General features: G+C 73.8%; 40 protein-coding genes (1 of these 40 running past the window's edge). 14 read left to right on the top strand and 26 right to left on the bottom strand.

Translation table 11 applies throughout. The annotated features are described in order from the left end of the window. The 3 genes in view from ACYVD5_RS19295 to ACYVD5_RS19285 are tightly spaced (each overlapping or abutting the next) and all read left to right on the top strand, a layout consistent with a single transcriptional unit that may run on beyond the window. A protein-coding gene (locus tag ACYVD5_RS19295; protein WP_461002479.1) for a DUF7824 domain-containing protein crosses the window boundary here: on the top strand, positions 1 to 716 show its 3' end. It extends 1,927 nt beyond the left edge of the window; only the last 716 of its 2,643 coding nucleotides appear in the window; the start codon falls outside the window, past its left edge; it ends in the stop codon at positions 714 to 716. Beyond that, positions 713 to 3,502: a hypothetical protein gene (locus ACYVD5_RS19290; RefSeq protein ID WP_461002478.1), complete on the top strand. Its 2,790-nt coding sequence runs from the start codon at positions 713 to 715 to the stop codon at positions 3,500 to 3,502. The genes ACYVD5_RS19295 and ACYVD5_RS19290 overlap by 4 nt, the downstream gene beginning before the upstream one ends. Continuing rightward, positions 3,499 to 6,201, top strand: coding sequence for a DUF7824 domain-containing protein (locus ACYVD5_RS19285; protein WP_461002477.1), 2,703 nt, complete (start codon positions 3,499 to 3,501; stop codon positions 6,199 to 6,201). Before ACYVD5_RS19290 ends, ACYVD5_RS19285 begins: the two co-directional genes overlap by 4 nt. Before the next feature lie 73 nt (positions 6,202 to 6,274). Here ACYVD5_RS19285 and ACYVD5_RS19280 read toward each other — a convergent pair whose 3' ends face one another. After that, positions 6,275 to 7,219, bottom strand: coding sequence for a LysR family transcriptional regulator (locus tag ACYVD5_RS19280; protein ID WP_461002497.1), 945 nt, complete (start codon positions 7,217 to 7,219; stop codon positions 6,275 to 6,277). An 85-nt stretch (positions 7,220 to 7,304) separates the two neighbouring features. On the opposite strand from ACYVD5_RS19280, the gene ACYVD5_RS19275 reads away from it, so the two are divergent. Continuing rightward, entirely contained in the window at positions 7,305 to 8,540 is a 1,236-nt protein-coding gene (locus ACYVD5_RS19275) for an MFS transporter (RefSeq protein WP_461002496.1), read from the top strand. 218 nt (positions 8,541 to 8,758) lie between these two features. Beyond that, positions 8,759 to 9,364: a response regulator transcription factor gene (locus ACYVD5_RS19270; RefSeq protein WP_461002476.1), complete on the top strand. Its 606-nt coding sequence runs from the start codon at positions 8,759 to 8,761 to the stop codon at positions 9,362 to 9,364. 10 nt (positions 9,365 to 9,374) lie between these two features. Here the strand turns inward: ACYVD5_RS19270 and ACYVD5_RS19265 are convergent, their stop codons facing one another. Next, entirely contained in the window at positions 9,375 to 11,144 is a 1,770-nt protein-coding gene (locus ACYVD5_RS19265; protein ID WP_461002475.1) for a sensor histidine kinase, read from the bottom strand. Positions 11,145 to 11,483: 339 nt separating this feature from the next. Between ACYVD5_RS19265 and ACYVD5_RS19260 the strand changes: the two genes are divergently transcribed. Then, positions 11,484 to 12,440, top strand: a complete 957-nt coding sequence (locus ACYVD5_RS19260; protein WP_461002474.1) for a CPBP family intramembrane glutamic endopeptidase — start codon at positions 11,484 to 11,486, stop codon at positions 12,438 to 12,440. Between the two features lie 192 nt (positions 12,441 to 12,632). Here ACYVD5_RS19260 and ACYVD5_RS19255 read toward each other — a convergent pair whose 3' ends face one another. Further along, positions 12,633 to 14,048: an aminotransferase-like domain-containing protein gene (locus tag ACYVD5_RS19255; protein WP_461002473.1), complete on the bottom strand. Its 1,416-nt coding sequence runs from the start codon at positions 14,046 to 14,048 to the stop codon at positions 12,633 to 12,635. Between ACYVD5_RS19255 and ACYVD5_RS19250 the strand changes: the two genes are divergently transcribed. After that, entirely contained in the window at positions 14,047 to 14,991 is a 945-nt protein-coding gene (locus ACYVD5_RS19250; protein ID WP_461002472.1) for a DMT family transporter, read from the top strand. The two genes, ACYVD5_RS19255 and ACYVD5_RS19250, sit on opposite strands and share 2 nt — an antisense overlap. A 223-nt stretch (positions 14,992 to 15,214) precedes the next feature. Here the strand turns inward: ACYVD5_RS19250 and ACYVD5_RS19245 are convergent, their stop codons facing one another. From ACYVD5_RS19245 to ACYVD5_RS19170, 16 genes are all read right to left on the bottom strand, one after another. Next, on the bottom strand, positions 15,215 to 16,117 hold the full coding sequence (locus tag ACYVD5_RS19245) for an LLM class flavin-dependent oxidoreductase (RefSeq protein WP_461002471.1): 903 nt from the start codon (positions 16,115 to 16,117) through the stop codon (positions 15,215 to 15,217). A 283-nt stretch (positions 16,118 to 16,400) separates the two neighbouring features. Further along, the gene (gdhA, locus tag ACYVD5_RS19240) at positions 16,401 to 17,765 is read right to left on the bottom strand and encodes an NADP-specific glutamate dehydrogenase (RefSeq protein ID WP_461002470.1); all 1,365 of its coding nucleotides are present in this window, start codon (positions 17,763 to 17,765) and stop codon (positions 16,401 to 16,403) included. A 183-nt stretch (positions 17,766 to 17,948) separates the two neighbouring features. Next, positions 17,949 to 19,367 (bottom strand): ABC transporter ATP-binding protein, encoded by a 1,419-nt coding sequence (locus ACYVD5_RS19235; protein WP_461002469.1) that lies wholly within the window; start codon positions 19,365 to 19,367, stop codon positions 17,949 to 17,951. Beyond that, positions 19,360 to 20,196, bottom strand: a complete 837-nt coding sequence (locus tag ACYVD5_RS19230) for an ABC transporter permease (RefSeq protein ID WP_461002468.1) — start codon at positions 20,194 to 20,196, stop codon at positions 19,360 to 19,362. The genes ACYVD5_RS19235 and ACYVD5_RS19230 overlap by 8 nt, the downstream gene beginning before the upstream one ends. Next, positions 20,193 to 21,254 carry an ABC transporter permease gene (locus ACYVD5_RS19225; RefSeq protein ID WP_461002467.1) on the bottom strand — a complete coding sequence of 354 codons (1,062 nt, stop codon included), beginning with the start codon at positions 21,252 to 21,254 and terminating at the stop codon, positions 20,193 to 20,195. Before ACYVD5_RS19225 ends, ACYVD5_RS19230 begins: the two co-directional genes overlap by 4 nt. Continuing rightward, positions 21,251 to 22,744, bottom strand: coding sequence for an ABC transporter substrate-binding protein (locus ACYVD5_RS19220; RefSeq protein ID WP_461002466.1), 1,494 nt, complete (start codon positions 22,742 to 22,744; stop codon positions 21,251 to 21,253). The genes ACYVD5_RS19225 and ACYVD5_RS19220 overlap by 4 nt, the downstream gene beginning before the upstream one ends. A gap of 94 nt (positions 22,745 to 22,838) precedes the next feature. Beyond that, entirely contained in the window at positions 22,839 to 23,090 is a 252-nt protein-coding gene (locus ACYVD5_RS19215) for a ferredoxin (RefSeq protein WP_461002465.1), read from the bottom strand. Next, positions 23,084 to 24,316 (bottom strand): cytochrome P450, encoded by a 1,233-nt coding sequence (locus ACYVD5_RS19210; protein WP_461002464.1) that lies wholly within the window; start codon positions 24,314 to 24,316, stop codon positions 23,084 to 23,086. The genes ACYVD5_RS19215 and ACYVD5_RS19210 overlap by 7 nt, the downstream gene beginning before the upstream one ends. 69 nt (positions 24,317 to 24,385) lie before the next feature. After that, positions 24,386 to 26,125 carry an ABC transporter ATP-binding protein gene (locus ACYVD5_RS19205; protein ID WP_461002463.1) on the bottom strand — a complete coding sequence of 580 codons (1,740 nt, stop codon included), beginning with the start codon at positions 26,123 to 26,125 and terminating at the stop codon, positions 24,386 to 24,388. Continuing rightward, positions 26,122 to 28,083 carry an ABC transporter ATP-binding protein gene (locus ACYVD5_RS19200; RefSeq protein WP_461002462.1) on the bottom strand — a complete coding sequence of 654 codons (1,962 nt, stop codon included), beginning with the start codon at positions 28,081 to 28,083 and terminating at the stop codon, positions 26,122 to 26,124. Before ACYVD5_RS19200 ends, ACYVD5_RS19205 begins: the two co-directional genes overlap by 4 nt. Continuing rightward, entirely contained in the window at positions 28,080 to 28,928 is an 849-nt protein-coding gene (locus ACYVD5_RS19195) for a class I SAM-dependent methyltransferase (RefSeq protein WP_461002461.1), read from the bottom strand. Before ACYVD5_RS19195 ends, ACYVD5_RS19200 begins: the two co-directional genes overlap by 4 nt. Further along, positions 28,910 to 29,695: a thioesterase II family protein gene (locus ACYVD5_RS19190; protein ID WP_461002460.1), complete on the bottom strand. Its 786-nt coding sequence runs from the start codon at positions 29,693 to 29,695 to the stop codon at positions 28,910 to 28,912. Before ACYVD5_RS19190 ends, ACYVD5_RS19195 begins: the two co-directional genes overlap by 19 nt. Further along, entirely contained in the window at positions 29,692 to 30,852 is a 1,161-nt protein-coding gene (locus ACYVD5_RS19185; protein ID WP_461002459.1) for a Gfo/Idh/MocA family oxidoreductase, read from the bottom strand. Before ACYVD5_RS19185 ends, ACYVD5_RS19190 begins: the two co-directional genes overlap by 4 nt. Next, positions 30,849 to 32,069, bottom strand: a complete 1,221-nt coding sequence (locus ACYVD5_RS19180) for a saccharopine dehydrogenase NADP-binding domain-containing protein (protein ID WP_461002458.1) — start codon at positions 32,067 to 32,069, stop codon at positions 30,849 to 30,851. The genes ACYVD5_RS19185 and ACYVD5_RS19180 overlap by 4 nt, the downstream gene beginning before the upstream one ends. Further along, on the bottom strand, positions 32,066 to 37,642 hold the full coding sequence (locus ACYVD5_RS19175; protein WP_461002457.1) for a non-ribosomal peptide synthetase: 5,577 nt from the start codon (positions 37,640 to 37,642) through the stop codon (positions 32,066 to 32,068). Before ACYVD5_RS19175 ends, ACYVD5_RS19180 begins: the two co-directional genes overlap by 4 nt. Positions 37,643 to 37,745: 103 nt before the next feature. Further along, positions 37,746 to 44,417 (bottom strand): amino acid adenylation domain-containing protein, encoded by a 6,672-nt coding sequence (locus ACYVD5_RS19170; protein WP_461002456.1) that lies wholly within the window; start codon positions 44,415 to 44,417, stop codon positions 37,746 to 37,748. 132 nt (positions 44,418 to 44,549) lie between these two features. Here ACYVD5_RS19170 and ACYVD5_RS19165 point away from each other — a divergent pair, with 132 nt between their 5' ends. Continuing rightward, positions 44,550 to 46,238, top strand: coding sequence for a (2,3-dihydroxybenzoyl)adenylate synthase (locus ACYVD5_RS19165; RefSeq protein WP_461002455.1), 1,689 nt, complete (start codon positions 44,550 to 44,552; stop codon positions 46,236 to 46,238). A 187-nt stretch (positions 46,239 to 46,425) separates the two neighbouring features. Here ACYVD5_RS19165 and ACYVD5_RS19160 read toward each other — a convergent pair whose 3' ends face one another. After that, complete coding sequence (locus ACYVD5_RS19160) at positions 46,426 to 47,064, bottom strand: isochorismatase family protein (RefSeq protein WP_461002454.1); 639 nt, start codon at positions 47,062 to 47,064, stop codon at positions 46,426 to 46,428. Positions 47,065 to 47,173: 109 nt separating this feature from the next. Between ACYVD5_RS19160 and ACYVD5_RS19155 the strand changes: the two genes are divergently transcribed. Beyond that, positions 47,174 to 47,422 (top strand): Scr1 family TA system antitoxin-like transcriptional regulator, encoded by a 249-nt coding sequence (locus tag ACYVD5_RS19155; protein WP_461002453.1) that lies wholly within the window; start codon positions 47,174 to 47,176, stop codon positions 47,420 to 47,422. Positions 47,423 to 47,425: 3 nt separating this feature from the next. Continuing rightward, complete coding sequence (locus ACYVD5_RS19150; protein WP_461002452.1) at positions 47,426 to 47,683, top strand: DUF397 domain-containing protein; 258 nt, start codon at positions 47,426 to 47,428, stop codon at positions 47,681 to 47,683. 78 nt (positions 47,684 to 47,761) lie between these two features. Here ACYVD5_RS19150 and ACYVD5_RS19145 read toward each other — a convergent pair whose 3' ends face one another. Further along, entirely contained in the window at positions 47,762 to 48,040 is a 279-nt protein-coding gene (locus tag ACYVD5_RS19145) for a hypothetical protein (protein WP_461002451.1), read from the bottom strand. A gap of 200 nt (positions 48,041 to 48,240) precedes the next feature. After that, entirely contained in the window at positions 48,241 to 48,840 is a 600-nt protein-coding gene (locus tag ACYVD5_RS19140) for a helix-turn-helix domain-containing protein (protein ID WP_461002450.1), read from the bottom strand. 78 nt (positions 48,841 to 48,918) lie between these two features. Between ACYVD5_RS19140 and ACYVD5_RS19135 the strand changes: the two genes are divergently transcribed. After that, a complete protein-coding gene (locus ACYVD5_RS19135) occupies positions 48,919 to 49,950 on the top strand; it encodes an NAD(P)/FAD-dependent oxidoreductase (RefSeq protein WP_461002449.1) in 1,032 nt (343 codons plus the stop codon). A gap of 322 nt (positions 49,951 to 50,272) precedes the next feature. Further along, positions 50,273 to 51,184, top strand: coding sequence for an NAD(P)-dependent oxidoreductase (locus ACYVD5_RS19130; protein WP_461002448.1), 912 nt, complete (start codon positions 50,273 to 50,275; stop codon positions 51,182 to 51,184). A gap of 153 nt (positions 51,185 to 51,337) precedes the next feature. On the opposite strand, the gene ACYVD5_RS19125 is transcribed toward ACYVD5_RS19130, so the two are convergent. The 4 genes from ACYVD5_RS19125 to ACYVD5_RS19110 all read right to left on the bottom strand — a co-directional run bounded on the left by ACYVD5_RS19125 (position 51,338) and on the right by ACYVD5_RS19110 (position 55,740). Then, positions 51,338 to 51,862 carry a hypothetical protein gene (locus ACYVD5_RS19125; RefSeq protein WP_461002447.1) on the bottom strand — a complete coding sequence of 175 codons (525 nt, stop codon included), beginning with the start codon at positions 51,860 to 51,862 and terminating at the stop codon, positions 51,338 to 51,340. A gap of 417 nt (positions 51,863 to 52,279) precedes the next feature. Beyond that, entirely contained in the window at positions 52,280 to 53,062 is a 783-nt protein-coding gene (locus tag ACYVD5_RS19120) for an SDR family oxidoreductase (protein WP_461002446.1), read from the bottom strand. A 200-nt stretch (positions 53,063 to 53,262) separates the two neighbouring features. Beyond that, on the bottom strand, positions 53,263 to 54,639 hold the full coding sequence (locus ACYVD5_RS19115) for an MFS transporter (RefSeq protein ID WP_461002445.1): 1,377 nt from the start codon (positions 54,637 to 54,639) through the stop codon (positions 53,263 to 53,265). Between the two features lie 309 nt (positions 54,640 to 54,948). Continuing rightward, the gene (locus tag ACYVD5_RS19110) at positions 54,949 to 55,740 is read right to left on the bottom strand and encodes a DeoR/GlpR family DNA-binding transcription regulator (RefSeq protein WP_461002444.1); all 792 of its coding nucleotides are present in this window, start codon (positions 55,738 to 55,740) and stop codon (positions 54,949 to 54,951) included. 180 nt (positions 55,741 to 55,920) lie between these two features. Here ACYVD5_RS19110 and ACYVD5_RS19105 point away from each other — a divergent pair, with 180 nt between their 5' ends. Beyond that, on the top strand, positions 55,921 to 56,616 hold the full coding sequence (locus ACYVD5_RS19105; protein WP_461002443.1) for an HAD family hydrolase: 696 nt from the start codon (positions 55,921 to 55,923) through the stop codon (positions 56,614 to 56,616). Beyond that, positions 56,616 to 57,671, top strand: a 1,056-nt coding sequence (locus ACYVD5_RS19100) for a dihydroxyacetone kinase subunit DhaK (protein WP_461002442.1), incomplete at its 3' end; no start/stop codon positions are given. The genes ACYVD5_RS19105 and ACYVD5_RS19100, both read left to right, overlap by 1 nt.

Here is a 57,671-nt window from a genome sequence, read left to right as displayed (position 1 = left end):
CACACCAGGACTCCACGCCGGCCGAGTGGCCAGTGGCCGATCCGGCCGGCGCACCGTCACGGTGGTGGCAGCCGGCCCACCCCGGCCCGGCGGCCGAACTCCCGCTCCCGCCGGTCGCCGCAGCCCTGCTCGGGCCGTACAAGACGAGATACACGGGACTCGACCCCGAACGGTTCTGGCTCGCCCAGTTGCCGCACCACCGCGACGAGGCCGCGGCCCGCATGCGCGACATCTCCCGGCCGGACCGCATACTGCCGTTCCTGGTGGAATCCGGTGGCCCCGCAGGATTCGCGGTGCACTGGAAGATCGCGGAGGCCATGGGCACCGACACCGCAGCGGATGCCCTGCTGGTGCTCGCCGCCCAAGGCCGGCTCGACAGCGGACTTCTCGGCGGACAACTGCAGGCGCTGGCACACCGCGGACGGGACGGTGCCAACCCCGCGGCCACCACGCTGCGCACCGCGGCTGAGACCGGCGCCTACGCCACGGTCTGGTCCGTGGTCAAGGCCGCCTTGCCCGCGCTGCTCGGCGACAAGCCGGTCCGCGGCGCCGCAGCGCTGCTCGCCCTTGCCGCCGAATGCGCCTCCCGATGCGGGGCCACCGGACCGATCGCCGAGGTCGACGAAATGGCCGGGCGCAAGGGGACCACCCAGACCATCAAAAACGCCAGACTCCTGCGCGACGCACTCCACCGAGAAGAAACCACACCGGCATGAACCTGACCGAACCCATCGAAGCCGGCGATACGCCCGGCGTGCTTCGGAAACTGGACGCGATGACACTGGAGGAGCGGGAGGCCTGCGTGCCGGCTTTGGCAGCGCGGCTTGCGGAGGCCGAGGCCGCGGCCGCGGCCGATGTGTGGTGGTGGTCCAGCCGGGAGTCCTACGCCCTGGCGAGTGCGGAACTGGGGTGCCGGACCGCCCCGCACGCCGCGGCGGCCTGGCTGGTGGCGCCCGAGCAGCGGCGGCGGTCCTGGGGCTGGATGGTGGACGTCGTGAACCTGTATCCCGCCGCATGGCGGGCCGAGCTGGTCGCCGAGATCGGTCGGCAGGCCACTCCCGGCACCGGCGGCTGGTTCCCCATCGCAGAACACCTCATTTGCGACACGGGCTGCCCGGTGCCGGTCTGCGACGCCTTCGTCGCGGCCTGGCTGGAGGAACACCGCTCCACCAGGAGGGAACCGTCCGGCGAGAAGACCCCGGGTGGGGCGCAACCGCTGGGCGGAGTCCAGCGCGGTACCAGTCTGGAGCGGCTGGGCAACGACCGCTTCACCCCGGCACTGCTGCCCCTGGGAGTGGAGCGGGCGCACCTGCGCACCCTGCCTGACGTAGAAGATCTGGCCGAACTCGCCGCAGACGGCACCATCGAGGGTGCTCCGCTCATCCGCCGGGCTCTCGCGGAGCTGGACGGCGGCGGGGTAGCGGCGGATCCCGACGACGACGATGGCGCGCCATGGGCGGCCGGCCTGGTCGAGGCGTTCGCTCTCGCTCACGCCGAAGAGGCGTGGCCGGCCGGTGAACGCGCCGCGCTCCGGGAGCGATTGCTCGCCCGCCTGCTGCAGGAGCGCAGCCGCAACGAGACGGCGGCGGGCCTTGCGGCGCTGCGGGCCCTGGCGCCCGTTCCCGCCGAGAACGCGGTGTTCGTGCGGGACTTCACGGCGATGCTGGACCTGTCGTCGCCGGTGGCCGCCTACGGCCAGCGGGTGCTGGCCGGGCTGGACGAAGCGGGGCTGCTGGAGGCCGACGTGCGCACCGAGGCGTGCGAACGCGTCCTGCTCCGCCCGGAAAAGAAGCTGGTCCGCGCCCAGCTTTCCTGGCTCGACAAGGCGGCCCGCCGCGCCCCGGGGCAGGCGGGCCGCATCCTGGTCGAGGCGGCGGCGGCATTCCAGCATCCGGATGTGGACGTGCAGGAGCGCACCCTCAAACTCATCGGCCGCCACCTGCGCAGAGCCGGCGGTGATGTGCTGCCGGAGCTGCGCGCCGCCGCAGGCACCAGCGCGGGACTCGCCGAGCGGGCCCGCGAACTGCTCGGGCCTGAGACCGGCCCCGCCCAAGGCACCCTGGGCACCCGGGGCGCCGAGAGCACACCCCAGAGCCGGGAGATCCGGGAAGGCCAGGAGCCCCCCGCCGGACAGTACGCCGAAACGCTGCCTCCGGCGCCCGAACCGCGGCCCGTGCCCGGCCCCATCGCCACCGCCGCCGAAGTCGCCGAGGAAGTCGCCGCGGTCATGGCGAACCGCGGGGACATGATGGCGTTCGAGCGGGCGCTGGACGGGCTGGTCCGCCATGCCCGCCTCGACCGCCCAGCGCTGGCCGCAGCGCTCAGCGTGATCCGGCAGAGCCGCACCGGTCCGTTCCGGGACTTCCCGCAGCACCACATTTACGACGCGGCCGCATTCGCGCGGGACGGCGAGTGGCCGGAGCAGATCGCCCGCTTCCGCACGGAGTACCTGCGCGGCACGGCCTTCCGCACGGACTCGATGTGGTTCCCGCCCGCCGGGACGATGCTCGTGGCGCGGCTGACCGAGGCGATGGAAGCGATCGAGTCCGGCTCGCAACCGTTCCTGCTGGCGACGCCGACCCTGGCCACCGGCGCCATCGACGCCGCCGTCCTTGTGGAGCGCATCGCCGAGTTCGAGGCGCTGGGCGCCGTGCCCGGTCCCGACGACCTTGCCCAAGCGCTGCTGCGTGTGGCCCCCGCCCCCGGCGAGCACGTCCACCGCGCCGCCGAAAAGCTCGAGTCCGGCGCCGGGCAGCGGTTGGCCCGCTGGCTGCGCGAGGGCGGCCTGGCGCACCAGGACTCCACTCCGCCCGGGTGGCCGGCGGCCGACCCGGCGAGCGCTCCGCCCGGCGAGTGGCTCCCCGCCCGCCCCGGCCGGGCACTTGACCCGCCGCTCGGGCCGGCCGCCGCCGCCTTGATCGGGCCGGAACCTTCCCTGCCGTGGCCTGCCGCAGACGTCGCACCGTACTGGTTGGCGCAGCTGCCCCACCACCGCGACGAGGTGACGGCGCGCACCCACGCAGCGCGGCCGGAAGGTGTGCTGCCGTACCTGGTGGAATCCGGAGGTGCCGCTGGGTTCGCGGTGCACTGGAAGATCGCGGAGGTCCTAGACGGCCACGCGGCGGTGGACGCCCTGCTGGTGCTCGCCGCGCAGGGCCGGCTGGACGGCGGGCTGCTCGGGGGGTTGCTGCAGGCGCGGGTGCGCTTCGGCAGCAGCGAACCCAACCGGGTCGTGGCCACGCTGCGTGCGGCGGCCGAAACCGGCGCCTACGCGACCGTGTGGTCGGTGCTCGCCGCCGCCCTACCGGGGCTGCTTCGCGACAAGCCGGTCCGCGGCGCCGGGGCGTTCCTCGCCCTGGCCGCCGAATGCGCCGCCCGATGCGGGGCCACCGGCCCGATCGCCGCGGTCGACGCGGTTGCGGGGCGCAAGGGCTCCAGCCAGACCATCAAGAACGCCCGGCTCCTGCGCGACGCGCTGCGCCGAGAGGAACAGAGACCGTGAACCTGCTCGAACTGGTGGATGCCGGGGACACTGCAGGTGTGCTCCGGGAACTGGAGGCGATGACGCCGGACCAGCGCGCCGCCTACGCCCCGGAACTCGCGGCCCGCCGCGAAGCCCTGATCACCGGCCCGAACTGGTGGATGGTGGAATACAACGGCAATGTGCACGAGACCGCCCGTTGCACCGCCGAACTGGGATGCCGGACCACCCCGCAGGCCGCCGCGGCCTGGCTCGCGGCTCACCAGCTCCAGCCGGCGACCCCCGACTGGATGCTGGACGTTGTGAACCTGTACCCCACCGCATGGCGGATCGAACTGGTCACCCAGGTGGTCGCACAAGCGTCGCCCAACCCAAGGGCAATGTGGTTCCCCATCACCGAGCACCTGGTCCGCACCACGGGCTGCCCCGTTCCCACCTCCGATGTCTTCATCCAAGGCTGGCTGCTGAGCCGCCTTATGTATCCGGCGCGCATGCAGCCCGGGCACCGGCTGGACTGGGTGCAGGGGGCGAACTACCTGGAACGGCTGCGCAACGACGAGTTCACCCCGCTGCTCCTCCCCTTGGCAGTGGAACGGCCCAGTGTCGCGATCCTCACTGTGGAACCGCTGACCGCTCTCGCTGCGGACGGCGTGATCGACCGTGCCGTGCTGATCAACCGCGTCTTCGCCGACGCGGCCGGCGCCGATGCGCGCCGCCAAGCGGACATGCTGAACGAGCTCGCTCTCACCGCCGAAGAACACGCCCGGACGGCTCCGCAACGCGCCGAACTCGCCGAGCTCCTGCTCACGCAATTGCTCCAGGACGGAACACCCAACGAGACCGGGGCGCCCCGCGCGGCCCTGCGCGCGCTCGGCCTTGCCCCGGACGAGAACGCGGCCTTCCTGCGCGACCATGTGGCGATGCTGGACCTGTCGTCGCCGGTGGCCGACTACGGCCAGGAGATCCTGATCGCGCTGGAGGAGGCCGGGCTGCTGGAAGCCGATGTGCTCACCGAGACGTGTGAGCGCGTCCTGCTGCGCCCGGAAAAGAAACTGGTCCGTGCCCAGCTTTCCTGGCTGGACCGCATCGCCCGCCGCGACCCGGCACGGGCGGGCCGGGTGCTGGCCGACGCCGCGATGGCCTTCCAACACCCGGACGTGGCGCTGCAGGAACGCGCCCTCAAGCTCATCGCCCGCCACCTGCGCAACGCGGACGCGGACGTGCTGCCGGAGCTGCGGGCCGCCGCCGCGGGGATCAGCCCGGGGCTCGCCGACAGGGCGGCCGAAGTGCTCGGCGCACCGGAGGACGCCGGTTCCGGTGTCGGCGCCGGTCAGTACACCGAAACCCTGCCCGCAGCGCCCGAGCCCCGATCGGTGCCCGGCCCCATCGAAACCGCCGCCGAGGTCGCCCAGGAGGTCGCCGCGGTCCTGGCCCACCCCGACGACGTGGTGGCCTTCGAGCGGGCACTCGACGGGCTGGTGCGCCATGCCCGCCTCGGCCGCGGGGCGCTGGCCGCGGCCCTGGCGCCGGCCGTGCGCAGGGAACCGCAGCCGCGCCACACCGATCACGGCTTCACGCGGATCGACGAAGACTACTCGCAGGTCGACCTGTACGACGTCGCCGCTGCGGTGTGCGGCGATGAACGCCGCAGGTGGCACATCCACCTCCGCGAGGACGAGGTCGCCAACCCCTTCATCCACATCATCCCCAAGATCGCGGAGATCTCCCCGCCCGGGCGGATGCTCCAGGCGCGGCTGAGCGAGGCGATCGAGCTGGTCGAGTCCGGCTCGCAGCCGTCGCTACTGGCGTTGCCGACCGTGTCCACCGGCGCGATCGACGCCGCCGTGCTGGTGGAGCGCATCGCCGGGTTCGAGGCGTCGGGGGCCGATCCCGCCCCCGTCGACCTCGCCCAGGCCCTGCTGCGCGTCGGCCCCGCCCCCGACGGGCCGGTGCTGCGCGCCGCCGAAAAACTCCGATCCGGCGCCGGACGGCGGCTGGCCCGCTGGCTGCGCAACGGGGGCCTGCCCCACCGCGACTCCGCACCGCCGCAGTGGCCGGTGTCCGATCCGGCCAGGCGGCCGCTGGAAGAGTGGCGCCCGGTGGCCCGTCCGGGGCCGGTGACCGATCCCGCGCTCCCGCCGGTCGCCGCTGCCCTGATCGGGCTGCGCAGGTGCACGCAGTGGGAATCCGGGCGCGCCGGACCGTTCTGGATGGCGCAGTTGCCGCACCACCGCGATGAGGTGGCCGCACGCGCCCACCTGCCGCTGTTCGGAGACACGGTGGCGCCGTTCCTGGCCGACGCCGGCGGGCCGGCGGGGTTCGCGGTGCACTGGCACGTCGCGGACGGCCTGCGCAGCGCCGCCGACCCCTTGCTCATGCTCGCCGCCCAAGGACAGCTGGACAGCGCGTTGCTCGGCGGACTGCTGCAGGCGATGCTGCGCCACCGCGAGAGCGAGGCGAAACCGGTGACCGCCACGCTGCACGCCGCAACCGAGACCGGCGCCCACGCCACCGTGTGGTCGGTACTCGCCGCCGCCCTGCCCGGCCTGCTGCGCGGCACACCGGTGCGCGGCGCCGGGGCGCTGCTCGCCCTGGCCGCCGAATGCGCCTCCCGATGCGGCGCCACCGGCCCGATCCCCGAGGTCGACGCGGTGGCGGGGCGCAAGGGCTCCAGCCAGACCATCAAGAACGCCCGGCTCCTGCGCGACGCGCTGCGTTAGCGCAGGCGGGGGCTGTGGCGGGGCCGGCGTGCCGGCCCCGCCGAGCACGCCGAGTGGCGGGATCAGGGCGGTGTCAGGCCCCGCTGCTTTCGGTCCCGTCCGGACGGGACCGGCGGTACAGCTCATTGGTCGTTGCGGTGATCGTCTCCAGAGCGGTCCGGACGACTGGATGGTCGCGGCTGCCCAGGCGGGTGGCCGTCAGGACGCGGCGCACCGGAGCCGACTCGCCGTGCAGGGGGATCCGGACCACCGGCGCGCTCTCGGGAAGGCGCGCCAGCCGGGGCACGAGGATGGTGCCGAACCGGTGGGCGACCAGCGCGGTCCCGGTGTCCCACTCGTCGGCGTAGTGGGCGATCCGCGGCGTGAACCCGGCCGCCATGCAGGCGGTGCGCACCAGGTGGTGGTAGGTGCCGCCGGGCCGCCCGAGGATCCACGGCTCGTCGGCGGCGTCGGCGAGGGTGACCCGGCGGCGCCCGGTCAGCGGGTGCCCGCTGGGCACGACCAGGTCGAGCGGGTCGTCGAACAGCGGGTGCTGGTCGAAGCGGGTGTCGGAGGTCGGCGGGGTGTCGGCAGTGGCGATCAGCAGGGCCAGGTCGGCCTCGCCGGCCAGGAGCAGATCGAAGCAGCGGGCCGGCTCGGCCTCGATGACCCGCACGGTGAGCTGCGGGTAGCGGTCGCGCAGGGCCGCAGCGGCCGGAGGCAGCAGGTGCGTGGCGGCCGTGGAGAATCCGCACAGGGTGAACAACCCGCCGGTCTCCTCGGCGGAGACGGCGAGTTCGGCGCGGGCGCGCTCGGCCTGGGCCGACAGCGCCTCGGCGTGGCGCAGCACGATGGCGGCCGCGGCGGTCAACCGGATCCCGCGCCCCGACTGGGCCACCAGTTCGACGCCGAGTTCCGCGGCCAGCTGGCGCAGCTGGTGGGAAACAGCTGAGGGCGTGTAGTGCAGCGCCTCGGCTGCCGCGGTGACCGTGCCGTGGTGGTCGACGAGCTGCAGCATCCGCAGTTTCGGGTCGATCATCATGAAACCATTTTGCACGCTCCCATGGAAAAACGTTCGCTTTTCTTCAGCTACCTTGCGCGTGCACGCTGTAGACGTGTCCACGATGAGTTCCTGCAGCAAGACCCCTGGCAAGACCTCTGATGCCGGAGCCGGCGACCGGCTCCGGCAGCTCCGGGGCCGGCTTCCCCACCGCGTCCGCGAGACCCGCACCGCGGTCTACCTGCTCATAGTGCTCACCGCCGGGGCCTACCTGCCCAGCCCGCTCTACCCCGGCTACCAGCACGCCTTCGGGTTCAGTGACTTGGCGATGACGCTGATCTACGCGACGTTCGCCCTGGTCAGCGCGCCGGCACTGCTGCTGTTCGGCCCGGCCGCCGATGCGCTCGGCCCCCGGCCGGTACTACGGGGCAGCCTGCTGGCGGCCGCCGCGGGCTCGGCCTGCTTCGCACTCGCCGATGGACCGGCCCTGCTGCTGGCGGGCCGCGCGGCCCAAGGGCTCGCGCTGGGGGCGGCAACGGGGGCGCTGACGGCGCTGATGCTCCGGAGCGCGCCGGAGCACCGGCGGTTGCGCGCGTCGATGCTGGCCGGCACGGCCTTTGTCGCCGGTACCGCCGCAGGCCCCATCGCAGCGGGGGCGCTGGCGCAGTACGCCCCGGCGCCGGCGGTGCTGCCGTACGTGGTCCACCTGGTCCTGTTGGGCGTGGGGTGGCGGCGGGTGTCGGCCCTGTCCGCGCCGATGGTGCGCCCGGGCCGCTGGCGGCCCACCCGCCCGCACGTCCCGGCCGCCCTGCGGCCGCGGTTCGCCGCCGCAGCGGCAACGGGGTTCCTCGCCTGGACCGCGGCCGGGCTGTTCCTGGCGGTCATTCCGGCGGCACTCGGCCGCGCCGCCGGAATCGACGACCTCGCGGTCACCGGCGGACTGGTCGGCGCCGTCCTGGCCTGCTCCGCCCTGTCCCAGCCCCTGGCCGCCCGCTGCGGCCCCGCCGCCGCACAACTCACCGGACTCGGCGCGCTGGCGTGCGCACTGACCGTCCTCGCCGCAACCGGCGGCGGTTCCCTCCCGGCGGTCCTGGCCGCAGCGGCCACCGCGGGCATCGGCCACGGCATGGCCTACGGCGGCGCCACCGCCGCCATCGACACGGCCGCGCCCGACGCCCAACGCGGCACGATCAGCTCAGCGCTCCACCTGGCCTTCTACCTGGGAGCCGGCGGCCCCGCAATCGCAGTCGGCCTGCTGACCATCTCCCACGACCTGACCGCAGCCGTCTCCTGCCTCAGCACCACCGCGGCCGCTCTCACTCCGATAGCGGCCGCCGCGGTATTCAAGGCGCACCGCTAAAAGGGCTGCTGAAGATCCCCCCGTGCACCGGTGATCATGCTGAAAGGCCCAGATCCAGCGCCGGATCTGGGCCTTTCAGCATGATCAGCAGCGGAAAACCGGCATAAGCCCGGACCGGCAGCGGGACCGGGCCCGCCGGGGGCGGTCGGGCGGCGGCGCCGATCGCTGCCGCCGAGCAAATACCATGCCACCTGCGGGTCCGAGTAAAGGAGCACAACGTGATCAGGGTTCTGCTGGCCGAGGACATGCACATGATCCGGGGTGCACTGGTGGCGCTGCTGGACATGGAACCCGATGTCGAGGTGGTCGCCGATGTGTCCTCGGGCGATGCGGTCGTGCCCGCCGCTCTGGAGCACCGCCCCGACGTGGCCGTCCTGGATGTGCAGATGCCGGGCATCGACGGGTTGGCGGCGGCCGCCGAGATCGTGGAGCGTCTGCCCGAGTGCCGCACCCTGATCCTCACCCAGATCGGGCGCCCCGAGGTGCTGCGCCGGGCACTGGCGGCCAAGGCCATGGGGTTCATGCTGAAGGACGCGCCGCCCGCCGAGCTGGCCGGCGCGGTCCGCCGGGTGGCCGCAGGCGAGCGGGTGATCGACTCCAACCTGGCCACGGCCACCATCGAGGCCCGCGAGAATCCGTTGACGGAACAGGAGGCGGCGGTGCTGCGCCTGGCCGGCGAAGGGGACGAACCGGGCGAGATCGGTGCCCGGCTGCATCTGGCCAAGGGCACGGTGCGCAACTACCTCGGCGCGATCGTCACCAAGCTCGGCGCGCGCAACCGCCTGGACGCCGTCCGCATCGCCACCGAGGCTGGCTGGCTGTGAGGCCGCGCGGTCACGCCCGCGCCGGCGCCGCGGCAGGGCCGCCGGGGCGGGCGCCGCGGGGCAGCGGATAGGTGGCGACCAGCTCGTAACCGCCGCCGGTGGGCCCGGCGGTGAGCTCGCCGCCTGCCGCGGCCACCCGCTCGGCGAGGTTGACCAGGCCGTTGCCGCCGCGCCGCGGGGCGGGGGTGCTGTCGTCGGCGCCTGCAATATCGGCGGTGTCGGCGCTGCTGTTGCCGGCCGCGCCGTCGTTGGCCACGCGCAGGCGCAGGTGGGTGCCGGTGGCGGCGGCTTCGATGGCGGCGCTGCCGGCCCGGCTGTGCCGGAGGATGTTGGTGGCGGCTTCGCGGAGCACGGTGGCGAGCAGGGCGTCGGCCTCGTCGGTGAGCAGCCCGGTGTCGATGTCGAGCCGCACGTCGATGCCCGCGGCGGTGAGGATCTCGCGGGCCGATGCGCCTTCGGCGTGCAGCGAGATCTCCGGATGGTCGTCGTAGGGAATGGTGCGCAGGTCGGCGAGCGTGCCGCGGGCCATGCGGGCGATGTCGCAGAACTCGGCGTCCGCGCCGCGGGGGTCGCGGGCGGCCAGCTCGGCCTTGACCGTGATCGCCGACAGGCCGTAGCCGAGCAGGTCGTGGATGTCGGCTGTTATGCGGCGGCGCTCGTTGGCCACCGCGATGGCCGCGATCGCCTGCCGGCTCTCGTGCACCTGGGTGACGAGCCGGGTGAGCAGCGCCAATCCGTAGAAGATCATCGCCACGGCAACGGTGGCGACCGAGGCCATCACTATGTCGATGAACGGAGCGGTCTTCACCGCCGTCAGCACCAGCAGCTCGGTCAGCACGATGCCCGCGAACAGGGCCCAGGCGGCCCTGCGGCGCGGTACCGCGATCAGGGCCGATGCCGCCGCCAGGCTGACGAGGCTGTTGACGACCTCCAACTCGGCGTAGATGAGGGGCACGAGCGCCAGCGCCGTCTGCAGGGGCAGTGTCCAGACCAGGTCCCAGGGGTAGGGCCGCGCCCCGTGGCGCTGGGTGAGCAGGTGGTAGACCTGCAATCCGACGACGGCCAGCACAATGGCGAATCCGGTCACCGTGAGCATCCCGGGATCCGACACCGCGGAGAGCAGACCGCTGCTCAGGTAGGCGGCCATGCCGCTGGCCACGACGGGCACCGCGAGCCGCGGCGTCATATCGGCCTGGGCAACCGGGTTCGGGCGGGTCTCGGGTGCCCGCCGCACCTGCGCGGCGGCATCGCGGGCCAGCTCCAGTATCTCGGCCGAGCGCCTCTTGCCGGCCAGGCCGATGATCACCGACAGCGCCGAGCCGAGGACGGTGTCGAGGTCGCGCGAGATGCGGTGGCGCTCCTCGGCCACGGCCTGTGCGGCCAGCTCGCGGCGGGACGCGTGGAGTTCGCTGCGCAGGTCGCTGAGCCGGGTCAGCCCGAAGATGACCAGTCCCATGAACAACGCGTTTGCCGCAGCGATCAGGCCGGCGGTGAAACCACCGTCCGCAAGCAGCCCGGCCCACACGACAACGGCGCCCAGCACCGGCCAGCGGGCGCGGCCCGGGACGACCAGCAGCACGGCGGCGCCCAGGAAACCCTTCGGCTCGCTCCACGGGAACAGCGCGGCCTGGGCCGCGAGTGTCCACCACCCCCGGAACCGCTTGGTCTGCGGCAGGCTGTGCACCAATTGGAGCCCGAGCGTCGCGGCGGTCGCCGCGGTCGGCTGGGCGGGGAACATCGCGATGGACAGGCTCACGAGTGTGATGATGACGATCGTCACAGGGCATCACTCTAGTGCTTCGCTCCGATATGTCGGTCCGCCACATGCTTCATCCCGTTCGTGCAGAATGCACGTCCGATCGGGTTGCCTGGCACTGGCCGCTCCCCCGCCCCGACCGCGATCCTCGTAGTGACATCGCGCCGGATCGCCGTGTTCGGCGCCCCCGTGCCACGGCGGATTCTGCACTGGCCGGCATTTCCCTGCCCGAGTTGATATCGGCGGCCGCCGACGCAGGGCGGCCGCGCATGTCGCTGCACACCGGGTCTCAGGCGCAACTCAGCAGACCAGCAGACACGGCACTGCCAACAAATTCCCGCATTCCGATTCGAAGGACAGTCCATGACCAACTCCGACGCCCCCCAACGCGTGGCAGCGTGGCGCCGCATCTTGATCCGCCACCCGCTGGCGAGTTTCTTCGTGCTGGCGTGCGGCCTGAGCTGGATCGGCTGGATCCCCTACATCATTTCCGGTCACGGCCTCGGCCTGCTGGACTTCAGGGTCGGCAGCAATTCGACGGCGCAGCTCACAATCATGCTGCCCGGCGCCTTCATGGGCCCGATCGGCTCCGCGTACTTCGTCACCCGCGTGGTCGAAGGAAAAAAGGGGGTGCGCCGCTGGGGAGGCCGCTTTTTGAAGTTCAAGGTGAACTGGCGCTGGTATCTGATGTCGGTCGTGGGCGTCCCGCTGCTGTTCATCCTTTCCGGTCTCCCGTTCTCCGGCGGGGAGATCCAGCCGCCGCCGGCGATGGCGCTCGTGGCCTACATCCCTGTGCTCCTCATGCAGTACCTGACGACCGGTCTGGCCGAGGAGCCCGGCTGGCGCGACTTCTGCCTGCCCCGGATCCAGCCGTACTTCGGGCCGCTGCGCGGCACGCTCATTCTCGGAGTGGTCTGGGGAATCTGGCACCTGCCGATGTTCATCACCGAGTGGTCCGACTGGCCGAACTGGCCGTGGTATGACCCCTTCGTGTTCATCGGCATGTGCATCGTCGTCAGCATCGTGATGACCTGGGTGTTCAACCGCACCGGCGGGAGCCTGCCGATCGCGATCCTGACGCACGTCAGCTGCAACACCATGATGTCGATCGTGATCCTGGATATGTTCCCCGCGTTCCCGGAAAGCCCCGTAATGGGGCACCTGATGCTCCTGCTCGGGTTCGGTGTTTGGGCCGCGGTGCTCCTCATCAAGACCAAGGGCAAGCTCGGCTACGACCCGGCGACCGCGGAACTGCCGATCGACATGCAAACGCCGGCCGCCCGGACCGGCGCCGAACCGGCGGCCGACGCCCGCGCATAACCCGCGGCTTCCTTCCGCACCGCTGGCACCCGGCCACCGCGCTCCCTCATCTCTCATTCCGCGGTGGACCGGGGGTCCGCCGTCGGGCCGCCCGCCCGGCCAGGGCCTGCGGCCCGACGGCGACCGCACTCCCCCGGTTTCCCGGTGCGCGGGACCCGTCCGCCACCCGGGCCCGCGCACACCGCTACCCGGCTACCCGGCTCCGTGTTCGGCGAGCACCCGGCCGATGATGCGGGCGCCGTCGGGGAAGGCGCCCGGGTTCGGCCCCGTGTAGTTGAGCCGCACATAGGGGCCGGTGGGTTCGGCGGGGAACCACTCGTCGCCCGGGGCGACGACGGCTCCGGCACTCGCGCAATCCCGGACGAACCGCGCCAGGCCGGTGCCGTCCGGCAGCCGCACCCACAGGTTCAGCCCGCCCGGTGGCACGGATTCCGGCACGGCTGCGGGGGCGTGCCGCCGCAGCGCGTCGGCCAGCAGGTCGCGGCGGGCGGCGAGCTGGTGGCGGAGGCTGCGCAGGTGGCTGCGCCAGGCCGGTTGGGTGACGACGTCGAGCGCGACGGCCTGCAGCATGCCGCTGACGTACATGGACTCGGCCTGGGCATCGGCGAGGATGCGCTCGCGGGCGGGGCCGCGGGCGATGATCCCGGCGATGCGCACGGCCGGGGACACGCTCTTGGTCAGCGACCGCAGGTAGACGACGTGGCCGTTGTCGTCCCGCGCGGCGACCGGGGCGGGGTCGGCGGTGATACCGAAATCGTGCGCCCAGTCGTCCTCGATCAGGAACGCGCCGTGCCCGCGCACGATGTCGAGCACCCGGCCGGCCAGTGCGGCCGGCCACTGGGCGCCGGTGGGGTTGGCGAAGTTCGGTTGGGCATAGAACGCGCGCGCCCCGGTCTGCTCGAACGCCCGTTCCAGCTCGTCGGGGTCGGGGCCGCGGTCGCCGCTGGGCACGGGCACGATCTGCACGCCCGACTTTGCGGCGGCGAGGATGGCTCCCCAGTACGTCGGCGACTCCATCAGCAGCGGCCGGCCCGCGCCGACAAGTGCGCGGAAGGCGGTGGTCAGCCCGCTCTGGCTGCCCGGGACGATGACGGTATCGCTGGGGGCCGGGGGCGCGATGCCGGCCGGGGCCGCCGCGCCCAGTTCGGTGGCGAACCATGCCTGCAGCTCGCCGAGCCCGGCGGCCGGCGATCGGCTTACCGCTGCGGCGCCGCGGGCGGCGCGGGCGAACGCGGTGCGGACCAGGCGCTCGGGCAGCAGTTCCCGGTCGGGGTAGCCGGAGTGCAGCGCGATCACATCGTTCGCGGTGATCTGCAGGGCGGCGGACGGCTGCGGCATGCGGGGGCCGGGCGAGCCGAGCGCGGCGGTCTGCCACCCGTAGTCGTTCGGGCGGGCGACGCGTACCGAGCGCACGAAAGTACCGACACCCGGGCGACCCTCGACCATCCCCTGCGAGGTCAGGGTCCGCAGCGCCTTCTGCACCGTGACCGGGCCGGCCCCGTACCGCGCCGCCAGCGCCCGGGTGGACGGCAGCTGCGCACCGGGTGGCGCCGCTGCGATCCACTCGCGCAGATCCGCGACGATGCGTGCACTGCTATCGTTGGACATGACGAATAATAGTAGCGCTACTTCCGCAGCGGCGCCACTGCTACCCACTGCACGCGCCGGTCTCGGCTGGGGACTGCTCGGGGTCGCGGCGTTCTCGCTAACCGTTCCGTTCACCCGCGTCGCCGTCGAAAGCGGCGGGATATCGCCGCTGTTCGCCGGCTCCGCCCGCGCGGTCGCCGCCGCGCTGCTCGCCGCCGCCGCGCTGGCGGTCACCAGGCAGCCCCGGCCCCGCGGCGTCCAGTGGGTGCGCCTGGCGGTCGTCGCCGGCGGGGTGGTCGTCGGCTTCCCGGTGCTGACCTCGTTCGCGCTCACCACGGCCTCGGCCGGGCACGGCGCCGTCGTCATCGCCGTGCTGCCTGCCGCTACCGCGGTCACCGCCGTGCTGCGCGGACGCGAGCGGCCGCCGATGCCCTTCTGGGTCATGGCGGGGGTGGGGGCGGCCGCCGCGCTGGTGTTCGCGGCGCTGCAGGGCAGCGGACTCGGCGGCCTGCACCTCTCCGACGCGCTGCTGTTCGGCGCCGTCGTCGCGGCCGCCATCGGCTACGCGGAGGGCGGGCTGATGGCCCGCGAACTCGGCGCCTGGCAGACCGTGTCCTGGGCACTGGTGATCGCCGCACCGCTGATGGCCGTGCTGACCGCCGCCACGATGGCCCGGCAGCTGCCGAGCGGCACGGCGGCCGAGTGGGCCGCGTTCGGCTACCTGGCGGTGGTGAGCATGTACCTCGGCTTCTTCGCCTGGTACCGCGGATTGGCCATTGGCCCGATGGCGCAGGTCAGCCAGATCCAGCTCGTCCAGCCGGTGCTGACCATCGGCTGGGCGGCCCTGCTGCTGCACGAGGACGTCACCTGGGCCACCGTCCTCGGCGGACTGGCCGTGATCGCCTGCGCCGGGATCGCCGTGCGCGTCCGCCTCGGCCAAGCCGCCCGCCCCGGCCCGAAGTAGCTCGGCCCGGCCAGGCCGTGTGGGCGGAGGGCGCCGCCCACACGGCCTGGCCGCAAGCGAACCGGGGCCGCCAAGCGTGTGTGCCGGGCGGTTTCGGTCTTTTTGCTGCGGGCCTGTCCTGTTGCTCGCGGCGCAGGCGGCCACGCGCCTGTGCCGGCTCCTGGTCAGCGTGCGCGCCAGCAGGCCGCCGGCCGTGCCGGCGGCCCGGTAATGCAGACCTTCGTCATCGGCGCGCCGGTGCCCGCTCGGCTGCAACGGCCTCGCGCACGGCGGGGGCGATTTCCTTGCCGAACCGCTCGATGAAGTCCGGGTCGTCGCTCATGGCGACGATGGTGCCGGCGCCTTTTCCCACCGCCAGGGCCGTGAGTTCTTCGACCCACTGTTCGGCCGGCCCCTGCAGGCGTCCCGTGCTCGCATGCTGCAACGACCCGGTCACCGAGATCACGCGCCGGATCTCGGACGGGTCGCGTCCTGCCTCCTGTGCCGCCTGGTCGATGATCGCGTTGCTCGACCCCGGGTCGCCGTCGGGAAGGTAGGGGGTGCCGACCAGCCAGCCGTCCGCCTCGCGTCCCACCAGCCGCAGGCCCCGCGGCTTGTACATGCCCAGCCAGAGCGGGATGTTGCGCGCGGATGCCGGTCCGCGCGGTACACCGTTGACCTCGTAGTGGTTCCCGGCGACGCGCAAAGGTGCCGGGTCGGACGTATCCCACATCCCGCGGATGACCTGCACGGCTTCTTCAAGGGCCCCTACCGCTTCGCCGGGAGTCCGGCGAGGGCCGCCCATCGCCTCGATGGCGTCCCAGAACACACCCGCGCCAAGGGTCATCGTGAACCGGCCCGCCGACAGCAGATCGAGACTGGCCGCTGCCCGCGCCAGTACCGCGGGCTGGCGCAGCGGGAGGTTGAGGACACTGCCCGCCACCGCGATGTGCTCGGTGGCTGCCGCGACCCACGTCATCAGAGTCCAGGCGTCGTGAAATGCGGCCTGGTAGGGGTGGTCCTGAAAGGTGACCAGATCCAGGCCGGACCGCTCAGCGAGCTGGGCCAGCCGGACCGGGTGCCGCGGGTCCGCGTTCGTCGGGGTGATGAAGCTGCCGAACTGAAGCTCATGCCCGTAGTCGGTCATGGTGCACTCCTCGGAGTAGTCGGTCGGGTCGTCTCGGGCGAGCCGGAGACGGGCGTGCCCAGGTCTTCGGCGGCCCCGGGATCCGTCGCATCACGTACCCGGGGCCATCGCCCATGCGGGGGAGCCCGGGTTGTGCACCGGACTCCCCTGGAACAACTATCTGCCTGTGCAGATAAATTCCCTTGAGCCGGCCCAGGTTCGAACGGCCCCGACCCGCCTGTTTCGCCCGCCCCCGACGACCGCTCCGAACAACGGAGGAAACTCCGAACCGCACACCGACCGGTCAGATGACGCCGAGGTCGCGCATGGTGTCGGCGACCTTGATGAACCCCGCGATGTTGGCGCCCAGGACGTAGTTGCCCGGAGCCCCGTAGGCGTCGGCGGTCTCGCGGCACATGATGTGAATGTCGTCCATGATCTCGGCGAGCCGCTTGTCGGTGTAGTCGAAGTGCCAGGAGTCGCGGGAGGCGTTCTGCTGCATCTCCAGGCCCGAGGTGGCCACCCCGCCCGCGTTGGCGGCCTTGCCCGGCCCGAACGCCACACCGGAGTCGCTGAACACCTTGACGGCCTCGGGGGTCGCCGGCATGTTGGCGCCCTCGCCCACGGCGATGAGGCCGTTGCGCACCAGGGTGCCCGCCGAGTCGCCGTCCAGTTCGTTCTGCGTGGCGCAGGGCAGCGCGATCTGGCAGGGGACGTCCCAGATCTGGCCGCCTTCGACGAACTCGGCGCGGGCGTACTTGTCGGCGTACTCCTTGATGCGTCCGGACCGCTCCTCCTTGATCTCGCGGATCAGGTCCAGGTCGATGCCGGAGTCGTCGACGACATAGCCGCCGGAGTCCGACATTGCGACGACGGTGGCGCCCAACTCGGCGGCCTTCTGCGCGGCGTAGATGGCCACGTTGCCCGATCCCGAGACCACGACCCGCCGGCCGTCGAAACCGTCGCGGCGATCGCGGAGCATGCCGTTGACGAAGTACACGGTGCCGTAACCGGTGGCTTCGGTGCGCACCTGCGAACCGCCCCAGTTCAGCCCCTTGCCGGTGAGCACACCGGACTCGTAGCGGTTGGTGATCCGCTTGTACTGGCCGAACAGGTAGCCGACCTCGCGGCGGCCGACACCGACATCGCCGGCGGGCACGTCGGTGTACTCGCCGAGATGGCGGTGCAGTTCCGTCATGAACGACTGGCAGAACCGCATCACTTCGGCGTCGGACTTGTCCTTGGGGTCGAAGTCGGACCCGCCCTTGCCGCCGCCGATCGGCAGCCCGGTGAGCGCGTTCTTCAGGGTCTGCTCGAAACCGAGGAACTTGACTATGCCCAAATCCACCGAGGGGTGGAACCGCAGCCCGCCCTTGTACGGGCCCAGGGCCGAGTTGAACTCCACCCGGAACCCGCGGTTGACCCGGATGTCGCCGGAGTCATCGGTCCAGGGGACACGGAAGATGATCTGGCGCTCGGGTTCGCACAGCCGCTCCAGCACCCGGCTGTCCAGGTACTCGCCGTGCCGTTCGAGGGCGGGTTCCAGCGACTCCAGCACCTCGTGCACGGCCTGGCGGAACTCGGGCTGGTCGTAGTCGCGCCGCTCAATGTCGGAGAACACCTTGGCGGTAAGCCGCAGACCATTGCCGTTCGGCGGACTCGTTGTCATACGTCTCCGCTGCCTCCTCTATTCCGGGATACCGCGGAAACACCGCGGGAACACGCTTGTGCACTGCCATCGTGCCAGGTCGAGCCGCGGCTGCCACCAGCCGGTCCGCAGCCGGGCCACCCGGACGTCTCCGCCGGCGGACCCGCCGACCGGTCCGGTGGCCGCGGTCCGACCGTGCCGGGGTCAGCCCGGAGCCGGCCCGCCTGCCGCTGCGGGCAGCAGCGACCTGTGCTGCGGATCCAGGACCAGCACCCGGTCGGCTCTGGCCGCGACGGTGCGGTCGTGGGTGGCGGCAAGTACGGCGAGTCCGTTTTCGCTGCGCAGCGTCTCCAGCAGGTCCAGCACGGTGCGCGCACTCGCGGCGTCCAGGGCAGAGGTGGCCTCGTCGGCCAGCAGCACCGCTGGGCCGGCGGCCAGGGCGCGGGCGATGGCGACCCGCTGGCGCTGCCCGCCGGAGAGGCTGCCGGGGTGGCGGTCGGCGACCCATGCCGGCAGCCCGACCTGCTCCAGCAGGCCCGGCACGCGCGCCGCGGCGCTGCTGCGCGACAAGCCGCCGAGTACGTGGCCGGGCCGGGTCAGCGCGGTGCGCACCCGGTGGGCCGGGTTGAGCGCCCCCGCCGGGTCTTGGCCGACGAGTTGGATGCCCCCCAGCACCGGCCGGCTCCGGTCGCGCACGCGTTCGGGCAGCGGCACGCCGGCGAGCGCCAGGCTGCCGGCGGTAGGGCTGTGCAGCCCGGCGATGGTGCGCAGCAGCGTCGACTTGCCGCTGCCCGAAGGCCCCAGCACCGCGGCGAACTCGCCGCGGTGCAGCGACAGGTCGGCGCCGGCGAGGAGCCCGGACCCGCCGCCGGGCGCGGCCACCCGGACGCCGCGCAGATCCAGCACACAGGCGCCGCCGGGTACGGACGCCGCCGGCGCGGCTGCGGGAGCGTCCGCCGCCGCGCCGATGGTGAGCCGGTCGTCGGCCACCCGGTCGGCGAACGCCCGGTCGTGGGTGATGACGATCGCGGCCCTGTCCGGCCTGCCGCGTCTGCGTTCCAACACCTTGGCGACCAACTCCACCGCCGCGGGGTCGAGTCCGCTGGTGGGTTCGTCCAGCACCAGCACCCGCGGGTCGCCCGCCACCGCTCGGGCCAGTGCCACCCGCTGCGCTTGGCCGCCGGAGAGCTGGTGCGGACGGCGGCGGCGCACCGTGTCCGGGTCCAGACCCAACTCGGCGAGCACGCCGCGGACCTGCGGCCATGTGCGGCCGGCGCTGCGCTGGGCCAGGCCTTCGGCGGCCAAGGCGGCCACCGTGCGCAGCGGGTGCAGGTCGGCCGCGGGGTCCTGGCCGAGGACACCGGCGTTGGCCAGGCGCCAGCGGCGCGCCGGCGGCCCGGCGGGCACCGGCTCGCCCTGCCAGCGGACCGCGCCGGCGCTGCGGAACAGGCCGGGCGGCAGGGCGTCCAGGGCCGCCAGTACCGCACTGGTCTTGCCGGAGCCGGACTCCCCCACCACGGCCAGGATGCGCCCGCCCGGAACGGACAGGTCGACCGGACCGGCGACGGTGCGCCCCGCAGCGTCAACAACGGTGATCCCCTCCGCCTGGAACCCTTCAGCCACTGCGGACCTCCTTGCGCCGCTCGGTCCGGGGTCCGCGCCGGCGGCGCCGCGGCGCGCTGCCGCCGGGCGGGGCGTACTGGGCCGACAGCGCCAGCACGACCGTGGTCAGCCCCAGGGCGCCGGCGGGTGCCGCCACCGCCCACGGGTTCATCGCCGCACCGGCCATGTTCTCGCGCAGCATCAGTGCCCAGTCGGGCTCGGGCGGTTGGGCGCCGAAACCCAGCAGGCTCAGTGCCGAAGCCACCTGCAGCGCCACCACCAGCCGCAGCCCGGCGTCGGCGGCGACGAGGCCGCGCATGGCGGGCAGGACTTCCCAGGCCAGGATCCACACCGGGTGCTCGCCGCGGCAGCGGGCCGCTTCGACGTATCCGGACGCGCGGATCGAGCGGACGGCGTCGCGCACCACGCGCAGGGTGAGCGGCGCTCCGCCGCATACCGTGGCTGCCACGACCGCGGCGGGGCCGGGCAGCGCGATGGCCGCGACCAGGGCGAGCAGCAGCGAGGGCACGGCCAGCAGCGCATCGGCCACCGCGGTTACGGCCCGCTCCACCCGCTGGTGGGCCCAGCCCGCCACCAGCCCGCCGGCGAGGCCGACCGCGCAGGCGCACAGGGCGGCCGCCAACGACACGGCGAGGAGTTCCGCTCCCCCGGCCAGCACGCGCGACCATACGTCGCGGCCCAGCGCGTCGGTGCCCAGCGGCAGGCCGGGGGACGGTTGCTGCCAGGGCACCGCCGCCGGCTCGGTGGGGTCGCGTGGCGCCAGCCGGCCGCCGAAAGCCGCGGCGGCCAGTACCGCGCCGGCCAACGCCGCGGGCACCGCGCGGTTCACCGGGTCCCCCGGTCCGTGCCGACCGCTGCGGCCACCGTGTCGGCGAGCAGGAGGCCCGCCACGACGATGGCGGCCGCGAGCACCGCCGCGGCCTGGACCACGGGCAGGTCGCGCGCTGCTACAGAGGAGGCCAGCAGCGAGCCGAGCCCGGGGTAGCCGAAGAGGGTCTCCACCACGGTCGACGCGGCGACCAGGCCGCCCGCGCTGACGGCGAGCACGCGCAGGAAGGGGGCGAGCACGAAGGGGAGGACGTCCACAGCGGCGATCCACCAGCCCGGCCGGCCGCGCCGCCGGGAATCGGCCGCGTGCGGGCGGCGGAGCGCGTCGGCCACGGCGCCCGCAAGCAGGGTCCCGCCGAACAGGGCGGTGGGCACGGCCAGGGACAGCACGGGCAGCACCAGCAGGTGCGGGCTGGAGGTCGGCGGTTGGCCGGGCGGCAGCGTCGACACGGGCGGCACGAGCCCGAGGAATCCGGACAGCAGCGCCGCCAGGCCGCTGGCGACGACGGCGGAGGGCAGGGCCGCGCTGCCGGTGAGAACCGCGGTCAGCGCCCGGCCCCGGCTGCCGGCCGCGCCCGCCCACCAGCCGAGGGCGAGCATGGCGGGCGCCGCCAGCAGCAGCGCGCCGCCGACCAGGGCCAGTGCGGCCGGGAACCGCTGGCCGAGGGCTGCGGCGACAGGGCGCCCGTTGACCAGGGAGGTGCCCAAATCGCCGGTGGCCAGTGCCGCCGCCCATTCGGTGTAGCGCCGCCAGGCGGGCTCGTCCAGGCCCAGCTCGGCGCGGAGTTGGCGCACCTCGTCCGCCGAGGCGCCGGGGGCCGCCCGGAGCAGGGCGGCGTCGCCCGGCAGCACCTCGGTGGCGGCGAAGACCAGCACGGAGACCGCTGCCAGCAGCAGCGCGGAGCGGGCGAGGGCAAGGCCCGCTGCGGCGGCCGGGCCGGCCGCGCCGCGGCGCGGTCCCGTACCGCGCGCCGCTGCCGCGGCTACCGGCTCGGGCGGGCCGGGTGCCTGATCGGCCCCGGCCGTCCCGGCCGCCGCGGAAGGCGAGGGCTCGTTCACGCCGGTACGTCGACCCGGTCGATCAGCAGCCGGTGGAACCCGGGTCCGGTGGGCAGGTTGCCCACGCCCGGCGCCGCCAGGTCGATGCCGTCGCCGAGGCCCCAGACCGCGTAGCCGCCCTCGTCGGCGATCCGCTGCTGGAGGTCGCCCAGCATCGCGTCGCGTTCGGACTCGTCGGCGGTTGCGAGCGCTTCGTCGAGGTCGGCTTCCCACTGCGGGTCGTCCCAGCCGGTCTCGTTGATGGGGCCGTCGGCGACCAGCGCCATGCGGGCGTACTCCACGAAGCCGTTGCCGCCGAGGCTGTTCAGGTAGAACGGTTCGTTGTTCCACACCTCGGCCCAGTAGGTGTCGGGCGGCACGACCTCGACTTCGGCGTCGATGCCCGCGTCGGCGAGTTGCTCGGCCGCCAGCACGGCCGCGTCCTCCATGCCCGGGTAGGAACTGGTGGTGTGCAGGGTGAGTTCGATGCCCTGCCCGTGTCCGGCGTCGGCGAGCAGTTCGCGTGCGCGGTCCAGGTCGCGTTCGACGGCGGGCGCGTCGGGCGCGTGGGGTTCCAGGGGGTTGAGCAGGTCGGTGCCGGGCTCGCCGTAGCCGAGGAAGACGGTCTGCACCAGTTCTTCGCGGTCGAGGGCGAGCTTGACCGCTTTGCGGACGCCGGGGTCGTCGAAGGGTTCGGTTTCCAGGTCCATGACCAGCGGGTAGTTGACGCCGCCGGGCCGGGTGACGACTTGGGCTTTACCGCCGCCTTCGTACTGCTGGGCGGTGGCGGGGGCGACGCTGCCGGCGATGTCGGCCTGGCCGGAGGCGACGGCGGATGCGCGGGCGGAGGGGTCGGGCATGGCGGTGATCTCCAGCCGCTGGAACCGCGGCGCCTCGCCCCACCAGTCGGGGTTTCGGTTCAGCACCGAGGTGGTGTCGTCGCCGCTTTTGCGCACGAAGGGTCCGGATCCGGGGACGGGGGCGGTGATGTCGCCGGTGCCTTCGGGGACGACGAAGGTGAGGGAGGCCAGGGCGAGGCCGACCTCGGCGTAGGGCTGCTCGGTGGCCAGTTCGAGTTCGTGTTCGCCGGTGGTGCGGGAGGACTCCAGGTCGAACATTGACAGGCGGCCGTTGTTCTCGGCGCCCTTGCTCTGGATACGGCGCAGGGAAAAGAGCACGTCGCTTGCCGTGACGGTCTCGCCGGTGGAGAACTCGGCGTCGTCGCGCAGGGTGATGCGCCATTCGGTGAGGTCGCCGCCCTGCGGCTCCCACGACTCGGCGAGGCGCGGCTGGGCCTCGCCCTGCTCTCCGGGCACGGTGAGCACGTCGTAGAGCATTGCGAAGCGCAGGTAGTCGGCTTCGTTGGAGACCCGGCCGTGCGGGTCGTGGGTGGTTGCGGCGGGGGCGCCCACCGCGGCGTAGCGCAGGACGGACTGCGCGGCGGCGGACTCCTCGCCTGCGCCGCCGCAGCCGGTGGCGGCGAGGGCGAGGGCGAGCGCGCCCGCGCTCATCGGCAGGGATCGGGATCGTGGTCTCAACGGTCGGCCTTTCACATCAGTGCCGGCGGCGGCGCCGGGAGGCGGCAAGGGCGCGGGGCGGCGCAGGTCAGCGGAGTTCGTGCACGCTGACGGCGCCCGAAGGGCACCAGTCGGCGGCTTCCAGCGCGCGCCTGCGCGCGTGCTCGGGTACGTCGGCGGCGAGCAGCACGACCAGGCCGTCTTCGTCCTGGTCGAACAGGTCGGGCGCGGCCCGCACGCACTGGCCCGCTCCGGCGCAGACGCCGGTGTCGGCGTGCAGCCGCAGGCGGGGCGCGGTGCCGGCGGGTGCGGTGCCAACGGGTTCGGGAAGATTCACCATGTCACCGGCACCTCCTCCAGGCCGAAGATGGCCGAGGCCGAGCGCTGCGGCATGTCCTCGGGTGCGATGGCCGGTTGCAGGGTGGGGACCTGGTCGAACAGGGTGCGCAGGGCCACCTCGATCTCCAGGCGCCCCAGGTTCTGGCCGACGCACTGGTGTGCCCCGTAGCCGAAGGCGACGTGGTTGCGCTGCGGGCGGGCCACGTCCAGCGTTTCGGGGTCGGGGAACGCCTCGGGGTCGTGGTTGGCCGCCCCGAGCAGGGCGATGTAGCCCTCGCCCGCGCTGATGGTGCCCTGTTCAAGGGGGATGTCCCCGGTCGCCACCCGCAGGGTGATCACGTCGGCCACCGACAGGTAGCGCAGCAGTTCGTCGACCGCGTTGGGCCATAGCGAGGGGTCCTCGCGCAGGCGGGCGAGCTGGTCGGGGTGGCGTAGCAGTGCCAGGGCCGCCAGCGGGATCATGTTGCGGGAGGTCTCGTGGCCGGCGTTGAGGGTGATGCCGATCTGAGAGAGCAGCGAGTCGCGGGTGATCTCGCCGCGGGCGAGCGGCCCGGTGACCAGGCGGCTGATCAGGTCGTCGGCGGGGTTGCCGGTCTTGTCGTCGATGAGCCGGCCGAGCAGGCCGAACAGGTCGCCCAGTGCGGCGCCGACCTCTTCTTCGGTGCTGTCGCGCCCGCCGGAGACCGCGGTGATGTGCCGGAAGAACTCCAGGTCGGACAGTGGCACGCCGAGCAGGCGGCAGATCACCGTGGTGGACACCCGGTTGGCGTACTCGCCTACCAGGTCGGCGGGGGCGGGTTGGGCGAGCAGGTGGCGGACCTGCTCGGCGCAGATCTCCTCGATCTCCGGGCGCATCGCCCGTACGCGCTGGACGGTGAACTCGCCCACGAGCATGCGGCGGACGCGGGTGTGGTCGGGCGGGTCCATGCGGATGAACGGGCGCAGTTCGGCGACGACGGCCTGCTCGCCCTTGCCCAGGGCGGGAAAGGCCGCGTGGCGGGCGTCGGAGCTGGCGGCGGGGTGCGCCAGTGCGGCGCGGACGTCGGCGTGCCGGGTGACCAGCCGGGCCTGCTTGCCGCCGGGGACCTCGGCGGTGGGCGCGGTTTCCTGCGCGCGCATGCCGCGGTAGGCGTCCGGCGGCAGGAACGGGCAGGAGCGGGCGTGCGGGAACCCGTGGGCGGTGGTGCCGCCGTCCTGGCCGGGGGAAGGGGCAACGGACTCGGACATGCTGGTCCTCTCCGGGGAGATCGCTGGGATCGGGGGAAACGGGGTGGGGGGTGGGGGCGGGGCCGGGCGTCAGGTGCCGGCGGAGGTCAGCCGCCAGCCGCGGGCGCGTTCGCGGGCGCGGACGAACTCGGCGTGGCGCCCGCCGCGGGCGAGCAGGTCGCCGGGGGTGCCCATCTCCGCGACGCGCCCTTCGTCGAGGAAGACCACCTGGTCGGCGGCCGCCACGGTCGCCGGGCGGTGGGCGATGACCACGACGGTGCGTTCGCGCGCCAGGTCGACGGCTGCGGCGGTGATCAGCGCCTCGTTGCGGGCGTCCAGCGCCGCGGAGGCTTCGTCCAGCACAATGACGGGCGCGTCCTTCAGCAGCGCGCGGGCGATGGAGACCCGCTGTTTCTGGCCGCCCGACAGCGATGCGCCGCCCTCGCCGACCCGGGTGTCCCAGCCGTCGGCGAGTTCGGCCAGGACGGTGTCGAGGCCGGAGGCGGCCGCGACCCGGTCCAGGTCCTGCTGTGTGGCGCCGGGTGCGGCGAGGCGGACGTTGTCGGCGATGGTGGCGTCGAACAGGTACACGTCCTGGAAGACCATGGCCACGTGCTTGGACAGTTCCTCGCTGCCGATGTCGCGCACGTCGACTCCGCCGATGCTGACCCGGCCGGTGTCGGTGTCGTGGAACCGCGCCAGCAGTTTGGCGGCGGTGGACTTGCCGGAGCCGGAGGGCCCGACCAGGGCGGTGAGCGTGCCCGCCTCGGCGCGGAAGGTGACACCGTCCAGCACCCGGGGGCCGCCGGGGGTGTAGGAGAAGCCGACCCCGGCGAACTCCACCGCCGCCCCTTGGGGCGGGGCGGGTTCGGCGGGTTCGGGCAGCGGCTGGGCGTCGAGCACGGCGGTGATCCGGTCGAACCGGTTGGTGGCCATGCGCAGGGCGGCGCCTTGTTCGGCCGCGGAGGCCAGCGGGTGGGTGAACCGGGCGACCAGGACGAGCAGGGCCACCGCCGCCGGTGCGCCGAGGCCGCCGCCGAGCGCCAGGTAGACGGTTCCGACCAGCAGCAGGCCCAGCATGAGGCGAACGGCGGCGGAGTAGCCGAGCAGTGCGGGCACCGCGCGCAGCAGCAGGCGGCGTGCAGCGCCGTGTTCGGCGGTCAGGGCCGCGTCCAGGCTGCGGCCGCCCTGTTCGGTGCGGCCGAAGGCGCGCAGGACGGGTTGGACGCGGGCGTACTCCAGCACCCGGTCGGCGGCCTCGTCGGCGATCGTGTCGCGGGCGGCGTCGTTGTCGGCCACCGCGCTGTTGGCGGTGCGGAACACCAGCCACAGCAGCGGCAGGCAGGCCGCCGCCGCCAGGCCGATGCGCCACTCCCACAGCAACAGGGCCGCCACCGCCACGACCGGGGTGACCACGGCGTCGGCCAGGGGCGGGTAGATGTGCACGGGCACGCTGGTGGCCTGCGACACCCCGCTGGTGGCGATGCGGTTCAGCTCGCCGACCCGCGCGCGGGTGAACCAGCCCAGGGGCAGCCGCACCAGGTGGTCGCCGAGCCGGTGGTGCAGCGCCCGCGACACCGCGCCGCCTACGCGGAAGTTCACGAACAGACTGGTGGCGCGCAGCACCGCATAGACCGCGGTGGCGCCCACCAGCAGGGCCACCCAGGGCCGCGCCCGTTCGGGTTCGCCGCCCAGCAGGGTGGTCAGTACCGGTACGAGCAGGGCGAACACCACGCCCTGCAGCGCCGCGACCGCGGTGGTCAGCGCGAGGCTGGTGCGCATGGGGCCGGCCTGTTCGGGGCCGATGGCGCGGAGGAAGGCGCGGATCACTGGTCTGCTCCCGGTCGTTGGTGTGGGGCCGTGTGCGCAGGGTCGTGCTGGGCGTGCCACAGGCCGGCGTAGGCTCCGCCGCGGGCCAGCAACTCCTCGTGGGTGCCGGTCTCGACGATGCGTCCGGCGTCCATGTAGGCGATGCGGTCGGCTTCGGCGACGGTTTCCAGCCGGTGGGCGATGACCAGGACCGTGCGCCCGCGGGCGAGTTCGCTGAGCGCGTCCTGGACTTCGGCCTCCGAGACCGGGTCGACGGCCGCGGTCGCCTCGTCGAGCACCAGGACGGGGGTGTCGGCGAGCAGCGCGCGGGCGATGGTGATCCGCTGGGCCTGCCCGCCGGAGAACTCGGCGTCGGTGCCGACGATGGAGTCGTAGCCCTTGGGCAGCGCTTCGATCTCCGCGGCGACGCGGGCGGAGCGGGCGGCGGCCTCGACGTCGGCGCGGGTGGCCGCGGGCCGGCCCAGGGCGATGTTGTCGGCGACCGTTTCGCGCAGCAGGTGCATGTCCTGGAACACGAAGCCGACGGTGCGGTACAGCTCCTCGGCGGCGATGTCGCGCACGTCGACCCCGCCGATGCGCACCGAGCCGGCGCCGACGTCGTGGAAGCGGGCCGGCAGCGTGGCCAGGGTGGTCTTGCCGGCGCCGGAGGGGCCGACCAGGGCGGTCACGGTGCCGGGTTCCAGGGTGAGGTCGACGCCGCGCAGCACCTCGGCGGCCTCAGCGGTGCCACCGTCCGCGTCCTGCCCGCCACCGCCGTTGGCGTCGCCGTCTCCGTTTCCGGGGTAGGCGAAGCGCACGCCCGCGAAGACGACGCGGGACCCTTCGGGGCGGGCCTGGGTGCCTTCGCTGAGGCCGGGGACCTCCAGCAGGTCGGCGACCCGCCCGGCGGCGCCGCGGGCGGCCTGGATCTGCTGGACGCGCGAGCCGATCACGTTCATCGGTGCGCATAGTGCGGGCGCGATCAGCGCGAAGGCGACCACCGCGACGGGGTCGCTCCAGCCCAGGGCGGCGAATACGGCTCCGGCTGCCACGGTCGTGACGGTGACCATGGGTGCCGACAGCAGCAGGAACGAGCCGACCGTGACCGGTGTGGTGCTGCGCGACCAGGACACGAAGAAGTCGGCGAAGGCGTCGGCGGCCGCGGTGAAGCGGTCGTGGGCCCGGCGGTGGTTGCCGAAGTGCTTGACCACCTGGATGCCGTCGACGAACTCCACGGCGGCGGCGTTGATGTCGTTCATCGCCGCGGCGTACTCGGCCATCTTGGCCATGCCGCCGGCCATGGCGCGGGTGAACAGGTAGACCCCCGCGGCCACCAGCGCGATCGCGACAAGGGTCAGCCGCCAGTCGACGGTGAACAGGTACACCAGCGCGATAACGGGCACCGCGGCGACGGCGGCGAGGTCGGGAAGCGTGTGGGCGACCAGGGAGTGGACGTCCTCGATGTCGTCGTGCAGCGCCTTTTTGACCCGGCCGGAACCGAGCCCGGTGAACCAGCCGATGGGGACCCGGCCCATGCGTTGGGCCAGCGAGCGCCGCACCCCCAGCTGCATGTCGTTGTCGGCGAGGTGGCCGACCAGGGTCGACGCGGCATCGGCGGCCAGCGCGGCGAGGCCGCCGCCCACGGCCACCGCGGCCAGGATCCATATCCGGGAGTCGGGAGTGTCTGCCCCGGAGAGCAGCGCGTCGGCGATCTCGACCAGGCCAATGAGCGGCACCAGGCCCAGCGCGGCGCCCAGCGCCCGCAGCACGACGGCCGCCCGCACCCGGCCCGCGATCGGCGCCAGCAGCACGCCCAGCGGGGAGGCGGGGCGCGCCTTCGGGGCGGCGGTGTCGGCGGCCGCGGCGGTTTCGGTGGCTGCGGCGGTTTCGGTGGCTGCGGCGGAAGCCTGCTCCGGGGTTTCAACGGCGGTTTCCGCGCCGTGCACGGGGCCGGCGGTTCCGCTGCGGTGTTCTGTCATTTGACCAGCACCCCGATCTCGGGCGTGGCTTCGCGGCCGGCCTGGACCAGGCGCTTGACGGTCAGCCCGGATTCCTCGGCCAGCCGGTCGATGCCGAAGGTCTCCCAGTCGTACTCGTCGTCGACGGTGCGGACCTGCTCGCCGCCGCGGAACACGCGCCACTGGGTGTGCCAGCGGATGGTGCCGGCTCCGGCGGGTTCGCCGGAGATCCACCATTCGTAGGTGTGCTCGCCCAGGTGTTCGCGGCACATCCGCACGAACGGGATGCTGCGGGGGGTTTCAACACCCATCAGTTCCACGACGATGGGGCCGCCGGCGGGCAGCCGCTCGGCCAGGCGCTGCCACAGCGCGATCCGCTCGGCGCGGGGGATGTGCCCGGCCACGCCGAAGACAACGGCCGCCGAGATGGAGTCGGGCAGCGGCAGTTGCTGGGCGGGTTCGGGGTGGACGGTGACGCGTTCCCGCAGGCGGGGGTCTGTGAAAACGCGGCTGGTGAGGATCGCGCGCATGTTCGGCGAGGGTTCGGCCGAGTGGATGCGGGCGGCGGGCAGGATTTCGGCGATGGTCGCGGTCACCAGGCCGGTGCCCGCCCCGATGTCGACGACGGGCCCGTGGCCGGTGTCCAGCCCGGTCAGGGCCGCGCGCAGCGCGGGGGCGCTGGAGGCCAGGTGCCGGTGCCCGACGAGGTCGAAGAACTCGGCCGCCGGCGAGTAGTAGTCGGTCGCAGTGCTGGTCGCAGTGCTGGTGTCGGCACTGCTCGTTTCCGCAGTGATGGTTTCCTCCAAGAGGGGGCGGCGCGGTCGGTGCGGCGCGGTCGTGCGGGCGGTCAGGGCGTGCTGGGCCACGGCGCCGAGGCCGCGGCCAGTGCGGGGTCCAGGCGGTTGAGCAGCGCGGCGGCGACGGCGTCCCGGTTGGCGGCGAGGTAGAAGTGGCCGCCGGGGAAGACGGACACGTCCACCCGCCCGGTGGTGGTTTCGGACCAGCCGCGGGCCTGCTCGGCGTCCACCTCGGGGTCGGTGTCGCCGATGAAGACGCTGACCGGGCAGCGCAGCGGTTCGCCGGCAAAGGGCCGGTAGCGTTCGACGAGCCGGTAGTCGTTGCGCACGTAGGCCAGCACCGACGCGCGCAGGTCGGGGTCTGCCAGCACCTCGCGCTGGGTGCCGCCCAACCGGACCAGTTCGGCGACGACCGCGTCGTCGCCGGCCAGGTGGATACCGCTGGCGGGGGCTTGGCCGGGTGCTTTGCGACCCGAGGCGAACAGCCGGTCGGGTTCGGCCGCGCCGCCGTCGCGCAGCCGCCTGGCCAACTCGAAGGCCACGGCCGAGCCCATGCTGTGGCCGAAGAGCGCGTAGGGCCGGTCCAGCAGCGGCGCCAGCTCGGCGGCGATGGAGTCGACCGCGGCGGCCATGTCGTCGACCAGGGCTTCGCCGAACCGGTCCTCGCGGCCGGGGTACTGCACGCACACCACGTCCACCCCGGCGGGCAGCAGCGAGGCCCAGGCCCGGAACGCGTTGGCGCCGCCGCCGGCGTGGGGCAGGCACACCAGCCGGATCCGGGCGCCGGGGCGGGGCCGGAAGCGGCGCAGCCAGGACGGCGCGGGGTCGGGGCTCATGGGGATTCCTCCGGGGCGGTCGGTTCCAGTTCGGCGGCGCTGAGGCTGCCGGGCGGTTCGGGGCGGATGATCTCCGGGCGGCCCAGCCGCCGGGTGGTTTCGTGCCACAGCCGGCACACGCCCAGGTCGAAGCGGCCGCGCACCAGCGGGTCGGCACCGGTGTGCACGTCGGCGGCGAAGCCGGCGAGTGCCCGGGTCAGCGCCTGGGGCCACAGCTCGGCGAAGATCTCGCGGAACGGCGGCGCCGCCGTGCCCGCCAGCATGGTGGTCGCCGGTTCGGCCAGGTGGGCGGTGCCCGGGCCGGTGGACCGCAGCCGGCCGTGGTCGTCGCGGGGCGCGTGCAGCCGGGGCTGCCACAGCACGGGGCCGTGGGTGTCGGCCAGGGTCAGCACGCCGTGCTCGGTGCCGATGGCCAGCCGGTGCCACAGGTGGGCGTGGTTGTCGGGGTCGGCGGGGTTGAGCTGGTTCTGCACGCGCAGGGTGACGGGTACGGCGGCCACGGTCGCCTGCAGGACGCGATAGGGCTGGGCGGTGGCGGCGAGCCGGGCGGCGTCGTCCGGGGGCTCGGGTGCGGGTCCCACCGCCCACGGCCGGGGCGCGCCCAGGGCGCGGCCGAGCACGTCCAGCAGCGGGTAGAGGACCTGGATGGCCGATGCGGCGTCGGCGAACAGCACGGGGCCGCGTTCGCGCAGCGCGCGGGCCGCCTGCAGGAACCGCCGGATGGGTGCGACGTGCCGGTAGAACGGGTTGAGGTGGTACACCGCCCCGCTGGCGCGGGCCGTGCGCAGCGCTTGGGCGAGTTCGTCGTGGTGGACGGGGTGTTCCTGGATGACGTGGATGCCGCGCGCGAGCAGGTCCTGGGCCAGTTCGCCGCCCGCGCCGCCGGAGACCGCCGATCCCACGGCCACGCAGGCGGCGTCGGTGCCGTCGGGGATCTCGGCGGCGCTGGTGTACAGCGGCAGGTCGCGGCTGCGGGCGTAGCCGCGGGAGTACTCGCCGCCCTTGGCGAGGATCCCGGTGAGGTGGAACCGGTCGGGCATGCGCTCCAGGGCGTCGGCGTAGAACCGGCCGAATCCGGTGCCGCAGAGGACCGTGCGCAGCGGGCGCGGCGGACTCAGGGGGAGCTGCGCGGCCGGTGCGCCCGGTTCGCCGCTCACAGTGCGCCCTCCTCGACCGTGCCGTCGGAGCCGCCGGCCCCGCCAACGTCGCCGCCGGGTGCCCCGTCGCGCAGCACGAGGGTGCCTGCGGCGGGGTCGGCGAACAGGGCCGCCACCACCGCGGCGGGGTCGAGGACGTCGGCGGCGTGGTGGACTCCGCGCGGCACCAGGCCGCGGGCTGCGGCGTCGGTTGCCAGGGCGCCCACGTGGCCGGTGGTGCGGTAGCTGTCGGAGAACCGGGCGACGAGGGTGTGGTGGCGGGGGCCGGGGGCGGTGAGGTGGTAGACGAGCTGGTAGTAGGGGGTGTGCCCGGCCAGGTCCAGGTCGGCGGCCCGGCGCAGCCGCGCGGCCGCCTCCAGCGGGTCGCGGCCGGGGCGGCCGGCCGCCGAGGTGAGCACGGCGCGGGTGCGTTCACCCGGGTGCACGTTGTACCACTCCAGGTCGCGCAGTCCCAGGTCGGCGGCCAGCCGGCGGGCTTCTTCGGTGAGGAAGGGCTGAACGAAGGCGGGGCCGGGGAAGTGCGGTGCCCGGGCGCCGTCGGCAGCCCGCAGGGCGCGGGGGGCGACCGCGCCGTCGCGCCAGGCGGCGAGGGCCGCGCCGAAGACGGCGGCGGAGTCGGCCGCACCGGGCAGCGACAGCAGCAGGTCGCCTGCCGCGGCTTCGGTGCAGCGTTCCAGCCCGCCCGCGTAGGCGCGCAGCCCCTCCAGGCCGCGGGTGCCGGCGAACCAGCGCGGCAGCAGCGCCGACAGGCCCGGCAGCACCCCGGCCGAGAGGACCGCTGCGGATCCGGGTGCAGGCTCGGCGGCGCTGATGCGCTGGTGGGTGGGGGTGTCGCCGGTGACGTCGACGTAGTCGGCACCGGCCGACCGGGCGGCCGCGGCCACCCGGTCGAGGATGCGGTAGGAGGGTCCGGCGCAGTTGAGCACGACGGTGCACCCGGCGCTGAACGCCGCCACCGACTCCGGGGAGTCGGCGTCGGCGCGGACCGCGGCGGCGCCGGGGCCCAGTTCGCCGGCCAGTTCGGCCAGCGGCTCCATCCGGCGCCCGCCCAGCCGCAGCCGGGTGTGGCCCAGGCTGTGCAGGCGGCGGGCCGCTGCGGCGCCCACCGCCCCGGAGGCGCCCACGATTCCGATCACGCCTTCGGGCGCGGGCGGGGCGGCGCGTTGGCCCGCGTGCTCGTCCGCGGGTGTGCCCGCGGGTGCGTTCGCGCCGGTCACCGGAGCACGTCCCCTCCGGTGATGGCTTCCAGCTTGGCGAGCACGCCGGGGGCGTAGGGCACCGAAAGCAGGTTGAAGTGGTCGCCGGGCACGTCCTGGATGTCGAGTTCGCCCAGGACGAGCCGTTCCCAGTAAGTGGTGACGCTCTCCTTGTTGCCGGGGAACGGGTAGGCGCCGCCGTGGCGCAGGAAGGTGATGTCGCCCGCGTAGGGTTCGGGCTCGTAACGGGAGATCGCGAACACACTCTGCCGGAAGATGCGGAACATTTCGGTGAGCGCCTCGGGCGTGTAGGTGCCGGCCGAGGGCGGTACCGCGGCGCACATCCGCTCGATGCGGACGTGGCGCGGGACCGCGGCCAGGTCCCGGAAGCGCTCCGCGACATCGCCGTACTCGCCGTCGAGCCGGCCGATGGCGCCGTCGGGCAGCAGGCCGGGGGTGGCCTCCAGCAGCAGGTCGGAGGCTGCCGATACCCGGTTTTCGTCGGCGGGGAAACCGACCGCGAGCGGGTCGATGCCCATCATGACGGCGAACGCGTACTCGGCGATGAGTTCGTCGTCGAGCCGGAACGGGGGCCGGTGGGTGCTGATGGCGGTGAGGGAGGCGACCTCGGCGCCGGCGTCGGCGAGGGTGCGCGCGACCTCGGTGGCCACGAGTCCGCCCAGGCAGTAGCCGACGACGTGGAACCGGTCGCCGCCGCGTTCCAGCAGCGCGTTGGCGTAGTCGGCGGCCCACTCCTTGATGATGGCGGCGGGCTCGGCGTCCAGGAAGGCGGGTACGTCGGGCAGTTCCAGGCCGACCAGGGTGCCTTGGCCGCGGGAGCGGCGCCGGATCTCGGTGATGAGGGCGCGGTAGGGCACCAGCGTGCCGGTGCCGGCGTGCACGAGCGCGGTGACGGTGCCGCCGCCGGGCCCGTTCAGCGGGACATAGGCGTCGGCCTTGCCCGTACCGGCCGCCTCGACCTGGCCGGCGAGGTCGCGCAGGTAGGCGGCGAGCCCGGCGACGGTGGGGCGGCGCAGCATGTGGCGCAGCACCACTTCCCATTCGATGTCGCCGCCGGAGTCGCCGGGCAGGACCTCGCCGAGCCGGCCGACCATGCGGGCGACCAGCAGCGAGTCGCCGCCCAGGGCGAAGAAGTCCTCGCCGGTACCGACGGTGCCGCGTTCGAGCAGTTCGGCCCAGAGCGTGCACAGGGCGCGCTCCAGGTCGTCGGCCGGTTCGCCCGCGGCGGTGTCGGCCGCTGCGGGCGAGTCGGGGCCGTGCAGGCGCGCGGCCAGGGCGTTGCGGTCGACCTTGCCGTTGGCGGTGAGCGGCAGGGCGTCCAGCAGCCGCCACTGGGCGGGCACCATGTACTCGGGCAGGCGGGCGGCGGTGTGGGCCAGCAGGTCGTCGGTTGTGACGGGTATCCGGTCGGTTTTCAGCCGGGTCAGGTACAGGCTCTGGCCGGTTTCGGCGAGCGGGTCGTCGGCGGCGGGCAGCACCAGCGGGTGCGTGGCACCGGCGGCTTTGAGGGCGCGCTCCCACTGGCCGCGGGTGAGGAACGTCTGGTCGGTGCCGGCCCGGTCGTCGCGGTGGCCGCCGCCGAGCCCGTCGAGAAACTCCATGGACACCAGCAGCGCCGGGTCGCGTTCCAGGGTGGTCTCGATGAACAGCAGGTGCCCGCCGGGCGCCAGGAGTTCGGCGGCGCGGGCCAGCGCGGTGTCGGCGTCGATGGCGTTGTGCAGGACGTTGGCGGCGACGATGGCGTCGACGGAGTTGGGGGCGTAGCCCTGTTCCTCGAACCCCTGGTTGAGGTCGAACAGGCCGAACGACACCCACGGGAAGTCGGCGAAGTGCTCCTTGGCCTCACTGATGAAGAACGGCGAGACGTCGGTGAAGCGGTATTCGACGTCGTGGCCTGCCAGGGCGGCGACGACGGCCTCGGTGGTGCCGCCGACTCCCGCGCCGATCTCCAGGATGCGCAGCGGCCGCTCCGCGGTGTGGCCGGCGGCAATGTCGGCCAGGGCCGCTGCGGCGGCGCCGTTGAGGTGGCGGATGGCCAGGTTGTCGCGGTAAGCGGCGCCGGCGGTGTCCAGTTCGGCGCCGGGGAACAGCAGGGTGCGCACGTCCAGGTCGCCGCGCAGCAGTTCGGGCAGCCGGCTGGTGCAGGCGCGCATGTACGCCAGCACCTCGGTGCCGTAGTCGACCCGCTGTTCGAGTCGGGCCAGGCGCTGCCACCGGTCGGCCTGCTCGTCGTCGCCGACGGGTGCCAGCCCGCTGCAGCGTTCGCCGTCGCGGGCGAGCTTGCCGGCGTCTTCCAGCGCGAGCAGCCAGCGGCGCACCAGCCGGTGGTGGCGGCGGTCGGCGCCGAGCCGTTCGGCGGTTTCGGCGGCGGTGTGGGAGGCGCCGCCGGCGAACAGGCCCGCGCCGGTCAGGGTGCGGGTGATCTCGCCGAGCGCGGCCGAGCGCATGGCCTCCAGGAACGCGGTGAGGTCGCCGCGGTCCAGGTCGGCTGTTGCGGCGCCGGCCGCCGCGCGGGCGGCCGCTGCGGCGGGTTCGGCGGCGGTGTCGGGGCGGGGGCCGTCGCCGGAGGTGCGGGCGGTCTCTGCGAACGCGGCCAGGCGCTTGTCCTCGCGCCCGCCCACGGCCAGCACCGCTGCGGCGGCCACACCGGGGTGGGACACCACGGCGGCCTCGGTTTCGGCGGGTTCGACCCGGTGCCCGCGGATCTTGACCTGGTCGTCGGCGCGGCCGAGGAACTCGATGTCGCCGCCGGGCCGGTAGCGGCCCAGGTCGCCGGTGCGGTACAGCCGCTCGCCGGTGCCGGGCCGGGTGATGAACCGTTCGGCGGTGCGCTGCTCGTCGCCGAGGTAGCCCATTGCCACGCCGGCGCCGCCGATGTACAGCTCGCCGGCGACCCAGTCGGGGCGGTCGCGCAGGTCGCCGTCGAGGACGTGGAAGGTCTGGTTGTCCAGCGGGCGGCCGTAGGGGATGCTCGGCCGGTCGGGGTCGACCTCGCCGATGGGGTGGTGGATGGACCAGATGGCGCCTTCGGTTGCGCCGCCGAGGCTGTGCAGCGCGGTGCCGGGCAGGTGGGCGCGCACCCGGTCGGGCAGGGTCACCGGGATCCAGTCGCCGGAGAGCAGTGCGGCGCGCAGGCTCTGCGGTGCCTGGTCGGGCGCTGTGGCGAGGTAGTCGGCCAGCATTCCCAGTTGGGCGGGCACGGAGTTCCACAGGGTGACCCGGTGGTTGCGGGCCAGCTCGGCCCAGTGCGCGGGGTCGCCGCGGCGGTCGGCGTCGGGCAGCACGATGGCGCCGCCGGCGGCCAGGGGGCCGAAGAGGTCGTAGACCGACAGGTCGAAGCCGAGGGCGGCCAATCCGAGGACGCGGTCGCCCGCTGCGACGGCGAAGCGGCGGTTGATGTCGGCGATGGTGTTGCGGGCGGCGCGGTGGCTGACCAGCACGCCCTTGGGGGTGCCGGTCGAGCCGGAGGTGTAGATGACGTAGGCGGGGTCGTCGGCGCCGGCGGCCTGAGGAGGGAGGGCCGCCGGCGCCGGCGCCGCGGGGACGGTGTCCACCGCGATCGGTGCTGCGCCGCCGTCCCAGTCGCCGATCTCGGCGAGCCAGGACTGAGTGAGGGCGCAGCGTGCTCCGGAGTCGCGCAGGATGGTGCGGCGGCGCGCTGCGGGCTGGGTGGTGTCGATGGGGACGTAGGCGGCGCCGGTCGCCAGCACCGCGTAGGCGGCGACGACCTGCTCGACGCCCTTGTCCATGACCACGGCCACCCGTTCGCCGGGTCCGCAGCCGTGCTCGCGCAGCAGTTCGGCGAGTGCGTGGACGCGGTCGCGCAGTTGGCCGCCGGTGAGTTCTCCGCCGGGGTGGATGACGGCGGGCGCGTCGGGGCGGGCCTGGGCCGCTGCAAGCGGGGCCTCGTGCAGCAGGTCGCCGGGCAGTGGTGCGGCGGTGGCGTTGGCCTCGGCGCGGGTGGCCGCCTGGTGCTCGGGCAGGGCGGCGGGTGCGGCGGCGTCCCAGGCGTCGTCGGAGGCGGCCAGGCGGCGCAGCAGGTCGGTGTAGGCGCTGAAGGCGTCGGCGGCGACGCCGACGGGCAGGACACCTTCGCGCACGTCCCAGCGCACGGCCAGGGCGCCGGCGGCCTGGGAGACCTGGCAGTCCAGCCACACCTGCGGGGTCTGGGACACGCCGCGCACCTCGCGGGCGGCCCAGGATCCGGTGGCGCGGCCGTCGGGCCCGTCCCACCCGTCCTGCCCGTCGGCGTCGCCGGGCTCGTCGGTGCCGATCGCGCCGGTGAACACGACCGGCATGAGCACGGCGGTTTCGTCGCGGCGCCGCGACAGTTCGGCGAGCAGCTCGCTGCCCGAGTACAGGCCGTGGTCGAGGTCGCCGATGAGCCGGTCCTGGCGCACGCGGGCGCGTTCGGTGAAGGTGGCGCCGTCGCCCTCGTGCACGGCCAGCAGGGTCAGCGCGGTGAAGTCGCCGACGATCCGTCCGGTGTCGGGGTGCAGCGGCAGGCGCGCCGACACCGGCAGGTTGAGGGTGAAGTCGCCGCGCCGCGACCACCGGGTGAGCACCTCGGTGTAGGCGGCCATGGCCACCGCCGAGGGGGTGAGCCCGCGCTCGGCCGCGCGGGTGCGCAGCGCCGCCCATTCGGGTGCGGGCAGGGTCGACGACAGCCGGGTGAACCGGGCCGCTGCCGCCGCGGCGTGCTCGGCCAGCGGCAGTTCGGGGGCCGGGGGCAGGTCGTCGGCCCGCTCCATCCAGTAGTCGCGGTCGCGCTGGTAGCGCGCGGTCTCGCGCAGCGACCGGTGCGCGAGCACGTAGTCGCGGAAGGTCGCCTCCAGCGGCGCCAGGGTGTGGCCGGGGTCGTCGTAGAGGGCGGCGAGTTCGTCGAGCAGCAGCCGGACGCTGGTGTAGTCGGCGGCGAGCAGGTCGACGGACAGGTGCAGGAACGCGGCGTCGTCGCCGCGGGTGAGGTGCAGCCGCACCAGCGGCCAGGTTTCGGGGTCGGCCACGTGGTCGCGCATGCGTTCGCGCGCCCGCTGGGCGTGCAGCCGGGTGTCGCCGCCGCCGACCTCGGTGACGGTCAGCGACTCCCCCGGCGCCTGGGGCAGCACCCGCTGGTGGCCTTCGGCGGAGACGACGGCGCGCAGCATGTCGTGGCGTTGCACGAGGGTGTGCCAGGCGGTGCGCAGGCGTTCGGGGTCCAGGTCGCCGAACTCCAGCTCGGCGTAGGCGTGGCAGGCGACGCCGCCGTAGTCGTAGGCGGGTCCGCGGCCCACGAGGTAGGCGCCCTGCACGTCGGTCAGCGGGAAGGGCTCGTGGCGGGAGCCGGGGTCGGGCACCAGTTCGGCGGTGTCCTGCTCGGCCAGCAGCGCCAGCACATCGGCGCGGTGTTCGCGCAGGACGGCGCGCTGGTCGTCGGTGAGGGCGCCGGAGGGGCCGCGGAACCGGATCCGGTCGCCGTCGGCCCACAGGTGGACCCCGGCGGCGCGGAGTTCGGCGAGCAGGTCGCGCAGTCGGCCGGTGGTGTCGGCGGTGCCGGTGCCGGCGGTTTCCGCTGCGGCGTCGGATGCAGTCACGGTGTGTCTCTCCTCGGGTGGATCCGCGGGCGGATCCGGTCGGGATCGAAGGCAGGGCGGCCGCGGTGGGCGGCGGCCGGGGCGGGCGGGCAGGGCGGGGCGGTTAGATCTCGCCGGTGGTGTCGTCGTCGGGCCGGGTGGCGCGGACCTGGTCGGCGAGCGCGGCGAGGGTGGGGGCGGCCAGGAACTCCCGGGTGGAGGGTTCCGCGCCGAGTTCGCGCCGCAGCGCGGTGATCATGCGGATGGCGAGCAGGCTGGTGCCGCCCAGGGCGAAGAAGTTGGCGTGCCGGTCGTCGACGGCCGCGCCGATCAGCTCGCCCCAGATGCGGGCGATGTGCTTCTCGGCCTCGTCGGCGGGCGGCGCGGACTCCGGTGCGGCCTGCGCCGGCTCGGCCGCTTGGGCCAGGGCCGCCAGGTCGGTCTTGCCGTTGGCGGTGAGGGGCAGCTCCGCCAGGGCCCGGACCTGCGCGGGGCGGGCGTGGGCGGGCAGCCGCGCCGCGAGGTAGGGCGACAGTTCCGCCCAGGGCGGTGTGCGGTCGGCGGCGACGAACGCGGTCAGCCGGCGCGTGGCTCCCGCGCCCACCGCGACCACTGCGGCCCGGCGCACGTCGGGGTGCTCCTCCAGGGCGGCCTCGACCTCGCCGAGCTCCAGCCGGTGCCCGCCGACCTTGACCTGGCGGTCACTGCGGCCCAGGAACTCCAGCACCCCGCCGGGGCGGTAGCGGCCCAGGTCGCCGGTGCGGTACCAGCGCCGGCCCCCGTCGGTGGGGAACCGTTCGGCGGTGCGTTCGGGGTCGCCGCGGTAGCCCAGGGCGAGGCCGGCGCCGCCGATCCACAGTTCGCCGGGCACCCAGTCGGGGCAGTCGCGGCCGTCTGTGCCGACGACCCGGTACTGCTGGTTGCGCAGCGGCGCACCGTAGGGGACCGACGGCCAGCCCTCGGGCACGTGGCCGCCGTCGAAGGCGTTGGACCAGATGGCGGCCTCGGTGGCGCCGCCCAGGGCCACCAGGCGGGTGTCGGGCCCGCCCGCGGCGCGCAGCCGCGGAGCCAGGTCGGCGCCCACCCAGTCGCCCGAGACCAGGGCCAGGCGCAGCGACGGCGCCAACCCGGTGTCCTCGGCGGCCAGCAGCAGCATGTCCAGCAGTGCCGGAACCGTGTTCCACACCGTGACACCGTGCTCGGCGCACAGCACACGCCACCGTTCGGCGTCGCGGCGCTCCTGCTCGTCGGGCAACACGAGGGCACCGCCCGCTCCGAGCAGGCCGAACACGTCGAAAACCGACAGGTCGAAGTCGAGTGCCGACAGCGCGAGCACCCGGTCGCCGGAGCCGATGCGGTAACGGTCGCAGATGTCGGTGACGGTGTTCAGTGCGGCGGCGTGGGTGGTGTCGACGCCTTTGGGTTCGCCGGTGGAGCCGGAGGTGAACACGGTGTAGGCGACGTCGTCGGGTCCGCGGCGGCGCGGCGCATCCAGCGGCGCGGCCTGCAGCAGTTCGGCGACGTCCGCGCCGCGGGGGGCGCCGGCGGCGTCGCCGATGGCCAGCACGGTTCCGGCGGCGCGGTGGATGCGTTCGCGGCGCAGCTGAGGCTGGTCGGCGCCGACGGGCACGTAGACGCCGCCGGCGGCGAGGACGCCCAACACCGCGCTGATCTGGTCGGGACCCTTGGGCAGGCACACCCCGACCGAATCCCCGGCCTGTACGCCGCGCTGCACCAGCCCGGCGGCGATGCGCAGCGCCCGGTCGGCGAGTTCGCCGTGGGTCAGCCCGGCCGCGGCGGTGATGACGGCGGGGTGGTCGGCGCGGTCGGCCGCCCCGGCGAAGAACGCGTCGTGCAGCAGGCCGCGGGGGCGGGTTCCGGCGGTGTCGTTGGCGGCTGCGCGGGCGGCGCGCTGGTCGGCGGGCAGCAGTTCGGCCACCGCCTGTGCCCAGCCGGTGGCCCCGCCGCGGGCCAGGGCGCGCAGCAGGTCCAGGTAGGCGGCGAACATGGCGTCCAGCACGCCGGGGCGGAACAGTTCCTCGACCGCGTCCCAGGACACGTCGAGGCCGCCGCGGCTCTCCATGACCTGGTTGTCCAGGTGGACCTGCGGCGACTGGGACAGCCCCCACACCCGTTGGGGGAAGCCCTCGGACAGGTCCAGGGAGGCGGCGCCGCCCACCCCCAGCGAGCTGGTGAAGACCACGGGGATCCCGGGTTGGGCGGTTCCGGTGCGCCGCGCGATTTCGCGCAGCACCCACTCGGCGGAGACTTCGCGGTGGTCCAGGTCCTGGCCGAGGCGCCGCTGGAGGTCGCGGGCGGCGGCGGCCGGGTCGGCGCCGCGGTGGTATGCCGACACCGACAGCGACGTGAAGTCGCCCAGGACCCGGCCGATGTGGGGGTGCACGTCGTGCCGGTTGAACAGGGTGAGGGTGAGGCTGAGGTCGTCCTGGCCGCTCCAGCGGCTGAGGACCTCGCCGTAGCAGGCCAGCAGCAGCGTGGAGGGGGTGGTTCCGGCGGTGCGCGCGGTCTCGGTGAGCGCGGCCCATTCGGCCGGGTCGAGGTGGTCGGCGCGCCGGGTGAACCGGGGCTCGGCGACCTGGGCGGGGTCGGTGCGCAGCGGCAGGGCCGGCGCGGCGGGCAGTTCGGCCACGCGGCGGCGCCAGTGGTCCTCGTCGCGCTGTTGGCGGTCGGGGTCGGTGGGCAGCTGGGTGAGGTAGTCGCGGAAGGTGACGTCGATGGGGTCGAGGTCGGCGGCGGGCTCGCGGTAGAGCCGGTCCAGTTCGGTGTAGAAGACCATGATGCTGCGGGCGTCCAGTACCAGGTAGTCCAGGCCGATGCCGAGGCGGATGCGCTCCTGCCGCCCGCGCGTGTAGCGCACCGCCCGCACGTCGAACAGCGGCCAGGTTTGCGGGTCGAACACGCGGTGGGACATGGTTTCGCGCAGTTCGGCGAGCGCGGCGGCGGGGTCGTGCGTATCGGCGGCGGTGACGGGCACGCGCACCGGCGGCACCGTCTGCTGGACGCGTTGGCGGCCGTCGGCGTCGAAAACGGCCCGGAGCATGTCGTGGCGGGCGGTGAGCCGGTCCAGCGCCCGCTCCAGGCGGCCGATGTCCAGGTCGGGGCCGTCGAGTTCGGTGTAGTGGTAGGTGCCGACCCCGCCGAGGGCGAAGTCGGGGCTGCGGCCGGTGAGGTAGGCCCGCTGCACGCCGGTGGGCGGGAACGGTTCGTAGCGGGCGGCGGGATCGTGGGCGATGCGCTGTTCGGCTGCGGCGGCACCCTGTTCGCCGAGGCGGGCGGCGTAGTCGGCCAGGACGGGGTGGGCGAACAGGTCGGATACGCCGGCTTGGGCGTAGCCGGCGGCGCGCAGCGCGCCCACCACCCGGGTGGCCAGCAGCGAGTCGCCGCCGAGCGCGAAGAAGGAGTCGCCGCGGTCGATGCGGTCGGCCTCCAGCAGCTCCGCCCAGATCCGGGCGAGGTGTTGCTCGGCGGCTGTCGCGGGCGGCTCGCTGCGGCGGGCGGTCGGGGCGAGGTGGTCGCGCAGCAGGCGGGCGGCGGCGGTCCGGTCGGGTTTGCCGTTGGGGGTGAGCGGGAGCTGCGCGCACGCCACCACGGGGTCGGGCAGCAGGGCCGGCGGCAACAGGGTGCGGGCGCGGGCGGCGGCATCGGCGGCCAGGGCTTCGTGCGGGCGGTGCTCGCGCGGCGCGACGAGTGCGGCCAAGCGGGGGGCGGGCTCGGTGAGGACGACGGCGACGGCGCCGGCCGTGTCGGGGTGGGCCGCCAGTGCCGCCTCGACCTCCCCGAGTTCGACGCGCACACCGTTGACCTTGGCCTGGTGGTCGCTGCGCCCGAGGAACTCCAGGGTGCCGTCGGGCGCGTAGCGCGCGAGGTCGCCGGTGCGGTACCAGCGCCGCCCGTCGGCGGTGACGAACCGGTCGGCGCTGGTGGCGGGGTCGTTGCGGTAGCCGCGGGCCAGTCCCGCGCCGCCGACCCACAGTTCGCCGGCCACCAGGTCCGGGCGGTCGCGCCACTGGGCGTCGGTCACCCGGCAGCGGACACCGGGCAGCGGCCGGCCCCAGGGCAGGGCGGGCAAGGCGGGCAGGGCGGCCTGGTTGGTGGAGCCGGCGGAGTCCGCGGCGGGGGCGGTGGAGTCGCCGGAATCGGCGGGACCGACCTCCAGCAGCGTGGAGTGGATGGCGGCCTCGGTCATACCGCCCAAGGCGAGGAAGCGGCACTGCGGAGCCAGGGCGTGCAACCGGGCGGGCAGCGCGGGCGGGATCCGGTCGCCGCCGACCAGGACGGCGCGCAGCGGCGGCATCGGGGCCATGCCCGCCTCCACCGCCGCGAGCAGCATGTCGAGCAGGGCGGGCACGCAGTTGACGGCGGTCACCGCCGCGCCGTGTGCGCTGTGCGCCCACTGGGCTGCGTCGCGGCGGTCGGCGGAGTCGACCAGGACCGCGGCTCCCCCGGCCGACAGGGGCGCGAACAGGTCGAACACCGACATGTCAAAGTCGTAGTCGGCGAGCGCGAGCGTGCGGTCGAGCGGGTGCAGCTCCAGGTGGTCGTTGAGCACGTCGATGGTGTGGGCGGCGGAGCGGTGCTCGATCTCGACGCCCTTGGGGGTGCCGGTGGAGCCCGAGGTGAACAGCACATAGGCGAGCTGGTCGGGCGCAACCGCGCGCGGCTCGCCGGGCGGGGCGTTGAGCGCGCGGGACACCGGCAGCACCGGGGTCGCCAGGGTCGCCGACGGGTCCGGGCTGTCCGGGGCGTCCGCGCCGGCGCTGAGCAGCAGCGCGGGCTCGGCCGCGGCCAGGATGCGGGCGCGCCGGGCCGCGGGCTGGTCCCAGCCCAGCGGCAGGTAGGCGCAGCCCGCCGCCAGCACACCCAGCAGGGCGGCGCTGCGGTCGGCGCCCGGCGGCAGGTGCAGGGCCACGACCGACCCGGCCGCGGCGGCGCCGGAAACGGCTCCGGCCACCCGCAGCGCGCGTTCGGCCAACTCGCCGTAGGACACCTCGGTGCCGTCGCAGTCGACCAGCGCGAGCGCGCCGGGTGTGCTGCGGGCGTGCGCGAAGAACCGCTCGTGCAGCAGCCGGGGCTCGGGCGGGTCGGCGGCCAGAGCCTGCCCGGCGCGCGCCCGCACCTGCTCGGGCGCGAGGGCGGGCGCGAACGGGCGCGTCCACGCACCAAGGTCGTCGATCAGCCGCTCGACCAGGTCGCGGTAGGCGGCGAACGCGGCGTGCGCGGTCCCGGGCGCAAACGCCTGCTCGCGCAGGTCCCAGTTGAGCAGCAGCCCGCCGTCGAGCTCGGTGACCTGGGCGTCCAGCAGGACCTGGGGGCCTTGGGAGATGATCCAGGACGGGCGGCCGAAACGCTCCTGGACCGGGTCGGTGAACAGGGGGCCCAACCCGATGGCGCTGGTGTAGACGACCGGGGCCAGCACCGGAGTGCCGCCGTTGAGCCGGGCCAGGTCGCGCAGGACCTCGACGCCGCTGTAGGCGCCGTGGTCGACCGCCCGGTGCAGGTCGTGCTGCACGGTGCGGGCGCGTTCAGCGAACGGCGCGGTGGCGCCGGTGTCGACGGCGAGCAGCACCGAGCTGCTGAAGTCGCCGATTACCTGGTCGATGTCGGGGTGCAGCGGCGCCCGGTCGAACAGCGGGAGGTTGAGGGTGAACCGGGGCTGTGCGCTCCAGGCGCCCAGTACCTCGGTGAAAGCGGCGGCCAGCGCGGAGGCGGGGGTGACGCCGGCGGCGCGGGCGCGCTCGGTGAGCAGCCGGGTGCGCTCGGGGGCCAGCCAGTGGTGCAGGCGGGTGGAGCGGGTCAGGGCGGAGCCGGCCGCGGCCGGGCCCGCTGCGGCTGCGGTCGTGGGCAGCTCGGGTGGCGGGGGCAGTTCTGGCAGGCGCTCGGCCCACCACGAGCGTGCGCGTTCGCGCGGCCCGGGGTCGCGGCGGGCGCGGTCGGCCCGGTCGGCGAGGTAGCGGGCGAAGCCGTAGTCCAGGGGCGGCAGGTCGGCGCCGTCGTAGGCGGTGCGCAGGTCCTCCAGCAGCACCCGCAGGCTGAGCGCGTCGGCGACGATCATGTCCAGGTCCACGTGCAGGCGGGTGGTGCCGTCGGGCAGCAACGACAGCGCCACGTCCAGGACCTCGCCCGCCGCGACGTCCATGCGCCGGTGGGTGGAGCGGTCGCGGGTGTGCTCCAGGCTGCGTTGCGCCTCGGCCGCATCCAGCGCGCTCAGGTCGTGCACGGTCACGGCGGGTTCCGCGCCGCCGGGCGGCAGCACGCGCTGGCGGCCGTCGTCGTCGAAGCGCACCCGCAGCATGGGGTGGCGCTCGACCACGGCGCGCAGGGCGGCGGTGAGGCGCTGCGGGTCGACCGCGCCGCCGTCGAACTCGGTGTAGAAGTGCGCGGCGACCCCGCCCAGCGGCCGGCCGTCCTGGCGGCCGATCCAGTAGGCGTGCTGCATGGTCGCCAGCGGGAAGGGCTCGCCGGCCGTTTCCGGGGTTTCGGCGGGCGGGGCGGACGCGGCCGGTACCGCCGGGCCGGCGTCCCGCGGTGCAGCGCCGGCGGGGGCGGCGGAGGCCGCCAGCAGGCCGCTCCAGGCCGCCGCGGTGGGGTCGGCCGAGACGTCCTCGAAGGTGATGTCGAATCCGGCCTCGCGCCACGCGCCGACCAGCCGGATCAGGCCCAGCGAGTCGAGTCCGTGCTCGAAGAGGTCGTCGGTGTCGGCGAAGCCCTCCGTTCCCAGCAGGTGGGCCACCTGCTCCCGCACGGCCGCGATCCCTGCGTTGGCGCGGTCTGACACAGCGCTTCGCCCCCTTGTGGCCCGGTTCGCCATACTCAGCAATAATGAAAACCGTTTTCATTGCAGATGTCCATATATAGCAGGGCCGGGGCGGCCCGGTCGACCCCGGCCCCGCGGCGTTGGAGGGATCACATGGCCCAGGACTGGTTGCGCTGGCCCGAGGAGCAGGCCCGCGAATACCGCGACCGCGGACTGTGGGACGGCAGGCGGCTGGACGAGCTGCTGCGCACGGGCGCCGCCCGGCACGGCGGGCGCACGGCGCTCGTGGCGGGCGGGCGGCGGCTCGGCTACGCCGGCCTGGACGCGCGCGTGGACGAGCTGGCGGCGGGGCTGTCGGAGCTGCCGGTGCACCCCGGCGAACGCGTCCTGGTACAGCTGCCCAACAGGTGGGAGTACGTCGTTACGCTGTTCGCGCTGCTGCGCATCGGCGCCGTGCCGGTCCTCGCCCTGCCGTCGCTGGGGCCGGGCGAGGTGGAGTCGCTGGTCCGCACCGCCGAGGCGTGCGCCCTGGTGGTCGCCGAGGGCCGGGGGCGCGCCGACGCGCGGCCCGGCGCGGCACGCATCGCCGCATCCGCGCCGTCGGTGCGCCACCTCATCGTCGCGGGCGATCCCGGTAGCACGGGCGGGCTGTGCTGGGATGCGCTGCTGGAAGCCGGCACCGCTCCCCCGCTTCGGGCGGCAGGGACGGCCGAGCCGACCGCGGGAGCTGCAGGGAGCCCGGACCAGGAGCTGGCCCTGCTGCTGCTTTCGGGCGGCACCACGGGCACGCCCAAGCTCATCCCGCGCACCCACGCCGACTACGGCTACAACGCCCGCGCCTCCGCCGCGGCCTGCGGGGTGGGCGAGGACGCGGTCTACCTCGCCGTGCTTCCCGCAGCGCACAACTTCACGATGGTCTCCCCCGGCATCGTGGGCACGTTCGCGGCGGGCGGCACGGTCGTACTGAGCCCCGATCCCAGCCCCACCACGGCCTTCCGGCTCATCGAGGACGAAGGTGTGACCATCACCTCGCTCGTGCCCGCGCTGGTGCCGTCCTGGCTGGACGAGGCCGCCCGCACCTCCCGCGACCTGGGCTCGCTGCGGGTGCTCCAGGCCGGCGGGTCGCGGCTGGACGACACCACCGCCCGCCGGGTGGGTCCGGCGCTGGGCTGCCGCCTGCAGCAGGTGTTCGGCATGGCCGAAGGGCTCAACAACTACACCGGGCTCGACGACCCCGACGACCTCGTGTGCGCCACCCAGGGCAGGCCGCTCTCGCCCGCCGACGAGATCGTGGTCGCCGACGACAACGGCGACCCGGTGCCGCCGGGCACGCCCGGCGAGCTGCTCACCCGCGGCCCCTACACGCTGCGCGGCTACTACCGGGCGCGCGAGCTGGACGGGCTGCGGTTCACCCCGGAGGGGTTCTACCGCACCGGCGACCTGGTCGTGCGCTCCGAGCGCGGCGACCTGGTGGTCGTGGGCCGGGTCAAGGACCAGGTCAACCGCGCCGGCGAGAAGATCGCCGCGCTCGAGGTCGAGGAGCACCTGCTGAGCCTGCCCGGCGTACTGGAGGCGGCGGTGGTGGGCGTCGCCGACCCGCACCTCGGCGAGCGGTCGCTCGCCCTGCTGGTCACCCGCGACGAATGCCCGGACCGGGCGCAGGTGCGCGCGGCCATGCTGGAGCGCGGCGCGGCCCCCTACAAGGTCCCAGACGAGGTGCGCCGCGTGGCGGAACTGCCGCTGACCGGGGTGGGCAAGGTCGACAAGAAGCGGATCAAGCGGGAACTGGAGGAGGAGAGCGGGGGCGACGGCGCGGGCGCGGCAAGCCCGGCGGGCGCATAGGCGGCCGGGGCCCGGCGGCGGCGCCGGGCCCCGCGCGGAACCGCCGCCCGGGCTGCCGCGGGAACTCCTGCGGGAACCTGCGGGAATCGGCCGGGACCTGCCGCGGGAACCGCCGCCGAACCAGTGCGGAGCCCGCCGGGCTCCGCACGGAACCCCCGCCCGCACTCCCGCGGAGAACACCTCCGGATCACCCTCCCAACGCCGCCACTACATCCTTGGTGCCCGCGGTCGCAGCGCAGCGGCGCGCGGCGTAGGACAGGGCCATGGTGTGATCGGCCGCGGAGAAGTCGGCCACGGCGTCGGCGACGACGAAGGCCTGGAAGTCGCGCATGAACGCGTCGCACGCGGTCATCAGGACGCCGATGTGGGCGTAGATGCCGCAGACGACCACCTGGTCGCGGCCCCAGTCGCGCAGGCGCTCCTCCAGGTCGGTCCGCGCGAAAGCGCTGTAGCGCCACTTGGTGATCAGCGTCTCGCCATCGCCCGGCGCCAGCCCGTCCACGATGGCGGTGTGGTCGGGGTCGTCGCGCAGGCCCTCGCCCCACAGGTCGCGCAGTAGCCCCCGCTGTGCGGGCGGCTGGGCCCCGGGCTGCGCGGTGTAGACCCGCGGCACTCCCGCCTCCGCGCAGGCGGCCCGCAGGGCGCCGATGTTGGCCAGCAGACTCGGCACCGGCTCGCCGTCGCCGGGGAAGGCACCGAGGAAGTAGCGCTGCATGTCGTGGATCAGCAGCACACAGCGGTCGGGGTCGACCACCCAGGACATCCGGTTGGCGGGCAGCTCGCCCGCACCGGGCATGGGGTAGGGCTCGATTGACGGCAGTGCCATGAGCGGTCCTTTGCAGAGGATGGCGATGGTAACGATTATCATTATCACCTGAAGACGATAACGCGCACCACCCGGCACCACCCGGCCGGTCCAGCCGTACGGCCGGTAGGTGCGGCGGAGCCGCGCCAGCACCCAACTGCCTTCCGAAGTGGGAGCGCATGCCGCGATGGAGACCGGCCCCTTCACGGTCCTGGATGTCGGTCCGCTCAGGGCCGTCCATGTCGAACAGCACACGAGCGTGCTGTTTTTGGACGGTCCGCGCGAGGCGGAAGAACATATTCAGGTCATCGATAAGCTACGCAAGGAAGCCCATGGAAACGTGAAAACCGTGGAAAGCCGACGTAGCGCGCAGAGGTGAACTTTGAACAGCGGCGAGTGCATCGAGGTTTCCGGTTGGCGCAAGTCCAGTTATAGCGATGTCAACGCGGCGGCGTGCGTCGAGGTCGCCGGCTGGCGCAAGTCCAGCCACAGCGGCAACGGTCCAAGCTGTGTCGAGATCGCCGACTCCCCTCGCCACATCCACATCCGCGACACCCAGCACCGGGAACTGGGCCACCTCACCTTCCCCACCTCCTCCTGGCACACCTTCATCTCCACTCTCAAAACCGAGGAATTTTAGCCCGGCTCCCAGGCCATTCGCCCCGCCTCCGCCCGGTCCACCATGACCGAAAAGCGACAATGAAGTGTCCGTCGCTTGTCAGTACGACCCGCTGTTGAAAAGCCGAATGCCCGTCAGCCAGCGGACTTGGAGACCACCGTGGTGCGTGCCTGGGAAGCGGATCACGACGCGCGGTTCGTGCGGCGGTTGGGAATGACCGCCGCCGAACCGGGCGACAGCAAAGCGACCAAGGACTGCCCCGACATCTGGGATCTGGATAGCGGAGACGTCGCGGTCATCGGCCGCGACCTCACCGACACCTTGCGACCGCCTTCCCGCCGACGTGCGGGTCGGCGCCGACGAGCGGCTGGTGGTCATCCCGGGCCATATGCTGAGCGCGGCCAAGCCGGACGTCCGCGATGCTTGAGCGTATCCCCGCTCTCCCCGGCACGGAGTTGGCCCGCCCCGCCTACCACGCCGGCTTCGCCGGTGTGCAACTTAAGAAGTGTGTTGCGAGGTCGGTGGCGAGCATGCGGAAATACCCATCTGAGCTTTGATATTTGGGCATTTCTGCATGGTCATCGGGGTCCGGCCTGCCGCCCCCTCGGTCTCGCTCTCAGGTGGGCGCGTTCGCCCTGTTTGCCGAAGAGGCTGAGCACCTCGACCGGGTTGGCGCCGGCCGCGCCGAACCAGTGCGGTACGCGGGTGTCGAACTCCGCCGCCTCGCCGGGCGGAAGCACCAGGTCGTGCTCGCCGAGGATGAGGCGCAGCCGCCCGTTGAGCACGTAGAGCCACTCGTAGCCCTCGTGGACCTGCGGATCGGGCTCGTGTTCCGGAACGGAACCGGGCAGGACGAGCTTGTACGCCTGGATGCCGCCCGGACGGCGGGTCAGCGGCAGCATGGTCATCCGCCCGCGGGTGACCGGGCGCAGATGGACGCGCGGGTCGCCGGTGGGCGGGGCGTCGACGAGTTCGTCCAGCGTGACGCCGTGCTCCCTCGCCAGGGGCAGCAGCAGTTCGAGGGTCGGCCGGCGGGCTCCGGACTCCAACCGGGACAGCGTGCTCACCGAGATGCCGGTCGCCGCCGCTAGGTCGGTGAGCGTGGTCCCGCGCTTCCGGCGCAGCGCGCGAAGCCGCGGGCCCACGGAGTCGAGTGCGTAGTCGAGCTCGTCTGCCATGGACCCATCTTGCCATAACGGCAAAGAACTTTGCCCTGGTGGCGAGTGCGAAGCATGCTGGCCGTGGAGGTGGTCGAAATGACCGATGAATTGAACGAGAGCTACGACGTCGTCGTGATCGGCGGTGGCGCCGCCGGACTCAACGGAGCGCTGATGTTGGCCCGGGTGCGGCGGTCGGTGGCGGTGATCGACGCGGGCGCGCCGCGCAACGCGCCAGCAGCGGGGGTGCACGGGCTGCTGGCCCGCGACGGGATGAGCCCCGCCGAGCTACTGGAGCGCGCTCGCGCCGAGGTGCGCGGCTACGGGGGCCACGTCGTGCAGGGCGAGGTGCACTCGGCGGTCCGCGACGGCGACGGCGACGGCGGCAGCGGCGGTTTCGCCGTCGAACTGACCGACGGCCGGACCGTGCGCGCGCGCCGCCTGCTGGTGGCAACCGGTCTGGTCGACGAACTGCCCGACGTGCCCGGGCTGCGGGAGCAGTGGGGCCGCGATGTCGTGCACTGCCCCTACTGCCACGGCTGGGAGGTTCGCGACCGGGCCATCGGCGTGCTGGCCACCAATGGGCCGATGGCGTTGCACCAGGCGCTGCTGTTCCGGCAGTTGAGCAACGATGTCACCCTCTTCACCCACACCGCGGCCGCACCGACCGCCGAGGAGGCCGAGCAACTGGCGGCCCGCGGTATCAGGGTCGTGGAGGGCGAGGTGGCCGCCGTCGAGACCGCGGACGACCGCCTGGCAGGGCTGCGGCTCGGCGACGGCACACTGATCCCCCTCGGGGCGGTGGCGGTCGCGCCGCGGATGCACGGGTGGGCCGCCTTCCTGGAGAAGCTGGGCCTGGTCGCCGCCGAGCACCCGTTCGGCGACCACGTCGCCAGCGAGGCGGGCCGCACGGCCGTACCCGGGGTCTGGGTTGCGGGCAACACGACCGACCTGACCGCCCAGGTCGGCGCGGCCGCGAACGCGGGCGCGGGAGCGGGGGCGCAGATCAACGCCGAGCTGATTCAGGAGGAGACGGCCCGGGCGGTGACCGCCCACCGGGAGCCGTTCTCGATCGCGGCTGAAGCTGAACGCGCCGCGCAGGTGACGCGCGAGCGCGACCGCGCACGCTGAAACTCCCAGGGCAAGCAGCGGGACGCCCCGCGTGGCAGCGGAAGCGCTGGGGCCCTCTCCGCGCCCCGCGCATGCCGCAGCCCCGGCGGGCGGGTGGCGGCGGCGCCCCTGCGCCGCCTCCACCCCCGGAAACCGGCGGGCGAGATCGGGGCAACCCGCACAACGGTTGACCTCAATCTAACTTGAGATCCTACGTTCGGGGCAGCAATGTCGGCCCGGCCGACGCGCGGCACCACCTGCCACGGCCGCACCGCGGGACGTGGCGCGGCGGGGCCGCCGGGGCCGGCCGGCAGCCCTGTTGGCCACACGAGAGGGGATCTCCATGACCACGACGACCACCGCCGCCGACACCACCCCGATCACCGTCCTGGGGCTCGGCGAGATGGGGTCGGCCATCGCCGGGACCTTTCTTGCCCGCGGCCACCCGACGACCGTGTGGAACCGCTCCCCCGGCAAGGACGCGCCCTTGGTCGAGGCCGGTGCCGCGGCGTCCGCGACCGCGGCCGAGGCGGTCGCTGCGAGCCCGCTCGTGGTGGTCTGCCTGCTCGGCTACGACGCAGTGGACGAAGTCCTGGCCGGTGTCGGCGACGCGATCGCCGGCAAGGCGCTCGTGAACCTCACCAGCGGTTCTCCCCACCGGGCACGGACGACCGAACGCTGGGCGGTGGAGCACGGCGCCGAGTACATCGACGGCGGGATCATGGCCGACCCGCCGGACCTGGGCACACCCGACGCGCACCTCTCCTTCAGCGGTTCCCGCAACGCCTTCGACACCCATGAACCGGCGCTGCGCGCGTTGGGCACCGGCACGTTCTACGGCACCGACGCCGGGTTGGCCTCCGTCGAGTTCATGGCGCAGGTCGCGGCCGGCTACGAAACGCTGATCGGCTTCCTGCACACCCTGCGGCTGGTGCAGGCGGAAGGGGCCGACGTAGCGGAGTTCGCCGAACGCTTCGCGGCATCAATGGCCACCGGCTACCCGCCGTTGCTCACGGCCATGGGCAAAGCCGCCCGCGACGGCGAATTCCCACCGGACCTGGGCCCGCTGTCGGTACAGGCCGCGCTGATGGACGACCTGATCGAGCACCGCGAATCCCGCGGCATCGACGTGGTGCGGATGCGCGAAGTCAAATCCCTCATGGACCACCGGATCGCCACCGGCCACGGTGCGGAGGGGTTCTCAAGCCTCTTCGCCCTGCTGGGCAGCGGCCCGGACGCCGGACACGCCACCTGATAAGGACGGGAATCCAAGGCAAAGCGCGGCTCAGCCGGGCAATTCTTCATGATCATCGCCGGGCTAACGCGGCGGGGCGGCCGGGCCACCGCCGCGTTGGCCTGTGGGGAGGCGGGGCAGCACGGAGCGAGGCGAGGACCTTTCCGCCGCGGCTCACCGCCCCAGTGCGCCTTCTTCCTGGCGGTCGGGTGCTGCCGCAGCCGGGGTGTGGTGGAGGGCGGGGGCCGCGCCGGTGTCGTGTGCCGCGTCCGCGGGGGCCGGTTCAACGGGGCCCGCGCCCGGCTCCGCGGCGCGCGGCTCCACGCACCCCGGCTCCGCTGTGCCCGGTTCCACGAAGCCCTGCCCTACGGGGCCCGGATCCGCGGGTCCCGCCTCCAACGGGTCCGCGGCCTCGGGGACGGGGCGGTCGTCGGGGCTCAAGGCTCCGGATCCGAAAGCCGTCTCCTCCGGCTCATCGGCCAGGGCCCACATCCCGGCGGGGATGGTGAAGTAGGATGCCCACTCCGTCCGGGTGCCCTCGCCCAGGTGTTCCACGGTGTAGGTATAGGTGCCGTCGGGGTGGGGCCGGTGGGCGACCACGCGGGCGCTGCCGTGGGTGCGCACCTCCGCCGAGGTCTCGGCCGCGTCGTGGACTGCCAGTCCGGACGGATACGGGTGCTGGGGGATCGGGTCGAGCATGATCACTCCAGAAGGGATTGTTTCGGGCCTCAGGGGCGCCGCTTGCGGAGGCTCTCCCCGACTGCGGCGGCATGCCGCCCTCGTTCACCGCAGGTCACCTGGGCGACCGGGCGCATCCCCCATGGCCGGCCCGGCCAGCTGAGCACGGCCCGGCGTCGGCGGGGGCGGGCCCGGCCGTTCGGGTGGTGGCCGAGACGGCGACAGAGTGGCCAACTGTCCCAACCGCACCGTCCTAAACACCTCTCCCGCACCGGGCGGGCGCAGCCGGCACAACGCGCCCCGGACACGGGCCCCGCACGACGTGCAATCGGCACACTCCCCCCGCGGCCGAAACGCGCAGCGGCCGCTCCCGGGCCGCCGCGCGCTGGGCAGGTGCAACAGGGTGTACAGGTACGTGTACCTATCCGCGGTCTTGGCTCAGGGGCGCTGGCGGGTGGGGCGGACGACGATCTCGTTCACGTCCACGTCGCCGGGCTGGTCCATCGCCCAGGTCACCGCCCCGGCGATCGCCTCGGCCGGCAGAGCCGCGGCCCGGTAGGAGACCATCGCCTCCTTGGCGGCCGGGTCGGTGATGTGCTCGGCCAGTTCGCTTTCGACGACGCCGGGCGAGATGGTGGTGACGCGGATCGCGGGATCGAGCTCCTGGCGGAGCCCTTCGGTGATGGCCCAGGCGGCGAACTTCGTGCCGGAGTACACGGCCGAGGTGGGCACCACCTGGTGCGCGCCGATCGAGGCCACGGTCAGCAGGTGCCCGTGCCCCTGCTCACGGAAGTGGGGCAGGGCGGCGGCAACACCGTTGAGCAGCCCCTTGACGTTCACGTCGACCATGCGCGACCACTCGTCGACGCGCAGCGAGTCCATCGGCGAGAGCAGCATGACGCCGGCGTTGTTGACGATCGCGTCGATGCTGCCGCGCTCTGCGGCGGTCTTGTCGACGGCGGCGGTAACGGCCGCGGCGTCGGTGATGTCGAGTTCGCAGGCCTGGGCGGATCCGCCGGCGGCGGTGATGCGCTCGACCAGCGCGCCGAGCCGGTCGGCGCGGCGGGCGGCCAGGACGACGTGGTCGCCCGCGCTCGCGGCGCGGGTGGCGATCGCGGCGCCGATTCCGCTGCTGGCGCCGGTAACGAACACGGTCTTGGCGGTCCTGGCGGTCTTGGCTGTGTCAGTGGTCCCGGAGGACCCGGTGGTTGTTGTGCTCATGGTTGCCACCCTGCTCGGTGGCGCCGCACCGGGACCAGGCCGCGATCAACCTGGGAACGGCGCACCCACCCGCAGCCCGCTGCCTGTCGGCCGGGGCACCTGCGGCGGGTGCGCCTGCGGCGCGGCACACCTGCGGGTTCCCCGGCGCCGGGCGCGCCGCTGGTACGGCGGCGCCGCAGCGCCGGGGAACCCGGGACGGCTCAGGCGGCCGCTGCGGCCAGGGAGGCCGCGCGCTTCTTCTCCGCCGGGTCGCTGGGGTCCTTCAGCTTGGTCGACAGCACTGCGACGAGCACGTACATGCAGCTGAAGACCACCGCGACACCGCCGCCGCCGACCAGCGGGTGGAACACCGAGACCACCATGGGTCCGACGAACGCGGCACCGCCGGCGCCGAAGTTGAGCACCGCCAGCGCGGCGCCCTTGTCCTTGTGGCTGACCATCGACGGCATCAGCGCCGACAGCGGGACGAACCCGGCGAGCAGCACACCGTAGAGGCAGCCCAGCGCCATCGTGATCGGGAAGCTCTCGGTGGTCACGGCCGTGAAGTACCACAGCGGTGTGGCCACCGCGCAGCCCAGGCACCCGAAGAACGTCACCGTGCGGCGCCAGCCGAAGTAGTCGCCGAACACGCCGAAGAACAGGTTGGCGGCGATGTTGGCGCCGTAGGTCGTCGCGGTGAGCGTGGCGATCTGGGCGAGGCTGAGGAAGCCGTCGTTGCCGCCGGCACTGCCCAGCGTGAACGGGAACATCGCGAAGAAGCCGTACTGGGGAGCGGTGTTGACGATGCGCACCAGTCCGCCCACCAGGGTGCGGCGGTCGCGCCACAGGATGTCGACGCCCTCCAGCAGCCGCCGGTAGCTGCGGGGGTTCTCCACGGACTCGTCGGCGATGGGCTTGAGGCCACTGGGCTCGCGCACGGCAAAGGAGCCGAGCAGGCCGCCGATCGCCACCAGCACGAGCGACAGGATGAGGGTGTCGTGCAGCGTCATGCCCAGCGGGCCGATGGCCAGCGCCGCAACGCCGGCGCCGATGGTCGGCAGGCCGCCGGTGAAGGCGAACCAGAACCAGCCGGCCACCGAGCCGCGCATGCGCTGGGGGCTGGCGGTCTGCGCCCACACCAGGAAGGCGAAGGCGAACAGCGGGTAGGCGAACCCGCGGATGCCGTAGACGGTGACGATGAAGAAGAAGTTCTGCGTGGGGATGGCAGCGAAGAGGAAGATCATCTCGAAGACGACCCACCAGGCTGCACCGAGCCACATGACCCGGCGCGGACCCCAGATGGCCGAAAGGGTGCCCGACAGCCAGGAGGCGACCATGACGGCGAGCCCGTAGATGGTCACGGTGGCGAAGGTGGCCTGTTCGCCTTCGAGACCGCCCCCGTCGGGCTGCACCAGGTAGTCGGTGAGGTAGCTGATTTCCACGCCGTCGCCGACCATGTAGATCAGGACGGCGACGAATCCCCAGAACAGCGGCTTGGGGATGCCGATCCGCTCGATGCCGCGCAGCGGCGCCGAGTCGGGTTCGGGCGGGCTGGATGGCGGTCGCTGGGGCTGGCGTGAACTCGCCGGCTCGTCCATGGTCTCTCCTCGCTGGGGGTGGGTTCCGACCGCGGCGCGGACGCCGAGCACCGGGGCGCCGGGGCTGCCGGCGGGCCGGCCCCGCTGCGGACGGGATCGGTGATCGGCCGCCCGCGGCGCATCCGCGGCCCGGGGGCCGGCGGGTGCGGGCGGGCGCCGGTGCGCGGGCCGAGGTCTACGCACGGAGTCGAGGACCTGCGCACCGCGGGCCGCGGCCGCACCGGCCGTGCGACACCGCTGGTGACCCAGGTCTCACCTACATCGCAGGAGAGAACATAACCCGTGTGAAATTAACACGCAATACGTGATCTAGTTTTCCGTCGCGACGACGTCGACCTCCACCCGGTCGCGCAGCTCCTCCAGCAGGTCGGCACCGACGCCGTCGTCGACGATGAGGCGGTCGTAGGACTCCACCGGCGCCAGGTGGTGCAGCGCGGTGCGCGGCATCTTGCTGGAGTCCATGAGCAGGACCCTGGTGTGGGCCGCGGCGAGCATCGCCCGCTTGACCACGACGATCTCCTGCTCCTGGTGGTAGGTCATGGCCGCGGTCATGGCCGAGGTGCTGATGAAGGCGGTGTCGACGCTGACCGAGGCGATGGCCTCGGTGCAGGGCAGGCCGTTGAAGGAGTCGTGGGTGCGCGAGTAGTCGCCGCCCAGCGCGATCAACCGGACGTCCTTCATCGCGCACACCTCGTCGATGGTGCGGCGGTAGTTGGTGACCACGGTCAGCGGAGCGAGCTGCTCCAGTTCCGCGGTGAGCTGCAGTGCGGTGGTGGAGTCGTCGAGCATGACCGACCCGCCGGGCTCGACGTAGGCAGCGGCGCGGGCGGCGATCGCGCGCTTCTGGTCGATGCGCGCGTTGAGGCGGTACTCGGCGTCGCTCTCGAAGACCGTGGAGGGCTGGGCGGAAACCCCGCCGCGGAACTTGCGCAGCAGGCCGCGGCGGGCCAGTTCGTCGAGGTCGCGGTGGACTGTCATCACACTGACACCGGTGAGTTCGGCCAGTTCGATCGCCGTGGCCGAGCCCTGCTTGGCCACGAACTCGGCGATGGCCTGCTGGCGCGCTTCCTGGGGGCGGGCGTCGCCGCGTCGGGTACTCATTGGACCTCTGTCCTCGAACTCCGGGTGGCTGATGGCGTGCGGGCCGCCGGTGGACGGCACGCCTGTCAGACGGTACCGAAGGCGTCCCGTGCCGCCGGAGATAACACCAGGCATGGCGAAATCACGTTGTCGATGTTAATTTAACGCCATCCATGTCATGAGGGTTGAGGAGAGGACGCGATGAGCAGCACACTCCACGCGGTGGTGTTCGATCTCGATGGTGTACTTATCGAGAGCGACCACCTGTGGGAAGAGATGTGGTCGGGCTACGCCGCTCGCCACGGCGCCCAGTGGACCTCCGAGGACACCGGGACCGTCCAGGGCATGAGTTCGCGCGAATGGTCGCACTACCTCAACCAGATGGCAGGTGCCGAGGAGTCCGACGAAGACACCGAACGCGCCGTCGTCGACGGCATGGTCGAGGCCTTCGAGCAGGAGCGCGTCGGACTGCTGCCGGGCGCCCGCGAAACCGTGGCCGCCGTCAGCGCCGAGGTGCCCATCGCCCTGGCCTCCTCCGCGCCGCGCCGCCTCATCGACGCGGTGCTGCGCGGCCACGGCCTCGTCGACCACTTCTCCGCCACCGTCTCCAGCGCCGAGGTCGCCCGCGGCAAGCCCAGTCCCGACGTCTACCTGGAGGCGGCCGCGCGGATCGGGCAGAAGGGCAGCGAGTGCGCGGCCGTGGAGGACTCCTCCAACGGCATCCGCGCCGCCTACGCCGCCGAGATGACGGTGGTCGCCCTGCCCAACCCCGCCCCCGGCTACCGCCCGGCCCCCGACGCGCTGGAAAAGGCCACCGAGGAGGCAACCGACCTGGCCGACGTCCGCGAGCGGCTGCTGCGCCTGCTCGGCCGCACCGCTCCACAGGGGAGCAACTGATGTCCGCGACCGCCGACCCCGCCACCTTCAAGTCCTCCTGGGTCCAGGGCCTGGTCAGCTCCTACTCCCGGCTGGTCGCGCCCGTGCCCGACGCGCACGGCGTGCTGAGCACGCGCGCGCCCGAGCAGGGCCGCGTCAGCGTCGTCATCGGCGGCGGCTGCGGCCACTACCCGGCCTTTGCCGGCCTGGTGGGGCCGGGCCTCGCTGACGCCGCCGTCATCGGCGACGTGTTCACCAGCCCCAGCGCCGAGCAGGTCTACCGCACGGCGCGCGCTGTCGACGGCGGCGCGGGCGTGCTGTTCAGCTTCGGCAACTACGCCGGCGACGTCATGCACTTCGGTCTGGCCGCGCGGCGGCTCGCGGCCGAAGGCACCGACTCCCGCACGGTGCTGGTGACCGACGACGTCGCCAGCGGCTCGGCCGACGACACCAGCGCCCGCCGCGGCGTGGCCGGGGACTTCTTCGTCTTCAAGATCGCCTCCGCCGCAGCGGCCCGCGGCTACGACCTCGACGGCGTCGCCCGGGTGGCCGAGCGCGCCAACGCCATGACCCGCACCTTCGGCGCGGCCTTCGGCGGGTGCACCCTGCCGGGCCAGGACGAACCGCTGTTCACCGTGCCGCAGGGCACCATGGAGCTGGGGCTGGGCATCCACGGCGAGGCCGGCCTGCGCCGGGTACCGGCCCAGGACCCCGCCGGGGTGGCCGACGAGCTCGTCGACACCCTGCTGCCCGAGCTGCCCGAACCGGCGACCGGGCGGGCCGCGGTGCTGCTCAACGGGCTGGGCCAGACGCCCTACGAGGACCTGTTCATCTGCTACGCCCAGGTGCACCGGCGCCTGGCCGAGGCCGGTATCACGCCGCACCGCCCCGAGGTGGGCGAGTTCGTGACCTCCCTGGACATGGCCGGGCTGTCGCTGTCGGTGATGATGCTCGACGACGAACTGGCCGACCTCTACGACGAGCCCTGCCAGACCCCGGCGTTTACCGCGGCCCCCGTGCGGGCCGACGAGGCGGCCGACGCGCCCCGGCCCGGCACGGTCGCCGCCGCCGGCGCG

This window comes from Streptomonospora sediminis, from assembly GCF_054778995.1.
This window is presented reverse-complemented; position numbering and strand designations above follow the sequence as displayed.

Bases quoted from the DNA above. Each gene is read 5' to 3' on its own strand.
- ACYVD5_RS19290 (WP_461002478.1), top strand. From the start codon at position 713: ATGAACCTGACCGAACCCATCGAAGCCGGCGATACGCCCGGCGTGCTT.
- ACYVD5_RS19280 (WP_461002497.1), bottom strand. From the start codon at position 7,219: ATGATCGACCCGAAACTGCGGATGCTGCAGCTCGTCGACCACCACGGC.
- ACYVD5_RS19275 (WP_461002496.1), top strand. From the start codon at position 7,305: ATGAGTTCCTGCAGCAAGACCCCTGGCAAGACCTCTGATGCCGGAGCC.
- ACYVD5_RS19260 (WP_461002474.1), top strand. From the start codon at position 11,484: ATGACCAACTCCGACGCCCCCCAACGCGTGGCAGCGTGGCGCCGCATC.
- ACYVD5_RS19250 (WP_461002472.1), top strand. From the start codon at position 14,047: ATGACGAATAATAGTAGCGCTACTTCCGCAGCGGCGCCACTGCTACCC.
- ACYVD5_RS19255 (WP_461002473.1), bottom strand. From the start codon at position 14,048: ATGTCCAACGATAGCAGTGCACGCATCGTCGCGGATCTGCGCGAGTGG.
- ACYVD5_RS19245 (WP_461002471.1), bottom strand. From the start codon at position 16,117: ATGACCGACTACGGGCATGAGCTTCAGTTCGGCAGCTTCATCACCCCG.
- gdhA (WP_461002470.1), bottom strand. From the start codon at position 17,765: ATGACAACGAGTCCGCCGAACGGCAATGGTCTGCGGCTTACCGCCAAG.
- ACYVD5_RS19220 (WP_461002466.1), bottom strand. From the start codon at position 22,744: ATGAGCGCGGGCGCGCTCGCCCTCGCCCTCGCCGCCACCGGCTGCGGC.
- ACYVD5_RS19215 (WP_461002465.1), bottom strand. From the start codon at position 23,090: ATGGTGAATCTTCCCGAACCCGTTGGCACCGCACCCGCCGGCACCGCG.
- ACYVD5_RS19210 (WP_461002464.1), bottom strand. From the start codon at position 24,316: ATGTCCGAGTCCGTTGCCCCTTCCCCCGGCCAGGACGGCGGCACCACC.
- ACYVD5_RS19200 (WP_461002462.1), bottom strand. From the start codon at position 28,083: ATGACAGAACACCGCAGCGGAACCGCCGGCCCCGTGCACGGCGCGGAA.
- ACYVD5_RS19190 (WP_461002460.1), bottom strand. From the start codon at position 29,695: ATGAGCCCCGACCCCGCGCCGTCCTGGCTGCGCCGCTTCCGGCCCCGC.
- ACYVD5_RS19165 (WP_461002455.1), top strand. From the start codon at position 44,550: ATGGCCCAGGACTGGTTGCGCTGGCCCGAGGAGCAGGCCCGCGAATAC.
- ACYVD5_RS19160 (WP_461002454.1), bottom strand. From the start codon at position 47,064: ATGGCACTGCCGTCAATCGAGCCCTACCCCATGCCCGGTGCGGGCGAG.
- ACYVD5_RS19145 (WP_461002451.1), bottom strand. From the start codon at position 48,040: ATGACCACCAGCCGCTCGTCGGCGCCGACCCGCACGTCGGCGGGAAGG.
- ACYVD5_RS19140 (WP_461002450.1), bottom strand. From the start codon at position 48,840: ATGGCAGACGAGCTCGACTACGCACTCGACTCCGTGGGCCCGCGGCTT.
- ACYVD5_RS19135 (WP_461002449.1), top strand. From the start codon at position 48,919: ATGACCGATGAATTGAACGAGAGCTACGACGTCGTCGTGATCGGCGGT.
- ACYVD5_RS19130 (WP_461002448.1), top strand. From the start codon at position 50,273: ATGACCACGACGACCACCGCCGCCGACACCACCCCGATCACCGTCCTG.
- ACYVD5_RS19125 (WP_461002447.1), bottom strand. From the start codon at position 51,862: ATGCTCGACCCGATCCCCCAGCACCCGTATCCGTCCGGACTGGCAGTC.
- ACYVD5_RS19120 (WP_461002446.1), bottom strand. From the start codon at position 53,062: ATGAGCACAACAACCACCGGGTCCTCCGGGACCACTGACACAGCCAAG.
- ACYVD5_RS19115 (WP_461002445.1), bottom strand. From the start codon at position 54,639: ATGGACGAGCCGGCGAGTTCACGCCAGCCCCAGCGACCGCCATCCAGC.
- ACYVD5_RS19110 (WP_461002444.1), bottom strand. From the start codon at position 55,740: ATGAGTACCCGACGCGGCGACGCCCGCCCCCAGGAAGCGCGCCAGCAG.
- ACYVD5_RS19105 (WP_461002443.1), top strand. From the start codon at position 55,921: ATGAGCAGCACACTCCACGCGGTGGTGTTCGATCTCGATGGTGTACTT.